We start from the raw sequence: 57,671 nt of genomic DNA, 5'->3' as shown, positions 1-57,671 counted from the left end.
AGGTAGAAGCGGCTTTTCTTTATCCCTGGGCAGCAGCATATGATCGACTGCGAGAGGAGATCGGTTTATTTGTCTTGTTCGAGATGACCCTTTTTGTGTTCATGTTAATCATCGGACTACTATATGCATGGAAAAAGAAGGTGTTTGAATGGGAGTAAAGGATGAAGGGTTGAATTTATACGAAGAGCAAGAGTTGGAACGAAATGTCCTAACCACGACCTTGGATCGAGTGAAGGCATGGGCGCGCAGTTCATCCATGTGGCCACTCACTTTTGGACTGGCTTGTTGTGCCATTGAAATGATGGGGACAGGTGGAGCGCATTATGATTTGGACCGTTTTGGCGTGATTTTTCGTGCTTCTCCACGGCAATCAGATGTGATGATCGTATCCGGCACGGTTACCAAGAAGATGGCTCCCATTCTGCGGAGATTATATGATCAAATGCCCGAACCCAAGTGGGTGATCGCAATGGGCTCGTGTGCAACGGCAGGCGGTCCCTATGTCAAGTCGTATGCGGTTGTTAAAGGAGTAGATCAAATCGTCCCAGTGGATGTGTATATCCCAGGTTGTCCTCCCAACCCTGCCGCCTTGATCTACGGTATTCATAAGCTAAAAGAAAAAATCCAATATGAAGCAAAGACCGGGAAGAAGGTGACAGCGGGATATGACCCAAGGAAAGGAGCCAGGCCCTAATCAGGAAAAGAAGAGCGACCGGCAAGCACAGCAGATAGAAGCCAAAGTAAAAGCCTTAGCCAAAGAGCAAAAGAAGGTGGTGACTGACCAGAAGGAGGGGGCCGTTCGCAAGCTTTCGGCCAAATCAAGCACACCTACTGCCACTGAAAAAGAACGTTCCCCTTCTCCTAAGCAACCACTGTTAGAGAAATGGGTACAAAGGTTGCAGGAGCATGTGGGAGCGGAAGCAATCGAATCCTCTTACATCAATCAACCAAATGGTCATTTACCGACCCTTGTTGTACCTTCAGCTTTTTGGGCGAAAGTGGCTTCTTGTTTGCGTTACGATGAGGAGTTTGCCTTCGACTATCTTCGCCAATTTGCTGGTGTGGATCAACAGGATCGGTTAGAAGTCGTTGTTCATCTCTTCTCCTTTTTGCATCATCATGAGATCTGTGTCCATATACCGACCACTCGTGAGCATCCTACCATCCCCTCCGTGGTTGAATTATGGACGGGTGCGAACTGGAACGAACGGGAAGTGTACGATCTCTTAGGAATCCAATTTCCCGGACATCCAAATTTACGTCGCATCTTATTGCCCGACGATTGGGTGGGTCACCCCTTACGCAAAGATTACGTTCCCTACGATGAAGGAATATAGGGCTCCAACCAGGATCTTGATCGGATAACATGAGTTCACTCTAACGAAGTATCACCTCTTCCAACAGGAAGGAGAACCCCATTATGCTACGCACAGAAGAGATGCTCTTAAATATCGGTCCACAACATCCCAGTACCCATGGCGTATTCCGACTCATCATTAAAATTGATGGTGAAATCATTCAAGAGGCCACCCCAGTAATTGGTTACCTGCATCGTGGAACCGAGAAGCTAGCAGAAGATCTTAACTATACGCAGATCATTCCCTACACCGACCGTATGGATTATATCTGTGCAATGACCAATAATTATGCTCTGGTACAGGCGGTTGAGGCGATGATGGAGAAGGAAATTCCAGAGCGGGCAGAGTATTTGCGTGTGCTTGCAATGGAATTAAACCGCATCGCGAGTCATCTCGTATGGTTTGGCACTTATTTGTTGGATATCGGTGCATTAAGTCCGTTCCTCTTTGCCTTCCGTGAGCGAGAAAGCATTCTCTCACTCCTCAATGAGCTGTGTGGCGCCCGTATGACATTTAATTACATGCGTGTCGGGGGAGTGAAATGGGATGCACCCGATGGGTGGTTGAAGAAAGTCGGTCAGTTTGTTCATGAGATGAAGGAACAAGTGGACGAGTATGAGGGATTGGTAACAGGAAATGAAATCTTTCAAGAACGAACAAAGGGGATAGGTACTTATCATGCTGATGCGGCTATACAATATGGCTTGACTGGAAGCAACTTGCGGGTGACAGGTGTAAAGTGGGATTTGCGCAAGCAAGAGCCCTATTCTGTCTATGATCGCTTTCAATTTGATGTGCCTACGGGGGAAACAGGAGATCTCTTTGATAAATATCGGTGCCGGATGCAGGAAGTTCGCGAGTCACTTCGTATTGTGGAGCAGGCGTTGGAACAGATTCCAGAAGGACCGATCATGGCCAAGGTACCGCGTCTCATCCGCTTACCCGAAGGGGAAGTATACACCCGATTAGAGTCCCCCCGAGGAGAATTGGGCTGTTACCTCGTGACAAAAGGAAAAGGAGATAAGCCGTGGCGGTGCAAATTTCGTCGCCCTTCTTTTAATAATCTGCAAATTTTACCGATGCTCTTGAAAGGAGAGAACGTCTCCAATCTAGTCGCTATCTTGGGTGGGATCGATATTGTCCTCGGGGAGGTGGATGGTTAATGTTTTGGCTAGGTCCCGTACTATACCTCTTTCTTTTGCTCGGCTTTGTGACAATGGCCATTCTCTTTGAGCGGAAAGTGATTGGGTGGATGCAAAGCCGCATCGGTCCCAACCAAGTTGGTCCTTGGGGTTTATTGCAGACAGTGGCGGATGTCTTCAAGCTGTTAATCAAAGAAGATATTATCCCGCAAAAAGCAGACATCTTTCTATTTAAGTGGGCACCTGCTCTCGCTTTTATCCCAGCTTTCATCGTGACCGTCACGATCCCTTTCTCAGATACGCTTCTATTTGCGGATGTGGGGGTTGGCATCCTCTTTTACGTGGCGATCTCCAGTCTGACGACCATGGGGATCCTCGTTGGTGGTTATGCCTCCAATAATAAATTTGCCTTACTGGGGTCAATGAGAACCGCTGCGCAAATGATTAGTTATGAAGTGCCTTTGGTGATGGCCTTGGTGGGAATTGTTCTTACGGTGGGGAGCTTAAACCTGACGGACATTGTGGAGGCGCAAGCCAACGTGTGGTTTATTATCCCGCAATTCTTGGCGTTTGCTGTCTTTTATATTGCCTCCCTGGCAGAACTAAATCGTACGCCCTTTGACCTACCGGAAGCGGAGTCGGAACTGGTAGGTGGCTACCATGTAGAATATACTGGGTTTCGTTTCGCCTTCTTTATGCTGACTGAGTACGTTTATGTGTTTGTGATGGCCTCTCTGACCACGTTGCTTTTCTTAGGAGGGTGGCTACCGCTATTTGGAGGTGATTTTTTACCACCACTCGTTTGGTTTATGCTCAAATTTCTCCTGGTGGTTTTTAGTCTTTTCTGGATACGTGCAACGCTTCCCCGTCTCCGAATCGATCAATTGATGAAATTAGGTTGGCAATTGCTGCTTCCTCTTGCGCTATTTAATATATTGGCTTCCGCTCTCTTAAAAGAGATTCCGGTTATAGGAGCCTATTTCTAGGAAGGAGGTGGGAGGAAGATGTTTGGTCTATTAAAAGGAATGGGGATTACACTCAAAAACATGACGAAATCCAAAGTCACCTATTCCTACCCGGAAAAGCCTCTAAAGATGCCGGATCGCTTTCGTGGTATTCAACACTTTGATCCGGAAAAGTGCATTGTCTGCAATCAATGCGTTCGTGTTTGCCCCACCGATTGTATTACGCTGACTGGGCGTAGTCATCCAGACCCGAGTAAAAAAGGGAAAATCATCGAGACTTATGATATTAATTTTGAAATTTGCATCTTATGTGACTTGTGTACAGAAGTTTGTCCCACTGAAGCCATTGTGATGACGACCAATTATGAGCTTGCAGCCTATAGCCGAGATGAATTGTTTAAAGATATGAAATGGTTGCACGAAAATGATACCAATATTCGTGGGGGAGGTGGGGAGGATGAACCTGATTGATATAGAAGGAGTCGCTTTTTTCGCTCTGTCGGTACTGGTGATTGGGGGAGCGGTTTTTATGATCCATTTTACGAAAGTGATCCACATGGTCTTGTCACTTGCGCTTACTTTTCTGGGGATTGCGGGCTTGTATGGATTGATGCAGGCCTCCTTCTTGGCAGTCATACAGGTTTTAATCTATGCAGGAGCCATTCCCATTCTTCTGCTGTTTGGAATTATGCTGACTCGCACAGAGAAGACAGACTCCAAAGGACGTTCCCTCCATCACTTTTTTTCTTTCATCGGCACGGCAACTTTTCTTCTCATTCTGTTGGGAGTCATCTACCAGACACCTGTTACCGACAGAGCTCAAATAGAGCCCGTCACGACTGCTCGAATTGGGGAAATGGTACTCAAACATTATGTTATTGCTTTTGAGGCCGTTTCGCTGTTGCTTTTGGTCGCCTTAGTGGGGGCGATCTTACTGGCGAAAAAAGAAAGGGGGTCCTCGTAACGTGGTGTTAACTTCCTACCTTTCCTTGGCTGCGATCTTATTTTGTATCGGACTTTATGGCGTGTTGACCAAGCGAAACGCAGTCATTGTATTAATTTCGATTGAGCTCATGCTGAATGCGGCCAACTTGAACTTCGTTGCCTTCTCGAGGTGGGGAATGTTTGCCAATGAGACGGGGCAAATATTTTCGCTCTTTTCTATTACGGTGGCAGCAGCAGAAGTAGCAGTCGGACTGGCCATTGTGATTGCCCTCTTTCGTAATCGAGGCATACAGAATGTGGACCAAATCGATGATCTAAAGGGATAGAGTTGACGAGGAGGTGACTGATCATGCAGTGGGCTTGGATAATTCCTCTTCTTCCATTTCTGGCTTTTCTCTTATTGCTAGGATGGCGGAACAAAGTGAATGAAATGGGTACCAGTATTATAGGGATCGGGGCAGTTGGTCTTTCTTTTCTTCTTTCCCTCTATGTTTTTTGGGATTTAAGTCGTGTAGGAGAAGCGTGGATTCAGTTGTGGCCATGGCTTCAGCTAGAGGATCGGGTAATCTCAATGGGAGTATACGTAGATCAATTGAATGTGATCATGCTTCTTCTGATTAGCCTGGTAAGCTTGGTGGTGCAAGTTTATTCAAGGTCCTATATGGCGGGAGATAGCCGGTTTGCTGTATTTTACGCTTACTTAGGACTGTTTTCTGGTAGTATGCTGGCTCTTGTCCTCTCGCCTAATCTCTTACAAATGTATCTCTTTTGGGAGCTTGTCGGTTTGGGTTCCTTTTTGCTCATCGGATACTGGTTTCAAAAGCCAAAAGCGAAGCGGGCAGCACAAAAAGCCTTTCTCGTGACGCGGATCGGCGATGTTGGCTTCTTCCTCGCACTTCTCTTGCTTTTTTGGCACGTTGGGAGTCTGGACATTGTCACAATCTTGAGCGAGGTAGAAAGCGGGCAGGTTGATTCTTTTTCCCTCACAGCTATTGGGCTGTTTCTTTTCTTAGGGGCTGCCGGAAAGTCAGGGCAATTTCCTCTACATATTTGGTTGCCGGATGCGATGGAAGGTCCTACTCCGGTAAGTGCATTGATTCATGCGGCGACGATGGTAGCGGCAGGGGTATACCTCGTGGCCAGGTTATATCCACTCTTTCTTGAATCGCCGTTGGTACTGGATGTGATGGCGTATGTGGGAGTGTTTACGGCCATTTTTGCGGCGTTGGTGGCGCTGGCTCAAAACGATATGAAGCGCATTCTTGCTTTTTCTACGGTAAGCCAACTCGGGTTTATGATGTTGGCTTTGGGATCCCTCGGTTATGTTGCAGGTGTGTTTCACCTGATTACTCATGCTGCGTTTAAAGCAGCGCTTTTCCTTACTGTCGGTGCGATCATTCTTTTGTATAACCAACAAGACATACGAAAGATCGATGCCCTCTGGAGAGGGGATAGACAGGTTGGTGGGTGGCTACTGATAGGGACCATTGTGATCATCGGTATACCATATACCGCGGCTTATTTTTCTAAAGAAGAAATATTATATGCTGTGTATACCAGTAGAGGGTTGGGGATGTTCTGCCTCACCTTAGTGGCTTCGATCTTAACGATTCTCTATATGTCTCGCCTCTTTTTGCACATAACCACAGGAAAAGAGAGCAATATGGAAGCGAATGAGCGGAAAAAAATCAACCGGTATATCCAGTGGCCGGTGCAGGTTCTCTTGTTCTTTTCGCTTTTCCTCGGGCTGATCAATGCCCCCAACCCTTTATTGGGGAAGTGGCTCTCGCAACCCGGGCTCGTAACCATTCATGGAACCATGCCAAAGTGGTTTTTTCTCATCTGGGTCCTCCTTTTAACGGGGGTCATTTATGGTGCTTGTCGTTTTTATTATCGCACCTCTTCAGCAAACGCCCACTTTTCCAAGCAGACCTTCAAAGCAAGAGAGTGGCTACACCATCAGTTTTATATCGATGCTTTGTTAGATAAAGGAGTCACTCACTTGGTGAAACGGTTAGGATGGGTTTTGGTACAGGTGGATCGCTACCTCATTGATGGGGTGATTCACTTCTGTGTGGGTACTGTTGAAGCATGTGCGCGTTGGGGACAAAGGTGGCAGACCGGAAAGGTGCAGGATTATCTCTTATTTAGTCTCTTAGCTTTAATTATCTTGTTCCTTATCCTACTTGTAGGGGGGTGGACCGGCGAATGGAGATGATCATAACCCTCCTCCTTTTCTCTCCTTTGGTGGGGGTAGCTGTTCTTGCTTTGCCCTGGCAACATGAGCGGGTGACGAAGATAATTGCCTTGCTGGCAACGTCTCTCCCTCTGCTACTAACAGGATGGGTTGCTTTCCTCTTTGAACCGTCGATAGGATCTGTACAGTTCCTGCATGAAGTAGAGTGGTTTACGTTGTGGTTGACAGTAGAGGATACCATTCCTTTTAACTATTCTGTAGGAATCGATGGTCTTTCGTTACCGCTAGTCGCATTAACCGTGATCATTAGCTGGATTGTGGCAATGGCCGCTTGTTTGTATATCCGTCAACGAATGAAGATGTTTTTTCTCCTCCTTCTTCTATTGGAAGTGGGCATGTTGGGGGTGTTCTTATCACAAAATTTGTTTCTCTTCTTTCTTTTCTTCGAGGTAACCCTGGTGACGACTTATGTGCTCATCGGCTACTGGGGTGGGGGCTGGAAAGAAAGGGCCGCCAATCACTTTTTAATCTACAATGGATTGGGCTCGGCTATTTTACTCCTTGCTTTTCTCGTCTTCATGCTCGTCAGTGGGACAATGGATTACACTGGGGTTCAGGAGCGGATGATTCAACTGCAATCGGGAATGTTCACTGGAAACGAGGGTCTGCAAAAAACCATCTGGGGACTATTTATCGCTGTGTGGCTGGCATTTGCGATTAAGCTTCCGGTTTATCCTCTTCATTCCTGGATGGTGCGGGTACATAGTGAAGCGGCTGTTCCTGTGGTGATGTTACATGCAGGCGTGCTCTTAAAAGTGGGGACATACGGACTTCTTCGCTTTGGTGTTGGCTTTTTTCCAGAGTTGATGAGAGAAGCCAGCTCTGTGATTGGGATGATGGGATTAATCAGCTTACTGGTAGGCGCTTTGATGGCATTGGTGCAAATCGAACTAAGAAGGATCATGGCTTATGCGAGCTTAAGTCATATGGGCGTCATTTTACTGGGAATGGCGGCAGGTAATGAAGCAGGTATCAGCGGTGCGATCTTGCAATCCGTTTCGCACGGCTTTATTTCCGCGCTTCTCTTCTTCTTGATTGGAGCGGTTAGTGAACGGCTTGGCTCCACTTCCCTCAACCGGCTTGGTGGCTTAGCAAATCCCTTGCCCGTGTGGTCTGGTTTCTTTCTCTTCGGAGGATTAACCCTTCTCAGTCTGCCTGGAACAGCAGGATTTATCAGTGAGTTTTTCCTCTTTCTCGGTTTTTTTGAAGCTTATCCACTACTAGCCAGCATAGGCCTACTGGGATTGGTCCTCGCTGCTGCTTACTCGCTCAGAATGGTGTTAGAAACAACTTATGGTAAATGGGAAAGAGAAGAGAAACCAGTTGATTTGTCCATCAGGGAGAAGGTACCGCTTTTTCTTCTGAGTACAGCAATCTTGGTTATTGGTCTGTACCCACAGTGCTTGACTGAACCGATGAAGACAGCCATACAACTAATCATCATACAGACAGGAGGGTAGAGTATGGGTGAGAGATACCTTTTAGATTACAACTGGATTCTGATGGCGCCGGAAATCATTCTGCTCTGTGCTGTGGCCTTTTTGTCCCTCCTCGATTTATTGATGAAGGATGGACAAAAAAGGCAAGCGATTGGATGGATTAGTCTGACCTTTGTGATCGGGGCTATGTTCCTTACGATTACGCAATGGGATGAGATTCCGTATGAGATCTTGGCAGATACGTATCGGGTAGATGCGATCAGTCTTTCTTTTAAAGTGCTCCTTTTGCTTGGAGCGATGGCTGTTCTCCTTCTCTCCTTGATAGATGTTCGCTCAGAAGAGGTCCACTACGAAGGCGAGTATTATACACTGTTGATCACCGCGTTGATCGGGGCTATGCTCATGGTGTCTTCTGCCGACTTGATCACGCTATACATTGGATTGGAACTGCTCAGCATCTCCTCTTATATCTTGGTCGGCATACGGAAAAAAAGACGAGAGGCGAATGAAGCAGCGTGGAAGTATATCGTGTATGGAGGGGTCTCTTCCGCTTTTATCCTGTATGGCCTTTCCTTTGTTTATGGGATCACGGGAAGCACCAATCTTTATATCATTCAAGAACGACTGGCAGAAGCATATTCTCTAGGGTTGTCACTTTATGTTTTCCTCTCTTTGTTTCTATTGTTGCTTGGCTTAGGTTTTAAAGTGGCAAGTAGTCCGTTCCACTTTTGGGTACCGGATGTGTATCGAGGGGCGAGTACACCGATTACGGCATGGTTAACAGGGGTTTCTAAGATCGCGGCTTTTGCCTTTCTTCTCCGAATTGTATTGGGTGGCTACCTCTTCCTGTTCGGTGAGGAGGGATTTAGTGTGTTAAAACCGCTCATTCTCTTATTGGCCATCTCCTCACTCTTCATTGGGAATTTGGTTGCCTTGCGGCAAACAAATACGAAGCGGCTCGTCGCTTATTCCAGTATCGGGCATGGAGGCTTTCTTCTGTTGCCTCTATTGGGGTCCCTCGCGTTTTCCAACACTCTCTTCTATCTTCTCGCTTATATGGTGTCCATTACGGGCTTTTTGACAATCGTTTCTTTGGTGGAGCGAGCGAGCGAAGGGGAAGAAGAGTTGAGTGCATTTGCAGGGTTGAAAGAACGATCACCTTTATTGGCTTTTTCCACAACAATCTTTCTCCTCTCTCTTGCAGGAATACCGATAACTGCAGGTTTTTTTGCTAAATTGTACATTCTACTCAGTGTCTTGAAGATGGGCGTATTTTGGCTGGCGATCTTACTCGTTGTTGTCACGGTGATTTCCTATATGTATTACTTTGAAATCATTCGTCAGATGTACTTTCGCCCTTCCCTTCATCAGGAACGGGTAAAGGGATCGTGGATCTCCTTCTTGCTGATTGTTCTCTGTGTCGCCGGCACTGTCGGACTGGGCCTCTTTCCAAACCTTGCGCTAGATGTCTGGTTACAAATGGACTGGCAAAGCGCCATATTAGGAGGATCGAGTGGGCAATAATAATAATTTAATATGAAAGTGTTAAAATGTCCTCATTAGGGAAGGAAACAAGCAAAGGGCGAAGAAGTGAGAGGGAGCAGTGGATCACCCTGCTTTCCTCCTCGTCCCCATATGAATAAGTTGTCAAACAAGTTTGCGAAAAACCCTTTGCTTCATGGGCTGTTTTGCGTTACGATAGGTAGTATCGTAAAGTAGCTTTTAACCATGATGATAAGGAGTGCATACCATAGTGGGTGGGGAATTTGGCTTAGGGTTAAGCGCACTCATCAATATTAGTTTATCCATTATTTTCATTGCTTTAAGCTGGTGGGCTTTATCCAGCATACGGTTTGAACGCATAGTACGTGATAGCAGCAGTCCACAAGCAAGAGCGCTCATGATTATCCTAGCGATTGTATTGGGACACGGATTAGCTACATTTTTTATTGATTATCTCGGCTGGTCACGAATGATTCAGTACCTTTTCTAAGAATACAAGCATTCTCCCTCACGCAAAGCGATACGAACGTAGAGGGAAAAGTGGCAAACTCCTCTTTCGTTCCCGTATAACCTCTTCCGCTTCTGTCGAGAATGGAGGCGAATAGGAGAGGAGAGGGTCTGGATGCGGAATGGATTATGGGGTACAATAATTTCATTTGTAGCAATCCTATTTTTACTTGGTCCATCATCAGCACCAACGGAAGTCGTAGCACTTATGAATGTCTTTCATCGACTAAACATTACTCCTGAACAGGTGGTTGTTCACCATGGGAATCGCGCATCTTCTTCCATAAGGACTCAAGATGCAGGAGCGCTTGCAGAACAAATTAGTCAATCGCTTCATTTACCGGACCCCATTCGTTACGCAAATGAACATGGAATCAAATGGTCATCTGTGGGTAAGCGAGCGGATGAGGGGGAGTTAAAGTTCCAATTGTTTTTGTTAGAAGCAGATGAAGAGTGGGTAACGCCCTACTTGTCCATTCAGTATCAGGGGTCGGTAAATTCAGAGTCGACGATTCTCTCCGTATGTGACGAATTGGAGGAGTTACTTTCCCAGCTGGAGATGGAACCTGCCATTCATATCTCGATTCAAGGTAGTAGCTCGGATGCGCCTGAGCGAACCGATCTCGCAGTTAATCAGATGTTAGAAGAGCTGGATGCGAAAGAAGTGGAAGCGATGCGCACGATGCAAACGACGAGTATATCGGCTTATTCACCTTATTTTCAGGACTCCTTAATGACAAAAGGCGGAGAAATGAATGTGCAGGTGGCGGCTCGAATCGATTCTAAACATCAAGAGATGATCTATACGATCGGTACTCCAATCATTACGATCGAATATTAGCTTAACGTGGAGGGAAGACTTGTGGAAAAAATCATTGTCCGAGGTGGCAGAGCGCTAAAGGGTCGAGTAAAAGTTCATAGTGCCAAAAACTCAGTGCTAAAAATTATTGCTGCTTCGATCCTATCGAGTCGTGGGGAAGTCGTCATCGAAGAAGTTCCTATGTTGGAAGATGTGAAGACCATTACAGAACTGATTTCCCGGCTAGGGGTAGGAACGAAAATGGAAGACCAGCGTCTCTATATCGAGGCAGAAAATATTACGAATACGGAAGCGCCATACGATCTCGTTAGAAAAATGCGTGCTTCGATCACGGTTATGGGACCTTTATTAGCACGGAAAAAACATGCGCGCATTCCCCTACCCGGAGGGTGTGCCATTGGTAGTCGCCCCATTGATCAACATCTAAAAGGCTTGGAAGCGATGGGAGCAGAATTTGAGATTGGGCAGGGTTATATTGAAGGCTTTGTCCCAGGACGTTTGAAAGGCGCTCGCATCTACTTGGATGTGGTTAGTGTAGGAGCGACCGAAAATATTATGATGGCGGCGACATTGGCTAAGGGACGTACAACCATTGAAAATGCGGCGCGCGAACCAGAAATCGTGGATCTCGCTAACTTCTTGAACGCGATGGGTGCCAACGTTCGTGGGGCCGGGACCGATACGATCCGCATCGAAGGCGTTGACTTTTTACATGGCACAGAATACTGCCCCATTCCGGACCGAATCGTTGCCGGTACCTATATGGTTGCTGCTGCAATTACGCGCGGAGAAGTTTTTGTGGAAGGTGCCATCACCGATCATCTCAAGCCCGTTATTGCAAAGATGCGGGAGATGGGCGTCGAGGTTTTAGAAGGAGAAAATGGTGTGCATGTACGTGCGACAGGAGCTTTAAAGGCAGTGGACGTAAAAACACTTCCACACCCAGGTTTCCCGACAGATATGCAGTCGCAGATCATGGCGTTGCAATTGACTGCTGAGGGAAGCAGTATGATGGTGGAAAGTGTCTACGAAAATCGCTTTATGCATGTAGAAGAACTAAAGCGTATGGGAGCCAACATTAAGGTAGATGGTGGCCGAAGTGCTCTGATTGAGAAGTCCTCTTTGTCAGGTGCAGAAGTAAGAGCGACTGATCTTCGTGCAGGAGCAGCCATGGTTTTAGCCGGATTGATCGCAGAAGGTACCACAACAGTGACCAATCTTCACCATATTGATCGTGGTTATATCCGTTTGGTAGAAGAACTGCAGTCCTTGGGGGCAGATGTAGAGCGAATTAAAGTAGAAGATAAGGAAGATGTTTCTGTTCAGTCCTCGTATGCTTAAAGGGCTTTATCATACTCAACAAAAAAAACTGCGGATCGCCGCAGTTTTTTTGTTGAGAAAATTACTTTGTAAATGGGGTTTTAACCCGATGGTGGATCCAGTTAGATTCAGTTCTATCTCTTTTCCCCCTGTCATATAGTAGAGAAGAAAGGTTGTCCGTAAGGTGATAACAAGGGGGTATAAGATTGGGGTTGAATTGGAAAAAGGGATTATCCGTCATGCTTTTTTTGTGTGTCATGGTGCTCGTGATGGTTAGTATCCCAGCTTTTATGACGGGCTTTGCTGATAAACGAGCCATTGTTACTGAAGAAGAGCCTGTTGTCTCGTTGCCCCAGGATGATGGCCCACTCATTCATGTTTACTTAAGTGAAGAGAAGAGGGTCGTCGAAGTGCCTCTAGAGTCTTATGTTCGAGGAGTCGTCGCGGCAGAGATGCCAGCAGACTTTCATGTGGAAGCACTCAAAGCACAGGCGTTGGCCGCACGAACCTATATTATTGATCGTATGAGCAAAAAAAGCTTTGACGATATGCAATCATTTGGTGAGGCGGCTACAGGGGCTCACGTATCGGATACAGTGCGCCATCAAGTCTATACGACGGATGAACAACTCAAGAAGAAATGGGGAAAAGAATACCATGCTTATTCCAGTAAAGTGAATGAAGCGGTTCGTGAAACCAACCAGCGTATTTTGCTTTATGAGCAACAGCCGATATATGCCGCCTTCTTCTCTACGAGTAATGGCAAAACGGAAAACTCGGAGGATTATTTTACTGCTCCTTATCCATATTTACGAAGTGTAGACTCGACATGGGATGAACGATCTCCTAAGTTTAGAGACGAGGTCACCCTCTCACTAACGGAACTAACAAAAAAATTAGCGGGTGTAACGGGGAAAAAAGTAAGTACCCCTTCATCACCCGCGCAAGATTGGATTCATGTACTGGGGTGGACTGAAGGGGAGCGAGTGGAGGAAGTAACGATTGGCGGAATGAAATTTACCGGTCGCGAAGTGAGAGAAGCACTCGGCCTCTCTTCCTCTGATTTTACTTGGGAGTTAAAGCAGGACCAAGTCACCATCCGGACGGAGGGTTATGGTCATGGTGTTGGTATGAGTCAGTGGGGAGCGAACCTTATGGCCCAGTCAGGGAAAGAAGCTGAGGAGATCGTACAACATTATTACAGTGGAATCGATATCGGACAAGTGAATCAAGTCCTGGCGTCCAAAGAATAATGGTGGAATTAAGACCTCATTTGGACCACTAGAGAAGGGGGATTGGGGAGAGGATAAGAGAAAGGGTTTTTGCTCTTCTCCCCAGCCTACCGTCTCAGATTACGGATGCAAGATAGGTTTAAGTAAAATAGTCGATGACAGCGTTTGGGAAATGATGATAAATCCTCTCTTCGGTATGCTCCTTTAACTCCGCGAGCTCCTCATTGGGGTACATATATTTGACTCGTCCGTACTTCCCCCATTTTTTCTTACGTTTTTCTTCATCCATCTCTAACTTGGTTTTGGGATAACGTTCTTCAATGACTCGTTTTGCTGCCTTCGTGTAGCGATGACTAATCAGTTCAAAATGAAGGGGCGGCATACTTGCAGGTAAGGAAGATCGAAGGTCGGCAAACAACTGATCATATTCTTCCTTCCATCCATCAAAAATCATGAGTGGAGCGACGATAAAGCCGATAGGATAATGACTGTTGGCTACTTTTGTCGCCGCAGCGATACGTTCGGGTAATCGGGCCGTTGCAGGTTCGAAGCGGCGGATGACCGTATCTGCATTAATACTGAAACGAATACGGGTATGCCCATTATGCTCCACATCTAAAAGGCCGTCCACTGTGTCAAACTTGGTGACGAATCGTAGGCGACCAAGCTTTTCTTGTCCGAAGAATTCAATCGTCTTCTTTAACGAGCCTGTTATATGTTCCAATCCAACGGGATCGGAGGTACAGGCAGCTTCAAAATGAGTCAGTTGCGGAGCACGCTCCTCCATATAGTGTTTGGCGGATGCAAAGATCTCCTCAAGGTTGACATAGACACGAATATAAGGGCGATTGCCCATGGTGGTCTGTAAGTAGCAATAATGACAATGCCCCATACATCCGGTTGCCAGTGGGATGGCATACTCGGCTGATGGCTTGGATGTATCAAATTTTAATGTCTTTCGGATACCTACTACTAACGTTCGTTTCGCAACGCGGTACTTCTCAAGATCATTTTCCCCCGGAATGCCAGTAACCCGGTTATGTGAAGTGGTCATTCTTACCTCTACGTTCTCGCGCTGAAAACGTTCGTGCAATTCTTTTCCTAGAGGGTAATTTAATGATTCGGGCTCGAAGAAAACAAGATCAGGTTGAAAGGGTTTCATGTTATCACCTCACGTTTAACCTTCCCCGCCACTTTTCCACCCATTCCGATTCATGATCCTTTCTATGAAAGTTTCCGCGTGGTGAAACTGTCGTTGAAGATAAGGGTGAAAGCTCACCTTAAGAATTTTTGGAAGATGGGCGAGCGGTTTTTCCTTGAGAGACTCTGAGCCAACCCCTTAATTTATCCAAAATGGTTGAGAATATACAAAAAACGTGAAGGCAATAGGTATAGAAACGAAAAACGCTGTCCAGAATGGATTTTGAGGTGATCACTAAATGAAACCACAAGATCCAGATAACCGTGTCAAAAAATTGCCGACACGTGCAAAATGGAAGAAACTATTAGGTAAGAAATGGGTTTTCCCTGCGATTTATCTAGCCGCTGCTGCACTCATCCTCGCCATGGTTTGGTGGACCCAAAAAGGTCAGGAATATGATGTTTCCAATTTGGGATTGGAGACCATCCAAATGGATGAGAAAGAGGATGAAAAAGAAGCAAACGAGGAAGAGAGCATGCGTCTTCCTGTAGCAGATGAATCTCAGGAAACGTTGAAGATGGGTTACTATGAAGAAGCGAGCTCAGATGAAGACAAGGAAGCCTCTCTTGTTCGCTATGCCAACACCTTTTGGCCACATTCCGGACATGACTATGCACGAGAAGATGGGGAAGCATTTGATGTCGTTGCCGCGCTCACTGGAAAAGTAACGCGGGTTGAAGAGAATCCCATTTTGGGCACAGTTGTTGAGATGGAGCATGAGGGCGGATTAGTCACTATCTATCAAAGTTTGGAAGATGCGAAGGTAAAAGTAGGCGATGAAGTGGCGATCGGAGAGAAGATCGCGATGTCAGGAAGCAACAAATTTGAAAAAGAAGCTGGCAATCACTTGCACTTTGAAGTTCGCCAAGATGATAAGCCAATCAATCCTGATCAATTCTTAAGCTTGTCTGAATAATAGATCCAGAGGGGTGTGTTGCTAGTTCATTGGACAAGCAACACACCCTTTTTCTATATTTAATTAAAAAATTTTACAAATAGAGAATAAAAAATGAAATAAATTGGCGTAAATGGCTTGTCAGCGCTTGGTCCAAAGAGAATAACCCCCAAAACCCTTCATATAATGTATCAGACAAACGTAAGAGGGGTGAAGGGAGTGCACGATTATATAAAAGAGCGGACGATTAAGATCGGAAGATATTTCGTAGAAACACGCAACACCGTACGACATATTGCGAAGGAGTTTGGCGTTTCCAAAAGCACAGTCCATAAGGATTTGACCGAACGACTACCTGAGATCAACCCCGAATTGGCACAAGAAGTGAAGGAGATATTGGAGTATCATAAATCGATTCGTCATCTCCGTGGAGGAGAAGCGACCAAAGTGAAATATAAGAACCGAAAAGATCAAACAGAGATGAGTAGTGAACGACAGGAAACAGAAGCCACATTAAATATCTAAATAGGAAAGAGCGCCGAAGCTTACATAGGATTTGCTATTATTTATCTTTTTTATCTGATATCAATGGATTGCTCCGGTGTTCTTTTTTGTATGAAATATTTTCTATATATTCTATTAATTAAATATTACCGGATGGTTTCATCAGGTCATTTATGGTATAGTAAAGGGGAATTTATCAAGTAATCGTGCGGATCGATCGGGTGGCATGACAACCGGTTGTCATATAGAATAAATGTAAGAAGTCTACAATAAGAGGTGTATAGAAGGGGTTTGGACTATGTCTGATAAAGAGAAAAACAAGCCAGTAACACAGGGAGAAGCGTCGCAAGAAAAACAAGCAGATCAAGCTCAGACGAAGAAGATAGAGCAATCTGAGAAAGCAGAGCATAAAGAATCGCGGCATGAATCAGAACGAGCGCAATCGAACGAATCAGACGAGGCTCCAACAGAAACAGGTGGGGAGTTGCAAGACCAGCCCACAGAAGAGATGAGTACGAAAGAGGAACAAAAAGTGGCTGGTAGCGGACAAGAAGGCGAGGAGCATGCCGGAGAAGAAAAGGCAAATAGTCAAGAGGATGAGGCATCCGAATCTCTTCCGGAAACGTTGGGTCAACTTACTTGGACGGAAGACTCTTTGTCAGAGGAAGAGCTCTCTCGCTCTGAAAAAAAGGAAAACATAGAAGAGGGAGGGGAAGAGAAGGAATCTGAAAGTAAGGCGACTGAATCGCCAGTAGACGAAGAAAAGAAAGAGGAAGCAGAGACAAGCTCAGAAGGAGAACAACCAGAGCCTGTGGTGAATGAAGAGGATGGAGAAGAGGGAATTCAACCGGCGGGTGTGCTTAAGTGGAGCGAAACAGATGAAAGTAAGGAAGAGGATTCCCTGCTACGAGAAGAAGAAGCGCAGGATAATTCAACGGACAATAAAGGGGTTCGCATCGCACAAAAAACAGCGATCATTGTTCTAAAAATAGTATGGGTTCCGCTCTTGCTGGTGTTCGCTCTAGCGTTTGGTCTGGCCAGTGGCTATTTCTATGAAACCGGCGAGTGGAGAGAAGTTTTTAGTGTAGAATTATGGGAGCATCTTTATAACCTTGTATATGGGTAAAATTAGATCTGAGAATGAACGTTTAACTGCCCAATTTTCGTATTGGGCTTTTAGCTTTTACCAAAGACTAATGATATGTGGATTGTATGATACTAGGAGGACAATGATTTGATTGAACGAAACCTAACACGCTCTATAATGGTTGAAACACCTTCTTTCCCTGGGAATTTGGGGCGCGTAGCGACAGCAATTGGACAAGCTGGCGGTGATATTGGTGAGGTGACCACCGTGCGGATTGGACCGCGTACGACGATGCGAAATATTACCGTCCAGTGTGAAGGGGATGAAACCCTAGCACGAATCCTTGACGAGATTCGGCAGCTAGGTGGAGGCATTCGCTTAGCAACGGTCTCCGACGATGTACTTTCTGCCCACGAGGGTGGGAAAATACATATGACAAGCAAAATGGATGTCCGCTCTTTGGCAGATCTGCGACGTGTCTACACACCTGGAGTAGCCAATGTGTGCAGAGTGATCATGGATGATCCAAGCAAGGCGCGCATCTATACGAGTTTAGGTCATACGGTAGCCATCGTGACAGATGGTACGGCAGTACTGGGGTTGGGCAATATTGGACCTGTAGCGGGTATGCCTGTGATGGAAGGGAAGGCAGCTTTATTCGATCGATTTGCAGGAATTAGTGGGATTCCGATTTTATTGGATACGAGTGATCCAGATGAAGTGGTATCGACGGTTAAGCATATCTCTCATAGTTTCGGTGGCATTTTGTTAGAAGATATCGGTTCTCCCCATTGCTTTGAGATTGAGGAGCGGCTAAAAGCTGAGTTGTCCATCCCGGTAATGCATGATGATCAGCATGGTACGGCTGTTGTTACCATGGCAGCCGTCCTTTCCGCTTGTCGTTCCGCTGGGGTAAATTTAAAAGATGCCAAAGTAGGGCAGATTGGTCTAGGTGCTGCTGGTTTAGCAATTTGTCGCATGTTTCTTGCTTACGGTGTGCAAGAAGTTTATGGAACGGATCCGCAAGCAGCGGCACGCGAACGCCTACAATCTTATGGAGGAAATCCGCTTAATGATTTAAAAGAGTTGATGCAGACTTGCGATATTGTCGTAGCGACGACGGGTGTTCCAGGTCTCATCGAGCCGGATCTTATTCGTGAAGGGCAAGTTATTTTGGCTCTATCTAACCCAAAACCAGAAATCCAACCTGAAGTGGCGGTTGAGGCAGGTGCTGCTTTTGCTGCGGACGGTCGGTCTGTGAACAATGCGCTCGGCTTTCCAGGTATTTTCCGTGGGATCCTAGATGCCAAAGCAACTTCTTTCACGCACGAGATGTATGTGGCTGCGGCTGAAGCTATTGCAGGACTTACGAAAGAAGGGGAATTGGTTCCTCATCCACTGGATTCCGATGTTCATCGGCATGTAAGTCAAGCCGTTGAACGTGTTGCGATCAAGCAAAGAGATAACAAAAAGGGACAACTTTAAATGAGTAGTGATCACAAGAAGCCTCTAGTAATGAATCTGGAGGCTTCTTGTGATCGATTGGAAAGGCTTGAATGGTTTCGCTATAATGAAGTTGCCAGCTTAAATGGTGAGAGAATGATTCATAGGAGGAGAAGTCCATGGAAATGAACGTAGAAGAGATCCAACGCATTCTGCCACATCGCTACCCCTTCTTGCTTGTAGATAAGATCATCGAATGCCGTTGGGGAGAGAAGGCAATTGGACAGAAGAATGTCAGCATAAACGAACCCTTTTTTAGTGGGCACTTTCCTGGATATCCAGTCATGCCGGGTGTTCTCATACTGGAGTCGCTTGCTCAAGTAGGAGCAGTCGCTATTCTTGGAATGAAAGAAAACCAAGGGAAGATTGGTTTCTTAACCGGATTGGACCGTGTGAGAATCAGGGGTCAAGTAAAGCCGGGCGATGTCTTACGCTTGGAAGTGGAAATGTTGAAAATGCGTCGTTCGATCGGTAAAGCTAAAGGCATTGCTACCGTTGATGGTCAAGTAGTAGCGGAAGCGGAATTGATGTTTGCCATTGGCGAATAAAAATAAATGAGGAGCAGGAGGGGAACCGATTGAAAGTTGTTTCCATAGTAGGAGCGAGACCACAGTTTATTAAGGCCGCTCCCGTTTCGCGAGCGTTACGACAGCTTGGGGAAGAAATCCTTGTGCACACAGGTCAACACTATGATCAAAATCTATCCGACATTTTTTTCGAAGAATTAGAAATCCCCAAACCAGACTACCAATTAAATGTGGGCTCGAAGTCGCATGGTGCACAGACGGGTGAGATGCTTACCAAGATCGAAGAGGTGTTACTGAATGAAAAGCCGGATACGGTGTTAGTGTATGGAGATACTAACTCCACATTGGCAGGTGCATTAGCAGCATCCAAGTTACATATTCCTGTTGCTCATATAGAAGCTGGTCTACGTAGCTTTAACCGTAAGATGCCTGAAGAAACCAATCGTGTATTGACGGACCATTTATCTACGTGGCTTTTTTGCCCTACAGAGACAGCAATGAATCACCTTGCGAGAGAAGGGATCTCGGAAGGTGTGTTTCAGGTGGGAGACGTGATGGTAGATGCGGTTTACTATAATATACGGTTGGCTGAGGAGAAATCGCCTATCCTAGCAGGCCTCTCTCTTACCCCCCGTTCATACATTTTAGCTACTTTACACCGAGCAGAAAATACCGATAATGAACAACGTTTGACTCATATCGTAGACGCGTTAAACCGCATTGAACAAACCACGATCTTGCCCTTACATCCAAGAACGAATGCGAAGTTGAAACATTGGGGATTGGAATTGAAAAATCCTCAGCTAACGGTTATCGATCCCGTTGGGTATTTGGACATGCTTCAGTTGGCGACAAATGCAAGCAAGATATTGACCGATTCTGGAGGGGTTCAGAAAGAAGCTTTCTTACTAGGGACACCTTGTATCACGATGAGAGATGAAACGGAGTGGGTGGAAACGGTTGAGTGGAAGGTAAACCAGCTCGTCGGTGCAGATACGGAGCGGGTTCTGCAGGCGGTTAATCAGGCAGATGAAGTAGACTTCTCTCAAGTACCTGCTCTCTTTGGTGATGGAAAGGCGGCTTTGGCGATTGTAGAAAAGTTAGGTCTTAGGTAAGTAGTTGGATGAGAGGGGGAGGACGATGAGCTGCAGAACATTACATGTATTATTGGTTTCACACATGTATCCTCATCCGGCCAATCCGATGTCAGGTATATTTGTTCATCAACAGGTAAAGTCACTGCAGGACAAGGGGATTCAATGTACCGTTCTTTGCCCGATCCCGTATCTCCCTCTCTATCCTAAGTGGAGGAAATATCGACATACAAAGAAGCATACAGTGATGGACGATGTAGAAGTATACTATGTGCCCACCAAGATGTTTCCTAAAGGAATAGGGTTTTCTCATTATGGTACCTATTATTATCAAGCTTTGCGAGAGGTGCTTAGAACTCAGTTGCCTTCACGCACTTTTGATCTGCTACACAGTCATACTATCTTTCCCGATGGTTTTGCAGGAGCTCTATTAAAAAAACAATTGAAAATACCCTTACTCACAACCATTCACGGATCAGATATCCTTGTCTATCCCGAACGAAACCGTCGGGTGATGCGAAGGGTGAAAGAAGCGATATCTGGATGCGATCATATTGTAACGGTCAGCAAGAAATTGAAAGAGAAGACGCAATCACTCGGTTCAGCAACCCCCATCTCGACTATTTATAACGGTATCGATGACACTCTTTTTCAACCTCGTTCGCAATATGAAGCGAGAAGAAGTGTTGGGATTTCGCTGGAAGGAAGGTGGGTCTTGTATGTGGGTAATTTGTATAAGGTCAAAGGAGTCTCTATTCTTTTAGAGGCATTTCAGCGATTAACTCGTGATCGTAATCGGAATGAACTTCAATTATGTATTGTTGGAGACGGACCGCTACGGCCTCAATTGCAAACATTAGCGAATCAGCTGGGTCTAGCAGATAGAGTGCGATTTACTGGTAGGCGCCCGCATACCGAGATTGCTACTTGGATGAATGCGTGTGATGTTGTCTGTTTACCCAGTCTCTATGAGGGATTGGGGGGTGTTTTGTTGGAGGCGATGGCGTGTGGAAAGCCAGTAGTGGCTTCTGCTGTAGGGGGCATTCCGGAGATTGTGAAACCAAATGAGACGGGATTTCTGGTTGAGCCAGGGAGTAAAGAAGCATTATTTCGGTCTTTATCTCAACTTCTAGATGCAACGGAAGCCGAGATACGTGCGTTCTCCCAACGTGCTTACCAATTTTCTCGTTCTTTTTCATGGGAAAGAAGTGTCACTCAATTACTGGAGATCTATGAGGAATTGATCCGTAGCTAAATGGAATCCTTCACCTCTATGATAATTATTAGATAAGATTTTGTAAATATTAAGTCTTTATTAATTTTGATTATTATGGATTGCATATGGATGGAAGCCGTGGGAAGATGATAACTGCTAGGCATTAGTGGCTTTTCTCAAGGAAGGTAGCAGGAGGAGGGGGACATCCATGATTGGATACGGGATTGTCGGATGTGGTCACATTGCAGGCAAGCACATAGAAGCGATTCGGCAGACTGAGGGAGCCAGACTTGTTGCCTTATGTGATAAAGATCCAGAGCGACTGAATTCCTTAAAGGCGGATGGTGTGAAAGCTTATACTAAGCTTGAGGATATGGTAAGAGATTCTGAGTTGGATGTTATCAATATTTGTACGCCGAGCGGGTTGCATGCAGAGCAGGTAATCACTGTGGCAGAAGCGGGAAAACACGTGATAGTGGAAAAACCGATGGCCCTTACACTAGAGGATGCGGATCGGATCATCGCCGTGTGTAAAAAACAGGGTGTGAAATTAGCAGTGGTGCACCCGAATCGCTTCCGTCCAGCGATGAAAGCGCTGAAAGAGATGGTGCAACGAGGATCGTTTGGCACATTGGGCCATGTGAATGCCACCTTACGCTGGAATCGAAATCAGGATTACTATGATCAAACACCTTGGCGAGGTACTCGAATGCTAGATGGCGGAGTATTAATGAATCAAGCGATTCATAATCTTGATTTGCTTCTATGGTTGGTCGGTGAGGTGGACGAGGTGAGTACCTATCAAGCAACACGCATGCGCAATATCGAAGCGGAAGATACTTCTGTATCGATTCTCCGTTTTAAAAATGGGGTCCTCGGTGTTATTGAAGCAGCGGTTACCATTTATCCGCGAAATTTAGAGGAATCGATTCATCTTTTTGGTTCGCATGGGACGGCAGTCGTAGCAGGACCAACAGCCCACCGTTTGCGTACTTGGCAGTTCGAAGAACTTTCACTACAAGATGAGCAGAAAATGATTGAGCAAATAGATGCTGATCCCTATGGAAAGCCTGGTCATCAACACATTATGGAGGATATGACGGAGGCAATTTTACACGATCGTAAACCTGTCGTGACAGGAGAAGACGCTCGCCGTGCTATAGAGCTAATCGTAGCTTGTCAAATGGGCAGCGAGAGTGGCTTGCCGATTCGGTTAGATCGGATACAAAACGAGGTGGAAGCATGAAAGCGATACCGTTGATGGACTTAAAAGCACAATACGAAAGTATTCGTGCGGATGTGCGCGAAGCAGTCGATCGGGTCCTAGATAGTGGGCAATATATCCTAGGCCCAGAAGTGAAGCTATTTGAAGAAGAAGTGGCTCGCTTTGTTGGGACTTCTTTCGGAGTAGGTGTCGCTAATGGTACCGATGCCTTGTTATTATCATTAGAAGCATTAGGTGTGGGCGCGGGCGATGAAGTCATCACCACTTCCTTTACTTTTTTTGCGACAGCAGAAGTGATATCCCGCGTGGGCGCAACACCTGTGTTTGTCGATGTGGATCCTCTTACCTATAATTTGGATGTTGGTCAAGTTAGAGAAAAGATTAATGAACGCACCAAAGCGATTATCGCTGTTCATATCTTTGGACAACCAGCGGATATGGATGAGTTGATGCAGGTGGCAACGGAACATGATCTCTACGTCATTGAAGATGCAGCTCAGGCTATCGGAGCGGAATACAAACAGCGTTCGATCGGTTCGATCGGACATATTGCTTGTTTCTCTTTCTTTCCGACGAAAAACCTCGGTGGGTATGGGGATGCCGGAATGGTCGTAACCTCGGATGAGAATCTTGCCGATACGATTCGTGTATTACGAGCGCACGGGAGTGAAAAAAAGTATTTTCATCGACTCATTGGATTTAACAGCCGCTTGGACCCGATACAAGCTGCCATCTTACGCGTAAAATTAGCCCATTTAAATCAATGGAATCAGCTCAGGCATGAGCGAGCGTCACAATATAATGAACGGTTACAATCCCTTCCTATAAAAACACCTTATGTGGCAGATGATCGTTCGACAACGTACCATCTCTATGTGATCGAGAGTGAAAAGCGAGATGATTTACAGAAATACTTGAAGAGTGAAGGAATTGCAACAGGTGTTTACTATCCGCTTCCCCTGCATTTACAAGAAGTATACCAGCACTTGGAGTACAAGGAAGGGAGTCTACCCCAGTCTGAGCGTCTTTCGCAACGAACGCTCGCATTGCCGTTATTCCCGGAACTGAAAGAAGAAGAAGTTGCGTATATTGCAGACAAGATCAATCACTTTTTCGCTAAATAATGTTTGATGGCGTTAAGAAGGGATAGGGATGAGTCATGAAATCGATTGCTAATCGATCGGAATTATTACGAAAAATTGATGACAAGACCGCCGTGATTGGTGTTGTAGGATTGGGATATGTAGGCCTTCCATTAGCAGTGGAGAAAGCAAAAGCGGGTTATCAGGTGATCGGGTTTGATATTCAGCAATCTCGTGTCAACATGGTGAACGAAGGGATTAATTACATTGGAGACGTGGTAGATGAAGATCTTCTCTCCATGGTGGAAGAAGGGAAATTTCGTGCTACCGTGGATTATTCAGAGATCTCTTCAGTCGATGCGGTGATGATTTGTGTCCCTACCCCGCTGGATGAATATCAGCAGCCCGATACTTCCTATGTTGAGTCCTCTGCTGCTGCAATCGCTGAAAACCTTCATCCAAGTATGCTGATTGTTTTAGAAAGTACTACTTATCCGGGAACAACGGAAGAGATTATCCGTCCGATCTTAGAGCGTTCGGGACTGGAGATTGGAAAAGATATCTTTCTTGCCTTTTCCCCAGAACGCGTAGATCCAGGAAATAAGGTATATAACACGAAAAATACGCCCAAAGTGGTTGGGGGAATGACGACTGAATGTACACTTATTGCAGCTCAAATGTATCGACACGTGCTGGAAGGGGAAGTTTTTGAAGTTTCTAGTCCCGCAGTTGCGGAAATGGAGAAGATTCTGGAAAATACATTTCGGAATATTAATATCGCGCTAGCCAACGAGATGGCTATTCTTTGTCATAAGATGGGTATTGATGTATGGGAAGTGATTGAAGCAGCGAAGACCAAGCCATACGGGTTTATGGCTTTTTATCCGGGTCCCGGCTTAGGCGGGCATTGTATTCCGATCGATCCATTCTATTTGACATGGAAAGCGAGAGAATATAACTACCATACTCGTCTGATTGAATTGGCCGGCGAAATCAACAATTATATGCCGGAATTTGTGATCGAACGCTTGATGAAAGCGCTCAATCGGTATGGGAAAGCTGTGAAGAATGCTAATATTTGTATCTTAGGGGTTGCGTACAAAAAAGATATTGATGATTATCGTGAATCACCGGTATTAGAAATCATTCATACACTTAAGTCCTATGGGGCAAACCTAACCATCCACGATCCGCACGTACGTTCTTTCTCTCACAAAGGAAAAATGTATGAAACGGTGGAGTGGAGTAAGGAAATGTTACAAGCAGCAGACCTCGTTTTAATAACGACGGATCATACTGCCTTTAATCGGAAAGAGATTGCTCAGTATGCCAAAGTAGTCTTTGATACTCGCAATACCTTAAAGGATATCCATCCTATCAACGCCGATTACGAAAAGTTGTAGCTTCTTTTTTACTCGCTATACGAACGCGGGAAGACACTTGGGAGAGATAAAAGAGGAGGGCAGAACATGGTTCATTCATCGGCATTTTTGGGAGAAGGGGTTTCTCTTGGAGAACATGTGGTGATTGAAGAAGGTGTGGTCATTGGCGATCACACCACGATTGGTCATCATGTTGTCATTCATGCAGGGACACAGATCGGTCGTGGTGTCCATATTGGCGATCACACCGTGCTTGGACGTTGGCCCAAACCGAGTAAAAACAGTACGGCAAAGGTGGATAGTGAATTAGACCCCCTGGTGATGGGTGATCACATGATTGTAGGCTGTGGCGCTGTGCTCTATCGTGGCAGCAAAATAGGAAAAGATGGAATGGTGGGGGATCTAGCGACAATTCGAGAAAAGTGTCAAGTGGGGAGCTGTGTGACCATTGGACGGGGAGTAACGCTCGAAAATGAGGTGCGGGTCGGTTCCTATAGTAAAATCCAGACCAATGCGTATTTGACTGCTTATATGGTACTAGAGGAGCATGTGTTTATTGCTCCTTGTGTAGCAACAACCAATGACAATTATATGGGAAGAACGGAGAAACGGTTTCAATATATCAAAGGTCCGCACATCAAAAGAGGGGCTCGTGTGGGGGGGAACGCCACTCTTTTGCCGGGAATTACGATTGCTGAGGAAAGTTTCATTGCTGCGGGGGCAGTGGTTACAAAGGATACAGAATATGGGCTTGTTTACGTTGGCTCCCCAGCTAAACCTCTACGACCCGTTCCGGAAGAAGAAAAACTGAAATAAACACCATAAAAGATGTTTTTTGGACATACTAAGTAACAAAAGGGTGAGAGTCATTTTGTCCATCCTGTCGATCTAGCAGGGAGTGGCTTTTATTGAAAACAAAGTTAAAGCAACTACTTGCTGATTCGACAGCATTTTCGCTTGCCTTAATGGGGAATAAGCTGGTAGCACTTCTCTTACTACCGGTGTATACGACGCACCTTTCAGTAGAAGGGTATGGTTATTGGGACATCACCAACTCGCTGCTGTTGGTATTCACTTATGCGAGTGTGCTAGGTACGGATGTAGCGATGTCCTTCTATTATCATGATGCACCGAATGTTACTGAACGTAGAAGGTATTTATCGACAGCACTTGCGTTTGGCTTTTCACTTGCCCTTCTTTACTTTTTACTAATCGGTGTATGGGGGCGAAGGTGGTTTCTATTTCTATACGACTATGAGCCTCTCTATCACGACGTATTGTTGTACGCGCTCGGTGTAAACCTTACAACGGTTGTCATTCAGCAGTTGCTTGCCTTTGCCCGCTATAGCCGGAAGGTGTGGACGTTTAACGGAATGACCATGCTGTATGTGATCGGTTCGTCTTTGTCCAGCATCTTTTTTTTGGTTACTTACCAGATGGGGGTTGCTGGGATCTTTTTAGGGCAATGGATATGGCAAAGTTTTATAGCGTGTCTCTTGGTGTGGATTTTTCGGAGAGATCTCACATGGAGATTGCGTGGACGCTATGTCAAAGAATTATTTCTGTATGGGTTTCCTTTACTCCCTACGTTGCTATCCTTTTGGGTGATGAACTCCCTCTCTCGTCCTCTACTGAAAGTGTTGCACTCCGCTGAAGCAGCTGGCGTACTAGGAACTGCTGTTCGTTTTGCTAGTATGGTTGCGTTGTTGACGGGAGCATTTCAGTTGGCCTGGCGTCCTTTTTCGATGTCGATAAAGGAAAAAGAAGGGGCATCCGCTCTTTATAGCTTGGTAGCGAGAGTCTATCTTGCGATTACAACATTTTCTATCTTGCTCCTGTCTTTTATTATTAAGCCGGTAATGAGTCTTTTTACTGGGAGTCCCTCATTCATTGAAGCCTATCCCGTGGTGTGGATGCTGGCTCTTGGAACCGTGTTAAATACTTTTCATGCCATTGTGGGTGTGGGTCTGTTTATTCGTAAGCAGACAGGTGGGCTCATCGCTATTTTTGCTGTCGCTTCTCTGGTTTACCTAGTGGGCAATTTGCTGTTCATTCCTCGTTGGAGCTTTTGGGCGGTGGGATGGATGACCCTCCTTTCTTATTTGCTTGTTGTGAGTTGGGTCTATGTTCGCTCACAGAAAGTATATCCTGTGGATTACCGCTTACCATCCATGTTGTCGTTCTTGATCATTTTTATCATGATTATGATGGCAGTTACTTGGATACAAATAGAAGCGTGGGAGAAAACATGGTTTTATTATGGAGTGGCTACTCTCCTGTATCTCAGCTCCCTATTCGTTACTGGTTTGTTCAAAAGAAACTCGCTTTCTATCGTGTATCAGCACCTTCAGAGCTGGGCGAAATAAAGAAGAGGTGGGAAAGTAGATTGGAGAGGTTATTCTCTGATAGAGGGATATTTTCAGGTACTATCTTCTTTGTCGTCATCGTGTCTGCTCTGCTAGGGCCAGTTCTTGGATGGAAGTTTTCTCTTCCTAATGGAAACGAGCTGATGATCAGCTTGTTTCGTGTCAGTTTGTTGCTATTGTTTATGATCACGATTTTACCGATGTTCCGCGAGAAGCACGGATCGAGGCTGAAAGTTCTCTCATCCATAAAAGGGTACATGCTCTTTTATATATGGTGGATATTCTATGCGACCCTTTCTCTCTTGTGGGTACAGGATATCGAGGTCGGAATTCGTTATGGAGTCTATCTGGGAAGCATGCTTCTCTACTCCATCGCTTTTCCTCTTTTTATGTACAACCAAGAATGGTTCAAAAAGATTGTGCTTGTAATGACATCGGTTCTAACGGCCATTATTCTCATTGCCTTTCTCGAGTCGATTACCTATGTTCACTTGCCAACTTCCCGTTATTGGCAGATGAATGACATTCCTTTTATCACTTCTGTTTTTACCAACCAAAATGATTTAGCTACCTTTATTACACTCTCCTTTCCGTTCCTTTTGACGAGTTTTCATTTGCTTCCACTAAAATGGAAAGGAAGAGTATGGGTGTATACGTTGGTGATTTTGAGTCTCTATTGTCTCATAGGGACCGGATCTCGAGTCAATAATTTATTTGCTCTTCCCCTTATTATTGCAGGATGGCTGGTTACGCTTCCTCGTACCATGCCTTTGGAGCGTCCTCTCGAGTGGAAGGGTGTATGGCGTGGTCTCTCGCTAGCCGTATCCATCATCATCGTAACAGGGCTCCTTAGTCACTTTTTATTGCCTGATTTCGTTAAATCAAAAATTGGAAGTACATTTGGTTTGTACGATGAACTAAAACCACAAGCGTGGGAAGTCCCTTCTGATGAAGACTTGATGGATGATACGGAGAGTGGAAGTATACAAACGAGGAAAAATTTAATACTGAACGGATTTCGCTTCTTAATCGGTTCCTATGGGATGGGTGTGGGGGCAGGAAATACGGAAGCTTATATGAGTAACATGACCAATGTGGATCAGAAAACAAACATACACAATTGGTGGATGGAAATATTGGTTAATTTCGGGGTGCTTGTTTTCATCCCTTATATGCTCTTTTACTTTTATCTAATAGGGAAGCTTTTGAAAATCAGTACCCGAAGACGAGAAGGGACATCGATTTGGATTCGCTGGGGGGCGATTTCCTGTTCTCTTTCTTTAAGTGGTTTCTTTTTTGGTGGAATGGCCCCTAGCTCCGCTATTCACTTCACCCCTCAGTGGACGGTGTATGGTTTGTCGATTGCTTTGCTAAGCTTCGTTAAGAGACACCCTTGATTTCGCAATGTGTGAGAGGACGGAGGAAAATATGAATGGAAAGGTTATGATTTTAACTTCGGTTCATACCTATGACGATGTTCGTATTTTCCATAAGCAAGCGGTCTCACTAGCAAAAGCAGGATATGCGGTTGAATTGCATGCACCCGCCAACTTTTCTTACAAAAAGGAAAAAGGGGTGGAGATTCACGGTATATCTCCACCGCAATCTCGTTTCACACGCCTATGGAGTGGATGGAAGCTCTATCGTAAAGCATTGCGCAGTCAAGCGGATTTGTTTCATTTACATGATCCAGAGCTCTTATTTTGGGGTTGGCGCCTAAAGTGTAAAAAACAAAAAGTTGTCGTTTATGATGCACATGAGGATTTGCCAAAGCAAATTTATACGAAATTATGGATTCCTGCTCGTTGGAGACCATCCGTTTCTCGTTGGGTGAATAAATGGGAGAAATGGTTGGCGCGTCAATTAGATCATGTAGTGACAGCTACAGCCTCCATTAAAAGTAGTTTTAATAAAGAAGGGATTAATCATGTTACGGTCATCATGAACTATCCACTGCCGTTTATGGAGAGCATGGAGGAAACTTATTCACGAAAGAAATCCACTGTGGTATATGTGGGTGGCATCTCTTACCTCCGTGGATACAAAGAGATGATTGAGATGATGGAGTACCTTCCATCGGAGCTAGAAGCAAGCCTTCATTTGATTGGTCCCCTACAAAATATCCAGGTGAGCAAAGAAGAGAAGGAGAGGTTAGAAAAAAGAAGGATATTCATCCATGGACGAATTCCTTTTAGTGAGGTAAGGGAGTGGCTGATAAGCGGGGATGTAGGGCTTGTCTGTTTGCACCCCATTGAAAATTACCGTGAATCCATGCCCATCAAATTATTTGAGTATATGGCCGCGGGCTTACCTGTTGTCGCAACAAACTTTCCCTTATGGCGTGGACTTGTGGAAGGAAATCGATGTGGTTTTGTCGTAGATGCGCTCGATGCAAAGGAGATCGCAAGCAAAGTGACTACCCTTTTACGCAACAAAAAACAACGCCTAGAAATGGGTCGCAATGGCTTCCAGGCTTTCAGACGTGAGTACAATTGGAAGTTAGAAGCAAAGACCTTGATAGATCTTTATTCATCACTACTACCGAAAGGAAGTGTCATCCATGCGCATTTGGATCGCTAACCATTATGCTGTTCCTCCCAATATCGGTGGTATTACCAGACACTATGAATTAGCAAAGGAATGGGTGAATGAAGAAGAGGTTGAAGTGACAATCTGGCTTTCTCGTTTTTTACACACAAGTAATCAGTATGCTACAGAAGAACAGCGAACAGCAGGGGAAAAAACAGCTGGACTTCACATGAGATGGCTATGGTCCTCCCCTTATACGAAGAACAATATTTTTCGTATTCTGAATATGATTAGTTTTGCTTTTATCTTTTTACTCAGCGGATTATTTGCGAGAAGACCCGATGTGTTGTTGGCTTCTTCTCCCCATCTGTTCACCGCTTGTTCTGGCTGGTTGCTTGCAAAAATGAAGCGTTGTCCTTTTGTATTGGAAGTGAGGGATTTATGGCCTGACTCATTGATAAAAATGGGGGGCTTAAATCGACCGCTTGTTTTGCGGGTGCTGGAATGGTTGGAGGCATTTCTTTATGAACGAGCAGATAAAATCATTGTTCTAACAGAGCATCAACGGCAATTTATTCAAAAGAAGGGCATAGAGGAAGAGCGTATTGAACTCATTCCTAATGGAATTGTCGTGGGGAGCTGGGAACCATCGCTAGAGAAGAGAAAAGAGATTAGACAAAAAATCCAGGTCAAAGACGAGGATTTCGTGGCGATCTATGCAGGTGCCCATGGACCCTCCAATGCGCTCCACTATGTTGTCGGCGCGGGAGAGTACCTTCCTTCTTCGATCAAGATTCTTCTCTTGGGAAGCGGATCAGAAAAAGAAAAGTTGATGAGGATAAAAGAAGAAAAAGGAATGGATAATGTTCTTTTTCATGACCCGGTTTCTAAAGCGGAAGTGTATCATTATTTATACGCTGCGGATTGCGGAATCATCTCTCTAGCTAATAATGAGACTTTTCGTGGCGCACGTCCCAATAAATTATTTGACTACCTGTATGTAGGACGACCTGTGATTACGACAGTAGATGGAGAAATACATCACATTCTTAAAGAGAACCAGGTAGGGCTGTTCGCTGGTGCCGAGGATGAGAAAAAATTAGCATCCACTTTGCAAGAAGTAAGACAGTATTCCAAGGAACAACGGGAGCAAATCGCAATCAACGGGCGAAGGTATATCGAAGCGGATGGAAATCGGAAGAAGTTGGCCGCTCGATTGTATAAACAGTTAAAAAACCTTACTTCATCAACGGATACAAAGAAAGTTGCTTGATTGGGCACGAGGAATCGGGTAGGATGACTTTCTTTTCACCTTCGATATGGTGTAGGATGCAATTAGAAGATTCTTACGTCACCTGGCTTCATCAATGAGATGGCTGTCAAATGGAATTAATGAAAATGATTAGGAACATTGGACCCTCTCTTTCAATAGGCTGATGAAGTAAGAAAACGACGAAACAGATTTGAAAAAATGGAAGAATGAAAGAAGAGCAAATATGATTGTGTTCCTTTTCATAAGCGATGAAGGAGGAAACGAAAGGAGAAAAGCATGAAAGTTGTTGTTACTGGCGGTGCAGGCTTTATTGGTTCACATATTGTCGATAAATTAATTGCTCGAGGAAACCAAGTGGTTGTGATCGACAATTTGGCAACAGGTCAAGAGACACGCTTGCGGGAAGAAGCGAAATTTTACAGGATTGATATTGGAGATCCACGTTTAGTAGAAATGTTCCTTGAGGAAAAACCGGATGCAGTGATCCATCAAGCAGCACAAAACAATGTGTCTGATTCAGTGAAAGATCCGATGCATGATGCCACCACAAATATCTTAGGAACGATTCACTTATTAGAAGCTTGTCGTCTGTCTAATGTAAAAAAAGTAGTATATGCCTCTTCGGCAGCTATTTATGGAAACCCGCATTATTTACCACTTGATGAAGATCATCCTGTTGCTCCGCTTTCTCCTTACGGTATCTCGAAACAGACACCTGAGCAGTACCTGAGTGTGTTTCATCAGTTATATGGATTGTCATGGACTTCACTGCGTTATGCGAATGTCTATGGACCTCGTCAGGACCTAAAAGGAGAGGGCGCGGTCATCCCGATTTTTTTCAACAAGATGCTAAGGAGAGAAGCGCTGGTTGTTCAAGGTGATGGAGAACAGACAAGAGATTATATTTATGTGGAAGATGTTGCTGAGGCAAATGTTCTTGCATTGGAATACGGTGATGAACATATCTTAAACATTGGGACGGGAATTCAAACCTCTCTCAATGAGCTGATTGAGGAATTGAAAAAAGCAAGTGGGATTCCTGTGGAGGTGCAAAGGGCGCCAGAGCGAGCAGGAGATATTAGACACAGCTATTTTAATGTTAGTCGTGCTAATGAGGTATTAGGATGGTCTGCGGAAATGGACCTACGTTCAGGGTTGCAAAAAGCGCTTGGTTATTACCAAAAACAGCAAGAAAATCACGTGTAGGTGGTTGTCAAATGACTGGAAGTGAAGTATACTTGTTAGCAGTTCATAAAGACTGACTGGTTTATCTGGTAGGAGTGGTTGAAAGATGCGTTCCAATTCCAAAGCGATAAGACAAAAGCCAATCGTTTGGCAATATCGGATGTACGCAGCATGGAAGCGAAGTATGGAGCTACTATTTGCTATCTCCTTCCTTGTGTTCACTTTTCCAGTACTGTTCATGACGGCCATTTTCATTAAATTAGAGTCAAGAGGACCTATTTTTTATAAACAAGAGCGCGTTGGATTGGATGGAGAGACCTTTTCTGTAATTAAGTTCCGCTCGATGAGAACGGATGCAGAAAAGAATGGTCCGCAGTGGGCGGCTAAGAATGATCCTCGTGTAACGAGGATAGGCCGATTTATTCGAAAGACACGGATTGATGAGGTTCCGCAATTATTTAATATCCTGCGTGGAGAAATGAGTTTAATCGGGCCTAGACCCGAACGAGATGTGTTTATTGAACGATTTTCCGAAGAAATTCCTGATTTTCGCAAACGATTATTAGTGAAACCGGGACTGACGGGATGGGCACAAGTAAATGGTGGCTATGACATCACCCCTGAGCAAAAGTTTGACTTAGATATGTACTATGTACAAAATCGTTCGATCCGCTTGGATTTGCTCATTTTGTATCGGACGATCTGGGTGGTATTGTCAGGAGATGGAGCCCGCTAGCTTATGGCGCTTCACCTAAATGCTTAAAACAAACAATAGGTTGCATCAGCAACCTATTTTGGTATGGATGGGTATAAAAGGTGAACCCATCGTGGGTGGAGGCGAAATGGAAAAATAGACAAACTAACCTGCCTCTTGATACAGAATCCGTTCATATAGGTACATGGAAGGGGCTAGAATGCCCAACGAAGAGACAGGTAAAAGAAGAGCCAAAAAGGGATGCTCATCAGCACAGCGTTCATTATGCCAAACCAAAAAGCTTTTCCTGCAACAAATAACTGCATATCTGGCACCTCCATGTACCTCCTAGTTGGTATTTATTATACGCCATCAACCTTTAAAATTGTACGTTTATGGACAAATGTAAACTAAATGTAATGTCGAAGTAACTTTGTTACAATACTCGCTTTGATGTAGGGACCGCTTATAAGGAAAGTGCAAAGGATGGTTTTCACTTGATGAAACGCGATTTCACTAAGTGAAAACTACCCTTGACGATAAGGGCAAAAGCTCACTCACCCTAAGAGTGGTTAGAAGATGGACGAGCGTTTTCTCCTGGAGAGGCATTGAGCCGTAGATCAGGTAGCAGAGGAGATGAAACTGCCCACCAACCACGCTACGAGAGAACCTGAAGCTCTCATGATGACTCCCTTCATCCGGGACGTATGGCACAAACATGAGTTTTTCTATGTATGACCTTTTTACAGATATTAGATTTAGAATATTATCAAAAAAGGTATTATTTTCAAAGATATGGGGGGTGATTATGTTCTAGTTAGGCAAGCGAGGGTGATGACATTGGAGATGCCTACTTAACAGACAACCAAGAACAAACAAAAATAGGGAGTGTACGGTGTGAGTAATCATGGTATGAATAAAGGTAGAAGGGTCTTTATTAAATCTCTTATCACAGGATCAGCAATTATCGTAGCAGAAACCTTGGGAGGCGGCGTTCTCTCGAAAGTATTGGCGAACAGTAGTGGGGAAAAAACGTATGGTTTGCCAATCTATCAACCTCAACATGATGAGGGAGAAGGGTTTCCACAGTCCATTGCCTCAGGAGATCCCACACCGACAGGAGCCGTATTGTGGGCACGTATTGATCCATCTGTAGCGACGGGGATTGATGAAGCGTCGTACGATACCAGCTTGGTACAGTGGCTGGATCATTCGTCTACGCAACCCAATGATGCAGTGCGTAAGGCGATTGAAGCAGGACAGTTTGTCATGCTGGAAGTTTCGGAGCAAAGTGGGTTTGATAAGACTTCTCTTCGTTTATTCACTCCCATTTGGAGCATGTTTGACAATATTGCCAAGGTTGACTTAGATGGTCACCTGGCATCAAATAAGACGTATTACTATCGATTTATTACCCATAATGGCCACGTAAGTAAGACGGGCAAATTTAAAACGCTTCCCCCACACGGTACTGATGTATCCTCTATGAAGTTTGCGTATATTAGCTGTCAAGATTATACCAATGGGTACTACCACGCAATGCAACATGTAGCGAATGAAGAGCTAGACTTTGTTATTCATCTCGGAGATTATATTTATGAAAATGTGGCGTATCAGGACAACAACCCAATAAAGGATCGAAAAATCAGCCTGCCAAGCGGTGGTGATGCAGCCATAACGATCGAAGATTATCGGGTTCTTTACCAAACGATCAAACGGGATGCAGATCTGCAACTTTTGCATGAAAACCATGCCATGATTGCTACCTGGGACGATCATGAGTTCTCCAATAATGGTTATGCAGACATTGCTCCCGACGAAAGCGGTAATCATAATCCTGAGCGGCGAGTAATTGCCAACCAAGTCTGGTTTGAGTATATGCCGGCACGTGTGACGTTTGATCCGAATGATGATTACGCGGATTTTAAAATCTACCGTTCACTCAGTATTGGAAACCTAGCTGATATTGTGGTGACGGATCAGCGCTTATTCCGGAGCGCTCCCCCATGTGGAGATAGCTACCTTTCACGCTTCTTAACCAATTGCGATGAGAAAAATGATTCTGATCGAACGATGTTAGGGACAGGAGATGGAAGTCAGCGGGATTGGTTTATTGATCAAATGACCACTTCCCAGAATACGTGGAAGATCTGGGCGAATGAAGTTCAGTTCACTCCTCTTACGATATTAGGAAAAGACTTAAACCTTGATGCTTGGGATGGTTTTAACGCAGAGCGAGAGTACATCACAAGTGAGTTGAAAGAGGCGGGAATAAAGAACTGGATTACGATTACGGGCGACCTTCATACCTATGAAGTAGGTCTCATCAAAGAAAATTACAAGAAAGACAGCGATGATGAAGCGGTTGGCGTTGAATTTATGGTTGGCTCCATTTCTTCCGCGACGATGTTAGATACCATTGATAATCAATTAGCAAGTACGTTCCTCGGCTCTTCCTCTCGTTCAGGGTTGCAGGAAGGCGTGTCAAGTAAGAGTGAAAGTCAAGATGAGTATGCATCTAGTCCGATTCCTAAGGCGACGATGGATGAAATCTTATCACATCCTGAGATGAAGAAAAAGATTGAGCAAGAAAAAGCTAAAATGAAAAAGAGTCAGATGAAGCAAAATCGTATCTTTGATTTCGATATTAGTCTTCCCACAGACAAAATCATGAAAAACATCGTCACAGAAAAAATCTACAGCGATAACCCATGGTTAAAGTTTTTTGACAGCATGCATCACGGTTATTGCATCATGGAAGTGACAAAAAACAAAACGACCTGGTCTGCCTACAAAGTGGAAGATATTCGGGATAAAGATGGGGACAAGAAGAAACTACTGTTCCAATGTGAAGTTCCGCGTGACCAAGCAAAGGTTAATGTTATCAAGGATTAATCACGTTGAGAAGAGGAGAGCCTTAGAGGTTCTCCTCTTTCTCATAAATTTATTAGAACTATAACGATTCGTTTGTGAGATGTTTAGAAGGTGTTCATAATAGTTTGATAGTATTATTATGAAAAGAATAGGGGGGATGAAAGCATGAAAAATACTCAGGTGAATAGTGGACGAAGGGTTTTTTTGAAATCATTATTAACGGGATCGGCGATCGTGGTGGCGCAGAGTGTAGGTGGTGGATTATTGACAAAAGTGTGGGCGGAGACGCAACAAAAGGGAGGGTCTACCTTCGACCTTCCCCAATTTCAACCCAACTTTGAAGTCGGGGTTGGCTACGAGCAGTCAGTAGCTGCTGGTGATCCGAGTCCAACGGGGGCGGTCTTGTGGACAAGGGTAGATCCTAGAATAGCGGAAGGGTTAACAGATCAGGAGTTTGACCCAGAATTGGTGCAATGGCTGGACCAAGCTGCTTCTCCCCCCTCGCAGTCCATACGTCAAGCGATCGAAGAGGGACAGTTTATCATGGTAGAAGTTGCGACAACGTCAACCTTCGATCAAATAGACTTTTATTGTTATACTCCGATCTGGGCAGACTTTGACAACGTCGTTAAGATCGATCTGGATGGACACCTTTCTTCAAATCAAACCTATTACTATCGGTTTATTACCCGAGATGGACATGTAAGCCAGACGGGCCGTTTCAAAACGCTTCCCCCCCATGGAACTTCCGTCTCTTCCGTAAAATTTGCCTATGTAAGCTGCCAAGACTACACCAGTGGCTATTACTATCCTTACCGTATGATTGCAGAAGAAGAGTTGGATTTTATCGTCCATCTGGGGGATTACATCTATGAATCAGTAAATGACTCTTCCTATCAAAATCCTTTACCTGATCGACGGATCCAACTTCCTAGTGGAAAAGAAAAAGCATTTACAATTGACGATTATCGTACGATCTACAAGACCATGAAGGCGGACGCAGATTTGCAAAAAGCACACGAGCAACACGCTATGATCACAATATGGGATGATCATGAATTTGCTAATAATTCGTTTTTTCCAGCGGTAGCTCCTGACGATCAATCATCATCCGATCCCCTTCGTCGACAGGTTGCGAACCAAGCTTGGTTCGAATATACTCCTGCACGTGTGACCTTTGAAGTGAACAGAGATTATACGCAATTCCGCATCTATCGTTCCGTACAAATAGGAAATCTCTTGGAGCTTGTTATGACGGACCAACGGCTCTTTCGCAGCGCGCCACCTTGCGGTTCCGACTTGTTGGATATTCACTTCACGCGTGGCTGTGATCAAATGTTTGCGGACGATCAGTCGATGTTGGGTAATGACCTGTGCAACCAACGGGATTGGTTTTTAGAAAGAATGATAAGCTCGCCTAGCGTATGGAAGGTTTGGGCGAATGAAGTGCAGTTTACGCCACTTAAATTATTGGGTAGATACTTAAACCTGGATGCATGGGATGGTTACAGTAGTGAGCGTGAATACATCACCTCTGAATTGAAACGCGCTGGGGTAAAGAATTGGATCACCATTACAGGGGACTTGCATACCTATGAAGCAGGGCTCATCCAGGAGGACTATGATCGCCATTCCGATGAAGAAGCGGTTGGCATCGAATTTATGGTGGGGTCTGTAACTTCTTATAACATAGAAGATATTGTGAAGTTCATCTTACCCAGTTGGAATGGACTGTATCAGTTTATTGCTGGGAAAAAGAGCTCAGTGAGGCGCTCTCCTGTATCCAGCCCTATTCCCATCGGAGTTATTGAGGAAATTTTAACTCAACCCACGATGAAAAAAGAGATTGAGCAAGAGATGAAAAATGAGCTCAAACGAGCCCAAAAAGAAGGGCGCGACAATGCATTTGGTTTAGATTTCTTCTCGCTGGATAAGATCATTCGTTTTATTGTGGACAAAATCGTGGGAGGAGCCATCTACTCCGCTAATCCATGGATCAAGTGGTTTGATAGTACGAAGCATGGCTACTGTATTTTAGAAGTAACGCACAACAAAGCAACCTGGTCGGCATATGGTGTGGAAGCGGTTCAATCGAAGAAAGAACCTTCTAAGAAGCTTCTTTTTCAATGCGAGGTTCCACGCGATCAAGCGAGGTTGAATGTTTTGAAGGATTAGCAAAGAGAAGGCGTTATTCATTCTGAAAAGGATGGGGCAATCTACAGGGTTACCCCATCCTTTTTCTTTGATCTTACTCCTGAGTTTCTTCATCATCAACGGTTTCTGTAGAGAGGTTGAGGTGGTTACGCAACAGATCGCTGACGCGCTGTCTTTCCTCATCTGTTACGAGGAAATAATCATAAGCCGCTGATTTGCCTGGTAGCTGGACCCTTTTATTCACACCATCTAACTGGATGGTTTCTTTATTGGATTCAGGGATGGATTGATAGATTGCCTGCATATCGGGAAGCTCGCTGGGTGTGAACTGCGTACGTAAATTATCTCCAACGCTCTCCAGCAAGTCGTCTACTTTCGTCACATTCTCCAACTTTGATAAATCGTGAATGATTTGGTCGATAACTTGACGTTGTCTTTTGTTTCGTCCAGCGTCCCCTTCTGGGTCTTTTTTACGCATGCGCACGTACGCTAGTGCTTCTTCTCCACTTAAGTGAGTACTCTCTCCCTCAACAAAGGTATGGGTGGTACCAAACTGATTGATACTAAAGGAGAGAAGTGGCTTGATCTCCACACCACCGAGGGCATCGACAGTATCTACAAAGCCCTGGAAGTTAACGGAGGCATAATAATCAATGGGTACATGAAGGTATTGTTCCACCGTCTCTACTACATTTTTGGTACGGGCACTGTCATCAGAGAGATCTTCTACTCCGTAGGTAACAGCTGAATTGATTTTGTCTTGATAACCGTTGGTGTTGGCGATCTCGACCAAAGTATCGCGGGGGATACTCAGCATTTTCATCGATTGATCGTCTGGGTTAATGGAAGCAAGCAGAATCACATCTGCTAATCCTGCGGCACGGTCTTTTCCAAGGAGCAATACGGTGAACGGGTCTTCTTCGATGGTTACTTGCTCTTCGCGTAGCTCCGATTTCTCCCATAGAGGGTCATGGGTTTGGTCAATCGCGTTGTAAAGGAGATAGAGGTGGTAGAGAGAGAAGAGGAGAACGGCGGTAAAAAGCAAGGAAAATGTAGTGATGATCCACCGGCGACGTTTCTTTTTTTTCATTTGATCAATGCGAGATGGATAATCTTTATCGCGACTCAATCAAGTGTCTCCTTTCTCTATTCTTCTTTCCTTAGCATGTGGATTTAGGTAAAGATTATGAGTCCATTACTTCACGATATGAAACCGCACCTATATGAATAGAAGCCTGCCCATTGGTTTGCTCAGCGATGCGGTTACATAAGTTATCTTCTTCTCCGCAAGGTACCCATAGGTCCCAGGTAACCGTATCAGAAAAGCGAGGGGATGGAAGATGATTGAGAGCATTGCGTAATTCGTACTCTACTTTCCCCATGTGATTGTAGGGGACCGTAACCTGAAGGGAGCGATGAAGCCCGTACTGACGGATTCCTGTTTCCTTTACCGCATGGCTGGCGGCTTGTCCATAAGCACGGATAAGGCCGGAGGCGCCCAATTTGATGCCACCGAAGTAACGCGTAACGACGATGACCGTATCCCAGAGTTGATGCGCGTGAATCACATCAAGGATGGGCTTACCAGCAGTGCCAGAAGGCTCTCCATCATCAGATGCCTTTTGTACCTCGGGCCCTTCTCCTTCATTCGTGAGATAGTAAGCGAAACAATTGTGATTTGCATTCCAATGCTGTTTTCTGATGTCATTGATAAATTGGATTGCCTCTTCTTCTGTGCGTGCGTGGTGAGTATATCCGATAAAACGAGATTTTTGCACAAAAAGTTCAGTTTCCCCGTTCCCTTTGATGGTCTTGTAGGAAAAGTTTTTTTTCAACTCAGTTGCCACTCCTTATGATAAAAAGAAGCCGACTAGCATGAGTCGGCTTCTAGAGAATTAAGAAAGATATTAGTAGGATGGGTTACTCTCTGTAGTGGTAGAGGCGTCGGTGTCGGAGGAGTCCAGTGAGTCAGAGTCAGATTCACTTTCGTTTTCCGTTTCCTTGGGCTCTCCATTTAATGTTTCCGGGTCTTCATTCAGATGAGAGCGGAAAATATCACTCACTCGTTGTTGTTCCTCTTCTGTAACGACGTAGTACCAGATAGAGGGTGCTCCATTATACAGACTCATTCTTTTATTTTCGCCTTCCAATACAATCGTTTCTTTATTTTCTGCAGGGATCGAACTATAAACATCCTTTAATTTTGGAAGTTTCGTCAACTGCACATCCATTTGAAAATTATTTCCCAAAGTATCGATGATATTATCTATTTTCGACAAGTTCTTAAAAGAGGATACTTCGCTTGTAAGTTGGTCTAGAACCTCTTGCTGTCGCCTGTTTCTTCCCGCATCCCCATCAGGATCTTGTTTACGCATTCGAACATAGGCAAGCGCTTCCTCTCCATCGAGGTGCATTTGCTCCCCTTCTGTATAAGAGAGTGTTTTACCGAACTGTTTAATGTCAAATGATAGAGTAGGGACAACATCAACTCCCCCTAATTCATCTACTACGTCTTCGAATCCTTGGAAGTTGATAAAAGCATAATTATATATAGGGATGTTTAAGTAATTTTCGACCGTTTCGATTGTATTCGTAATAGGGTCTACATTCTTTTGTAATCCATAGGAAGCGGCTGAGTTTATCTTATCTCGGCCATTGGTGCTGGCGATTTGGGCGAGTGTATCACGCGGAATGCTCAACGTTTTCATAGACTTTTCCTGTGGATTGACAGAGATAAGCATGAGCACATCTGGACGCCAATTTTTATCTGTTTCTTTGACATCTGCTCCTAATAAAAGAACGGTAAATGGTTCCTCCATCTCTTTACTTTTTTCGCTAAGATGTGAATCATCTCGATCTAGTTCTTGAACGGTTTTATTCATGGCGCTGACGAATGCCCAGCCATAATATCCGGCTGTGGCGATGATCAAGAGGAGGACGATTGAGCTATAGCGGATAATCCGTTTGCGGCGCTTTAATTTTTTTACGCGATCGATACGCGATTGGTCAATTTTATTCATAGAAGAATCCCCTTACACGATTCGGTAATCGACGTTATTTACTCAGGTAATAGTATCATTATCTGAATGCTTGTTCAAGGTCGTTGTATTCAATATGGTGCGTAGGTATAATTAGGGTATGATGATTTCAAATAAGCGAAAGTTCGCATTCGCTCTTATTCTTTCAATGGCAGTGTTGGGCATGATTTTATCTCCTGAATTGGTTACGGAAAATAGGGACTCCCCTTCGGTCCCTCTAAAGTCATATGAAGGGTCGCAATGGGTGATTAAATGGGAAGGGAGGGTGGACCCTAGTTTTCTGAAAACAGTCGATGTGTTGAATCAGCAACCGGTAGGCGGTGACTCGCAAACCTTATTGGTCAGCTTGCATAAAGAAATTGATGAGGAAAGCTGGGTGAAGCGATGGTCGGCTCATCGTGGTGTCGCTTTTCTGGAACGAAACCATAAATATAAGGTAGAGGAGGATGAAAAGAAGACAAGGGAGATAGGGAATAAGAAAGACTACTTTATCGATGAGATCGAGGCAGAACATCCCTATAAATACTTGGGTCATGATGCGCGCTATAAGCAAGAGGTGACAGTAGCGGTGGTGGATACGGGTGTGGATGTGGAACACCCTGACTTGAAGCCGTACTTGGTTCCAGGAGTGAACGTGAAATCACCTGGACAATCCACACAAGATGAAATGGGCCATGGAACGCATGTAGCAGGCGTGATTGCTTCGGTTTGGCGCGGTAAAGCTGAAAATGACCCTTATAAAGGGTCTTTTCACATTATGCCAATCAAAGTAATGGACCAGGGAGACGATGGCGATGTCTTTCATACAGCAGAAGGGATACGCAAAGCGGTAGAGAGGAAAGTAGATGTGGTTGTGCTCTCCCAGGGAAGTTGGACCTATTCTGATACCATTGCAGACGCATGTGAATCAGCAGAGAAGGAGGGAGTGGTGGTAGTTGGAGCCGCGGGGAACGCGATGTATGACCACGAGAATATTCTCTACAATGAACCCCTTTACTATCCTGCTGCTCTGCCGACAGTGCTGGGAGTCGGCTCGATTAATCAAAGAGGTCAACATGAGATCAGCTCTAACCAAGGGTTTGGGATTGACGTTGTAGCACCTGGAGAAAAAGTTTGGTCAACGGATTTGGATGGGACCTATAGATACAATTCTGGAACTTCCTTTGCGGCTCCACAAGTAGCGGCCAGTGCTGCGCTCATTTTAAAAGTGTATCCAGAATGGTCGCCAGAAAATGTGCGCAACCTCATTCGACAGACAGCGGTACCTCCTATGGATGAGCGCTGGGATCAGAAATATGGTTTTGGGAAAGTAAACGTGAAAGAATCTCTTTGGAAAACATTAGAAGATGATATATTTGAGCCAAATAACGAAAAATCCATTGCCATGCCTATTTCACTTGATCAACAACTAAGTGCTGTATTGGATGGAGAGACTGATTCCGATTGGTATCGTTTGGATATTCCGCACAACGGGACATTAAAACTATCCCTTAATCATATTAGTCCAGCAATCTCTCAAGTTCAGGTGTACATTGCTGAGGAAACCCCGCAATCTTATCGTGTGGAATCGAAAAGAGACGTTTATGCTACGGTTCAAGCAGGTACGGTGTGGATTGAAGTTGTTTCTCTGGAAGAGCGCCAAACTCCTTATACGTTGACCAACTTCTTTCAACCCACTCCTGACTCTTATGAAAACAATGATTATCAATGGTCGGCGTATCAAGTAGAGATAGAGGATTCCCAAACCGTTTTGGAGGGCTCCTTTCATAAACAGCACGATGTGGACTGGTTCCAAATAAAGGTCCCCGACGAAGGAAACCTGAAGATCAAAACAACCGTAGATACTCCCCGTGCCGACCCCGTGATGTATGTGCAACGAGAGGGAGGAGAAAAAGGAATCAAAGTAGATGACGCTTCCTATGGAAGAGAGGAATCCATTCTGCTTGAGCAAGTAGATGAGGTGTTATATGTTCGCGTGACTGACTATGGTTCCAATCAGGTTACGGGGAGTTACCACATTCTCATTGAGTATGAGCCGACATCTGCTGATGATAATGAGCCAAATAACTTTAGTTATCAGGCGACAAACTTACATGCTGGAGAAGAAGCTGATGGTCAAATCGATCGCGCCTTCGATACCGATTGGTATCAAATCGAGATTCCGGCTTACCAAATGGGGGAACTTCACTTCTCTGGAGAGCAAAAAACTTCTCTTGAAGTGATTTTGTATGAGGAAGGCTTGCATGTGAGAAAACAGTGGGTTTGGCCACAGGAAGAGCAGGAAGAAATTCATTATCGATTGTCACCGGGGAAATACCATGTACGGGTTCGTCCTCTCGAGGAGACAATAGGTGGCTTGTATCACTTGTGGCTAAAGAGCGCAGGACCTTGATAAATCGTAGAAGAGTGGAAATGTTGCTGATTGCATTCTGCGTGCGATTCATGTATTGTAATTTCTATCGATGTTCATTCGACGATGGTGCGAATACCTGAATGGTCGGGATCGAAAGATCCCTGTATCATCTTAGATGGATTAGGAAGGGGGAATCACGATGTCATCTAAGCAACGCCATCTTTTTACATCCGAGTCGGTCACTGCGGGACATCCTGACAAAGTGTGTGACCAAGTGTCGGACGCCATTCTGGATGCTATTCTAGAGAAGGATCCGAATGGGCGAGTTGCCTGTGAAACCACTGTCACAACAGGTTTGGTGTTAGTGGCAGGTGAAATTTCAACGAATTGTTATGTTGATATTCCAAAGATCGTTCGTGAAACGATTCAAGATATAGGGTATACGAGGGCCAAATTTGGCTTTGATGCTGCTACGTGTGCGGTTCTTACCTCGATTGACGAGCAGTCCTCCGATATTGCGGCGGGTGTGGACGAAGCGCTGGAAAAACGAGAAGGTACCTATACCGAAAACGAATTGGAAGCGATTGGTGCCGGTGATCAAGGGATTATGTTCGGCTACGCTTGTAATGAAACGCCTGAGCTCATGCCTCTACCGATTTCATTAGCCCATCGTTTATCGCGTAAATTACACGAAACGCGTGTGGATGGCACACTGCCTTACTTACGTCCCGATGGAAAAACCCAAGTAACGGTGGAATACGAAGGTGACAAACCCATTCGTATCGATGCCATTGTGTTGTCTACGCAACATGCAGAAGAAGTAACGCTGGAGCAAGTGCAAAAAGACATTATGAAAGAAGTTATTGCTCCCGTGGTACCAGAAAACATGTTGGATAAGGAGACCAAGTATTACATCAACCCGACAGGACGTTTTGTGATCGGTGGGCCGATGGGAGATGCTGGTCTAACGGGACGCAAGATTATTGTGGACACATACGGTGGATATGCTCGTCACGGTGGAGGGGCTTTCTCAGGGAAAGATCCAACCAAAGTCGATCGTTCGGCAGCTTATGCGGCTCGTTATGTCGCCAAAAACATCATTGCTGCAGGTCTTGCAGAACAGTGTGAAGTTCAGTTAGCGTATGCGATTGGTGTAGCCGACCCTGTCTCGATTCGCATTGATACCTTTGGTACCTATCAATTAGACGAAAAGTTGATGGTTCAATTGATTCGTGATCATTTCGATCTGCGACCGGCCGCCATTATCCGTGATTTACAATTAAAACAACCGATCTACAAGCAAACAGCTGCTTATGGACATTTTGGTCGTACAGATATCTCCTTACCTTGGGAACAGACTGACAAAGCAGAAGTGCTTCGTCAAGCCGCCAAGGAGCTTATGGAGTAAGAAAAACCCGGTTTTCCTATGTGAAAGCCGGGTTTTTCAATTTTGCTTGTAGTGAACTCTCTCCCTTTCTTATGCATATACTGGGAGAAAGGAGGGAGATCGAATGGAGCAGTGGGTAGTTGGATTGTTGGCCATGTATGGTTTGATGGAACTACTGCTTACTCTTTCTCAGCTCTGTTGGTTTAAAATAGAGAAGCAGACTGCTGATCATCTAGTATTAATTACAGATGATGGTCAAAGCTCAGTTGAATGGATGGTTCGTTCCTTTTATGCGATGAACCGCCTCAAAGGGAAGGAGAGTTGGGTGACCTGTGTGCATAAAGGACCCAGTGGACCCGCCCTCTCTGTTATCAGAAAATTACATCATTATTATCCGTCCTTATCCTTTCGGATTTTAGAGGAATATCAATCAGCCAGTAAAGAAGTGGAACAGATTATAGAAGAGAGAAAGACAGAGAAACAGACAGTGGTGATGGACTTGCGTGAATCGAAGCATGAACGTCCCACTCCCCCTCTTTGTACGCAGTAGTGGAAGGGAGATGCGGGAGGGAGATTTCTTCCCGCATCCAGCAACTTTTGAGTGAAAGGGAGAGCGTCATGTCGATCTTTGTTTACCGTACAAAGGGAGAACTACATAAGGATTGGCTAACCATTGATTTGGAAGTGGATGAACAATTTTGGCGAGAACGGCAAGAGAAAATAATCGATGTCGTTTCCTACCTTTCATTGGGACAAGCTTCTACTGCCCATAAAAATTTGACCATGGAGCCGAAGCAGATGGATGTAAAGCAGTTTTGTTCGACTTCCTTGTGGCAGAAAGAAAAGAAGTTTGTCCTTCCCCTTTGGGAGGGGTTAAGTGGGCGCTCTCTATTGTGGAAAGAGCTTCAAACTGCACAAAACGACCTCCACTCAACAATAGAACCCGTAAACTGGAAGAAGTCGCTCCAACTTCTTTATCGCGCAGGTCGAGTACAGCTTCTACCGGCGGTTACCTATACGGATTCAGGGTCCAGTTCGCACTGTAACCGTTGTCAAAATAGCGGGAAAGACCTGCGAATTAGCTGGTGTGTATCTTGCGAAGATAAGTGTTGCTGGTGTGATGCCTGTCTACATATGGGGAGGAGTTCTTCCTGTCAGCTACTCTTTCGTTTTATGCCACGAAGCACAGTAGGCCATCTTGATTCAAGTGAGGGAGAGAAGCAAAGAGAAGTTGTTTTTTTACCCCCTCAATGGAGTGCCGGTCAAGAGAAAGTTGTAAGGGACTCTCTTCACTTTCTACAGGACAAGCACTGTCGAGAGTTGTTGATATGGGCAGTTCCGGGATCTGGGAAGACGGAGATATTACTTTCAACTGTTTATCGAGTCCTCTGTAGAGGAGGCAGAGTGTTGTGGACGACTCCGCGATTGGATGTGGTAAATGAACTGTATACCCGACTTCATCAGTACTTTCCTCAGACCGAAATCATACGCTTATGTGCCGGTAGTCGGGAATTTTGGAAACAAGGAGAGCTCTACGTCAGTACCGTTCAACAGTCCTGTCGTTTTTGGCGAGAATTTGCTCTTACGATATTAGACGAAGCAGATGCGTTTCCTCTAGATGAAAAAATGATGTACGAGAAGGCAATGGCAACCGCCACAGAAAAAGAAGGGAAAATCATTTATCTGACCGCCACTCCTCTTCCTCGCTGGCAACGGCGCGCTCGTCGTGGAGAAGTGACATCCACTTTTTTGCCCATGCGTTATCATCGTTTTCCACTTCCGCTTCCTCATCTTCATCGAGAGCGATTTCTATGGCGCAAATTGAAAAAGAAAAAACAAATAGGCGCGCTGGCTTCCTTTTTGCAACAGGTGAAGGATACAGCGGGTCAGGGCATGATTTTTGTCCCCCGAGTGAGTGATCTTGATATGACTCTTACCTGGCTACAGAAGGAAGAAAGTGTGGACGCACTAGGAGTGGAGTCGACACATGCCACAGATGCACGCAGGGAAGAGAAGGTACGTCTTTTTCGCGAGGGAAAGGTGCGATTTTTAGTAACCACCACCATCTTAGAACGGGGGGTAACCGTTCCTCGTGCACATGTACTTGTAATGGGGGCGGATCACCTCGTATTTGATTGGCGTTCGCTCATGCAAATTGCTGGTCGTGTAGGGCGATCTCCCGAGTATCAATGGGGTGAAGTTCATTTTCTCGCCGCAGAGAATAGCGAAGATCAGCGACGCACCATCCGAACCATTCGGAATCTAAATCAGTTGGCACAGCAACAGGGAGGATTGCTTGTGCCGAAGGGGCAAAAGGAAGATGAGTAAAAAATGGGGTGCGCTCTTTTCCTCAGGTCGCTGTTGTTGGTTTTGTTCGATGTCGGTATCAGGTTACTCATTTTCTCCAATCTGGGAACAAATCTGTTACGCGTGTCAGAAGGAGATGATGCGTATTAAGGACCCTGTTTGCCACTGGTGTGGTCGTTCGCAAAAGGAATCTTCTCCGTGTCTTGATTGTAAAAGGAGACTTCCCGATCAGAAAAAGATCGTTAATCGAAGTGTGGTGCAGTATCAAGAATGGGCGAAGGAGGTTTTACGTCTCTATAAGTTTTGTGGACGAACGTATTGGGCAGAACCACTAGGTAAAATGATGGCAGATGTGGTGAAAAGGGAGTATAGAACGGTAGACATGGTCACTTTTGTACCGCTTCATCCAAGCCGATTACATGAACGTGGATTTAACCAGGCGGAATTATTGGCTAAAGTAGTGGGACGAAAGTGTCATCTCCCCCTCTTCTCCCTGCTAAAGCGTACTCGTTTTGAAGAGGCGCAAAGCAAACGTTCGCGCGAAACCAGGCTTCTTGCCTTGAGAGGTGCATTTGAGCTAAATGGAGAGTTGGAAGGGGGAAGAAATGGAGTAGAAAGACTGAGAGGAAAGAGGGTCGTAGTGGTTGATGATGTCTACACAACAGGAACGACATTACATGCGTGTGCTAAGGTATTAATAGAAAGTGGCGCGAGGAGCGTAGTAGCCATTACTTTTGCAAGGTGAACAACAAGTAAGTATTTACCTAAGGGAATGATGGATTAAGAGTAAACAAATCAACGAACGATGAAGCGAAGGCGTTTGATTATAAAAGAAAAGAGATTGCCTCTCTCCTCACCGTGGACCGAAGAGAATGGGCACATTTCCATAGCATTCTCTTTGAGGTGAAGAAGATTAGAGGAATCTCTCTATCGTCAGTTTTTAGCTAGCGTTGCTTGCTTTCTTTTTCTACCTTCTCCTGCCAATCTTGTGTCGTCATCACGCGACTGAAGTAAGCGGCTTGATTGATCAGGATGGCTCGGTGTAAATCTTGTGCTGTAACGTGACCGACGTGATTTTCATGATCCAAGGTGCCGGTAGCATCAGACAAAAATTCAAGTTGGTAACCGAGGTGTTTGGCTTGACGGGCGGTGGTATCACAACATAAATTGGTTTCATAACCTGTGATGACGAGGGTATCCACCTCTTGTTCCTCCAGGAGCGATTGCAATGTTGTTTGAGTAAAGGTGCCTGGGAAGTTCTTTTCGATATAATGATCATAATGCTTCTCTTGAATAGATGAATGGAGTTGCCATGAGGGCGTCTCTCTTTGAAAATGTTCGGAAGGAGAACGATTGGTGTGTTGAATCAAAAAGATGGGAATTCCCTGTTCTTGTGCAGTATCCATCGCCAGCAGGATGTTATCTAGGCTGTTTGAGGGATAGGTTACTTTATAAGCTCCAGCGAAGAACTCATTTTGTACATCAATGACCAGTAAGGCTCTTTTCATTTAACTTACCTCCTTTTGATATCTTGAGCGTACCAGAGAGATGGTTGACAAGGAATTACCTCTTTTTTAGAGAGGGTATAACGGATTGTTATGGAGGAAACAGAAATGAATATGGACTGGGTTCAATCCTTCTTGTTGGCGGCGAAAGAGAAGAGTTTTTCCAAGGCAAGTGAGAAACGGAATTTATCGCAACCAGCATTGAGCAAACAGATGAGAGGCTTGGAATCGGCTTTGGGATATGAGCTTTTTCAACGATCGTCTCAAGGGGTGGTCCTGACGGCAGCGGGTCACTTAACATACGAGCGATTGGACAGGGTCCTCAGGGAGTGGGATCAGCTTCAAGTAGACCTGCAACTGCTTGACCAGGATAAAGTAGTGCAATTAGGGTGCTTGCCGAGTTTGGCTTCGTATTATTTACCAGCTAAGTTGTTGGATATGCCCTTTTCTACAACCATACATGTAAACGATAACTCTGCTTCTATACTAGAAGAATTAGAGAACAAAAGAATCGATGTCGCTTTTGTAGAGTTGCAACAAACAACAAAGCTTTTCTACTCGGAGCCCCTGTTTACCGAACCGCTCTACTTAGTTGTTCCGCGCGACCACCCTTTATCCTGTCAGGTATCGGTCAGTTATGATGACTTGCTTGAACAGTCTTTTGTCGTTTATCCGACTGGATGCGATATGCGTTACTTTCTTGATCGAATCTTCTCCTCACTGGGGAAGAAATTAGAGGTTCAGTTAGAGTCGTCATATGGAGAGAGTATTTTGGGGTATGTACGCACGGGGATTGGGGTGACGGTACTTCCGGAAACACTGATCAAAGAGTTGCAACAAAAGAGCATCAAGGCCATTCCAATCAATGAAAAAGGAGCTGTTCGTACCCTGTCGATGGTTAGTTTGACGGAGCGAAGTCTGCAAAAAGTAGCTCCTTACTTCCGCTAGTCAACAAGCATATTCCTCATCGACTTCTGTATGATTCCCTTTCTACCGCTACCTCACAATCTATTCTTCTTGTGGAAAGAGTATAAAAGGCAGAATAACCGGCAAGAAAGGAATGAAAGCAGGTAAATCTTTTAAGGAGGACAATTCGAATGAACAAGAGTGAATTGGTTGAGAGAGTAGCAGAAGCGACGGATACCACGAAAAAAGAAGCGAATCGGTATGTGGAAGAAGTACTAAATGCGATTGCAGATGCACTTCAGAGTGGAGAAAAAGTTTCCCTTATCGGTTTTGGAAATTTTGAAGTACGCGAACGTGCTGCCCGTCAAGGAAGAAACCCGCAGACAGGTGAGGCGATTCAGATTCAAGCTAGCCGTATCCCGTCCTTTAAACCTGGAAAACAATTAAAAGAAGCAGTCAATAAATAAACGTAGAAACAAAGGTACGAAGAAGAATAGATCGATTTTTTCCCTTCCAACAAAAGGGTGAAAAGTTTTCTAAAGCAATGGTAAGCATACGTGAGGGTTACGCTTCGGAAAGGGAGTGTAACCCTTTATTTTTTGCAGAGAAGAAATCGTGATTCTGCATGGCTTTAAGTGAGAGCGAAGTGTGCAATTGCTCCTTCTTGCAGGAATTTCCCACAAGGAGTGAGAATAAATAAAATATATATGTTTAAAGACTGATAGTTTTTAGAAAAATAAGGGAGGTATAAAGAAATGCGAAAACAAGTAATCTCGTGGCTCTCTATTTTAGGTGTACTGAGCTTGCTGTTAGTCGCTTGTAATTCAGGCGAAAATGCAGAGGAGGGGGGAGATGCAACAGGAGATGAGAATGAGAAGTGGGTGATTGCCACGGATGCGGCTTATCCCCCTTTTGAAAAGCGGGAAGGCTCCGGAGAAATTACGGGGTTTGACGTAGAGATCATACAAGCCGTGGCTGAAGCGAATGAAGCAGAAGTAGAAATGAAGCATACGGGTTGGGATCCTTTATTTGAAGCCATTGAGAATGGCAATGTAGATGCTGCCATCTCAGCCATTACGATCACACCGGAGCGACAAGAGCTATATGATTTTTCTGATCCTTATTTTGATGCTAAGCAATTTATCCTCGTTCCTGAAGACTCAGAGATCAATTCTTTTGCTGATTTAGAGGGGAAGACGATTGGAGTACAATCGGGGACTACTGGAGAAGCAGCAGTGAAAGATGCTTATGGGAAGACCTATGAAGGACTAAAAGGTTACGATGATACTCCCGCTGCGATGGATGACTTGGTCAATGGACGCGTGGATGCAGTAGTAGCCGACAATGCTGTCGTATTGGAATACATTAAAACCCTTCCGGAAGATAGATTCAAAAAAATCGAAGATACGCACTTTGAGGCAGAGCAATACGGGATGATGGTGAAGAAAGGCAATGAAGAGATGTTGGAAAAAATAGATAAAGGGTTAAAAGAAATTAAAGAGAACGGGACTTATGATGAAATTTTTGAAAAATATTTTGGTGCGGCTGAGTAGGATGAATACGAGTAGTAAGGAGACGGTAGCCAGGCTGACCGTTTCCTCTTTTTTCGCAGACCAATGGACAGGCCACTAGAGCAGATGTCCTGAGTAGGACGAAAGAAGGAAGTGACAACTATGGCGTGGAATTGGGAAATATTGTGGGAGTACCGTGATTTTTTCATACTAGGTATTGTGAATAGTGCGCTGCTCACGATCGTTGGGATCACGTTTGGAACGATGTTGGGATTGATCTTTGGGCTGATGAAAATATCGCGAAACAAACTCGTCTCTATATTGGCCACCCTTTATATCGATCTGTTCCGTGGAACTCCTTTGATGCTACAAATCTTGTTTATTCATTTTGTAATTATTCCAGCAGTTGCGATCGATCTGCTTCAGTTCTCGGAAGCACCTGGAGCCCTTTTCTCAGGCTTCGTCGCCTTATCATTAAATGCAGCAGCCTATATTGCGGAGATTTTTCGAGGGGGTATCCAGTCAATAGAAAAAGGACAAATGGAAGCCGCTCGCTCTCTAGGAATGAGCTATGGGACGGCGATGCGAGAAGTGATTCTACCACAGGCCTTCAAACGGATGCTTCCCCCATTAGGAAATGAGTTTATTGCTCTCTTAAAAGACTCCTCTCTCCTTGCAATCATTGCTGTTAATGATATTACTTATGGTGCTTTTAGTGTTGCAAAAAGTACATTTGTCCGCTTCCCGCCTTATATATTGGGAGCTATTCTCTACCTCTTCCTTACGTATCTTCTTTCCCGCCTGGTTTTTTATCTGGAGAAGCGCGTACGTACTACGGGTTAGAGTAGAGTGAAAAACCGGATGAAAAACCTCCAATGGGAGGGGAAATGGAGAGGAGGCGGATAGATGAAAATGATTCAAGTGAGGGACCTGTATAAACAATTTGGTAATCTAGAGGTGTTAAAAGGAATAAGCACATCGGTGGCAGAAAGGGAAGTGATCAGTGTTATTGGTCCGAGTGGATCAGGTAAAAGCACCTTTCTACGTTGCTTAAACCTTTTGGAGCCGGTCACTAGTGGCACCATCATGATCGGTGGACATCATCTTACCGATCCAGAAACGGATATCGATCGCGTGCGTACAGAGGTGGGAATGGTGTTTCAGCAGTTTAATTTATTCCCCCATAAGCGGGTGATCGATAATATTACCCTTGCGCCTATAAAGGTTCATAAGAAGACAAAGCAAGAGGCAGAAGATAAAGCTTACCAGTTGTTAGCTAAAGTTGGGCTGGAAGAGAAGGCGCAAAGCTATCCAGAGCAGCTTTCCGGAGGGCAGATGCAACGTGTTGCGATTGCTCGTGCATTAGCGATGGAGCCACGCATTATGCTCTTTGATGAGCCAACCTCCGCTCTCGATCCGGAGATGGTGGGTGAAGTGCTTGCCGTGATGCGTGAGCTAGCAGAAGAGGGCATGACGATGGTGGTTGTTACCCATGAAATGGGATTTGCTCGTGAAGTTTGTCAGCGTGTTTTATTTATGGATGATGGAGAGATTGTGGAGGAGGCTCCTCCTGATAAACTATTTCAATCCCCCCAGGAAAAGAGAACGAAAAGTTTTTTAAGTAAAGTTCTCTAGGAGTTGAAGATGCATTTTGTTGGAATGAGGCTATCAAACACCGGTTGCTCAACCATACTTCGTTCGTATGGATACGTGCAGGAACCACTCATTGACTTCCCTAATTTCAAATGATATAGTGACTTTAACCAATTTGGTGTAGCAATCTCCCATTTTAGACAATGGGATGAATATACCATTGGTAAAAGCACCTTCAATATCTTTACGGTGGTAGAATCTATCGTAGGTTATGGAAGGCGAATGGTTCCACGCGTCAAGAGGAACGTCTCCTTTCTTTTGATAGCAAGGAACAGCTAACACCTAAAAAATATAGGTGTTAGCGAGGGTATCCAGTACCCTGATTGCTCTAGTCTCTACTAGAAGCAAAATCAATATTTTTTATATGAAAGGGTTGTATGATATGCAAGGAAACGTTAAGTGGTTCAATGCAGAAAAAGGTTATGGTTTTATCGAGCGCGAAGGAGGAGACGATGTATTCGTTCACTACTCCGCTATTCAAGATGAGGGTTTTAAAACCTTAGAAGAAGGACAAAGCGTAGAGTTTGAAATTGTGGACGGCGCGCGTGGACCACAAGCAGCGAATGTAACCAAACTTGGCTAAAATGGCAACACAAGATAAAACAATCCCTCCATTCGGGGGGATTTTTATTTTCCTGCATAGAAAGGTTTAATAAGCATAAATAAGTGGTAAAAGAATTGTATAGTTCATGAAAACATATCAGCGATTTTTACGTTATACGAGATAAGAAAGATGATCATGATGCTAGGGAGGGTTCGCTCTATGAAATTTCACATTCGCGGACAAAACATTGAGGTAACCGATGCTTTAAAACAATTTGTGGAGAAAAAAATTGGTCAACTTGAGAAATACTTCGATTCATCCCCAAATGTTGAGGTACATGCCGTGTTGAGTGTGTTTGGAGAAGATCATAAGGTTGAAATCACCATTCCGTTTCCCCAATTGTTGGTACGAGCGGAAGAGACGACTCCTGATATGTACACATCCATTGGCAAAGTAGAGGAAAAATTGGAACGACAAATTCGCAAGTACAAGACCAAGGTAAACCGCAAATTCCGCCAAGATGCGAGCAACCTTCCGCCGTTGAATGGAAACGGCACTAGCTTAAATGGAGAAGAATCACTCCAAGATGATGAAGAAGATCAATTTGAAGTGGTTCGAACCAAGCGGTTTAGTTTTAAGCCGATGGATGTAGAAGAAGCGATTTTGCAAATGAATATGCTTGGACATAATTTCTTCGTCTTCTCCAATGCGGTGAATGATGAGATGAGTGTAGTATACAAACGGCGGGATGGTCGCTACGGTTTGATTGAGCCTGAGTGAATGAGCGCCTATGATAAATAAAGAAATAGTGGGTGGAGAGATCTCCACCCACTATTTCTGTCTGTTTTTCTGTTAGAAGTGAAAAAGTCCCTCTGTTTTTGTTAAACTAGAGAATAAGAGCCTCGTTGCCTATGGTACGACTAGCGAAGCGATAAGCGTCCATATGAAAAGGAGATGACGCGCAAGTGATTAAATTGATTAGGCAGTGGATGCCGGATTCCAATGAGCGGCAGTTGCGAAAGCTATATCGCATTGCTGACGAAGTAGAAGCATGGGAACCGGAGATTTCCAAGCTGACAGATGAACAATTGAAAGCGAAGACGGAAGAGTTTAAAAAGCGATTACAAGAGAGCACGCTGGATGATCTTTTGCCGGAGGCATTTGCAGTGGTACGTGAAGCGGCCAAACGTGTACTGGGCATGCGACATTTCCATGTGCAATTGGTAGGTGGGGTTGCCCTTCATCAAGGACGAATTGCCGAGATGCGAACCGGGGAAGGGAAAACCTTGGTGTCTACTTTGCCAGCCTATCTAAATGGGTTATCTGGTAAGGGTGTTCATGTTATCACAGTAAACGACTACTTAGCGAAGCGTGACCGGGAGTGGATGGGACAAGTATTTGAATTTTTGGGCCTATCGGTGGGGCTCAACCTATCTGGAATGTCTCCTGAAGAAAAGAAAGAAGCCTACCAAGCAGATATCACTTTTGGAACCAATAATGAGTTTGGTTTTGATTATCTACGGGACAATATGGCCCTCTATCAGGAGCAGGTTGCACAACGAACCAATTTTGCCATCATTGACGAAGTAGATAGCATCTTGATAGATGAAGCACGTACCCCTTTAATTATTAGTGGACAAGCAAACAAAGCGACAGATCTGTATTATGCAGCGGATAAGATGGTGCGGCGTTTACGCGTGGAGGAAGATTATTCGATCGATGAAAAGACGAAAGCGGTATCCTTGACAGAAGAAGGCGTAGACAAGGTGGAAGCGTTCTTTGGGATTGATAACTTATATGATGCCAAACATATTACACTGAACCACCATGTACAACAAGCGCTGAAGGCTCACGTTGTGATGAACCGCGACTATGATTATGTGGTAAATGATGAAGGCGTCGTGATTGTGGACGAGTTTACAGGTCGTATGATGACTGGAAGACGCTATTCGGATGGACTTCATCAAGCGATCGAAGCCAAAGAAGGGTTGCAGGTACAGCGGGAAAGCATGACACTGGCGACGATTACATTGCAGAACTTCTTCCGCATGTATGACAAGCTGTCTGGTATGACAGGGACAGCCAAGACAGAGGAAGAGGAATTTCGGAAAATCTATGGGATGGATGTTGTTCAAATTCCCACAAACAAACCCATGATACGTCAGGACATGTCTGATGTGCTCTACAAGACGGAAGATGCGAAATATCGTAGTGTGGTGGAAGAGATTAAAGAACGTCATCAGATAGGGCAACCGATCCTGGTGGGGACTGTCTCGATTGAGAAATCAGAAAAGATTTCTCATCTCCTCAAGAAGGAAGGCATTAAGCATCAAGTACTTAACGCCAAGAACCACGAACGTGAGGCAGAAATCATCTCCCAAGCAGGGCAAAAGAACGCGGTCACCATTGCGACGAACATGGCAGGACGGGGAACGGATATCGTTTTGGGAGAAAGTGTTGACCAATTGGGTGGATTGCATGTGATTGGGACCGAACGTCACGAAAGCCGGCGTATTGATAACCAGTTGCGTGGACGTTCCGGTCGACAAGGTGACCCCGGATCGAGTCGGTTTTTCCTCTCCTTTGAAGATGAACTGATGCGTCGTTTTGGCTCGGAGAATCTCAGTTCAATGATGGATCGGTTGGGGTTAGAAGATGATCAGCCGATTGAAGGCCGCTTTTTCACCAAAGCGGTGGCCAATGCACAGAAAAAGGTAGAAGGAAACAACTTTGATGCTCGTCGCTGGGTTTTGCAATATGATGATGTTCTTAATCAACAGCGCGAGATTATTTATAAGCAGCGCCGTGAAGTGATCATGAGTGATGATCTGCGCGATATCTTCCTCCATATGGGGAAAGAGTACCTGAACCACTTAGTAGAAGCGCACATTCCTAAAGAGGAAATGCCGGAAGAATGGGACTTGGAACCATTAGTGGAGTACGTAACGGCAAATGGATTGCCTGCTGAGCGCATTCAGGAAGATCATCTAGAAGACATGGAAAAACCGTCTCAAATTGCTGATTACCTTTATGACCAGTTAGTAGGGTATTATGAGGAGCGGCAGGAACAAATTGGGGTAGAGCGTCTACAAGAGTTTAGCAAAACGGTCATTTTGCGGACGGTGGATCGTAAATGGATGGATCATATTGATGCGATGGAACATCTACGACAAGGGATTCACTTGCGTGCTTATGGACAGATTAACCCGCTACGTGAATACCAATTTGAAGGATATGAGATGTTTGAGCAACTTGTCGCTGAGATTCAAGAAGAAGTGGTGAAAACCATTCTCCAATCCGAAATACGTGAAGGAGAAGAATTGAAGCGGGAGCAGGTAGCAGTGAAACAGACGGCTACATCTGGTGGAAATGCAACGGAAGAAAAGAAAAAGAAACAACCGATTCGTCGTAATGATAAAGTTGGGCGCAATGAACCTTGCCCTTGTGGAAGTGGAAATAAATACAAAAATTGTTGTGCCAACACGAATGATAAATGATGGAGTGAATAAGCATGGAGATCCACGAAATACGACAAGAAAGTGAAAATACAGCCAAGCGTTTGGCGGATATCAGGGGGTCTCTTTGACCTCGATCAGAAGAAAGAGCGGATTGACGAACTTGAAAAAGAAATGACAGCTCCTGGTTTTTGGGATGACCAAGCAGCTGCACAAAAGGTGATCCAAGAGGTGAATGGGCTCAAAGATGTGGTTCAACACATGGAAGAGCTAGAGGAAGAGAACGAAGAGGTGGATGTTCTTCTGGATTTGATGACAGAAGAAGGAGACGAGTCTCTGCATGGCGATGCAGTGGAAGCGCTAAAAAATCTGAAAAGCCGCTTGGATTCTTTTGAACTTCAGCTCTTACTCGATGAACCATATGACCGTAATAATGCCATTTTGGAGTTGCATCCTGGAGCCGGAGGAACAGAGTCGCAAGACTGGGCAGAAATGCTCTTGCGTATGTACACGCGCTGGGCGGAACAACAGGGATTCAAGGTAGAAACCTTGGACTACCTCGCTGGTGAAGAGGCAGGCGTAAAAAGTGTTACTCTCTTGATTTCTGGTCGCAACGCCTATGGGTACCTTAAAGCGGAAAAAGGGGTTCATCGCTTGGTCCGTATCTCTCCCTTTGATTCCTCCGGTCGTCGCCATACTTCGTTTGTGTCGGCCAATGTGATGCCAGAAATAT

53 protein-coding genes (2 of these 53 running past the window's edge) are annotated in these 57,671 nt (G+C 44.9%); 48 read left to right on the top strand and 5 right to left on the bottom strand.

Annotation, left to right across the window (positions count from 1 at the left end; translation table 11 throughout):
* The 15 genes from ndhC to spoIID form a co-directional block, all read left to right on the top strand.
* On the top strand, positions 1-158 hold the final stretch of the coding sequence (gene ndhC, locus AC6RGY_RS08775) for an NADH-quinone oxidoreductase subunit A (protein ID WP_499862457.1). Its footprint begins 193 nt before the window's first position; only the last 158 of its 351 coding nucleotides appear in the window; its start codon lies beyond the left edge, outside the window; it ends in the stop codon at positions 156-158.
* Complete coding sequence (locus tag AC6RGY_RS08770; RefSeq protein WP_499861925.1) at positions 149-694, top strand: NuoB/complex I 20 kDa subunit family protein; 546 nt, start codon at positions 149-151, stop codon at positions 692-694. Before ndhC ends, AC6RGY_RS08770 begins: the two co-directional genes overlap by 10 nt.
* Positions 666-1,337, top strand: a complete 672-nt coding sequence (locus AC6RGY_RS08765; RefSeq protein WP_499861923.1) for an NADH-quinone oxidoreductase subunit C — start codon at positions 666-668, stop codon at positions 1,335-1,337. The genes AC6RGY_RS08770 and AC6RGY_RS08765 overlap by 29 nt, the downstream gene beginning before the upstream one ends.
* An 83-nt stretch (positions 1,338-1,420) precedes the next feature.
* On the top strand, positions 1,421-2,521 hold the full coding sequence (locus AC6RGY_RS08760; RefSeq protein ID WP_499861920.1) for an NADH-quinone oxidoreductase subunit D: 1,101 nt from the start codon (positions 1,421-1,423) through the stop codon (positions 2,519-2,521).
* Positions 2,521-3,486, top strand: coding sequence for an NADH-quinone oxidoreductase subunit NuoH (nuoH, locus tag AC6RGY_RS08755; protein ID WP_499861918.1), 966 nt, complete (start codon positions 2,521-2,523; stop codon positions 3,484-3,486). Before AC6RGY_RS08760 ends, nuoH begins: the two co-directional genes overlap by 1 nt.
* Before the next feature lie 18 nt (positions 3,487-3,504).
* Positions 3,505-3,936: an NADH-quinone oxidoreductase subunit NuoI gene (nuoI, locus tag AC6RGY_RS08750; protein ID WP_499861916.1), complete on the top strand. Its 432-nt coding sequence runs from the start codon at positions 3,505-3,507 to the stop codon at positions 3,934-3,936.
* Positions 3,923-4,429 carry an NADH-quinone oxidoreductase subunit J gene (locus tag AC6RGY_RS08745; RefSeq protein WP_499861914.1) on the top strand — a complete coding sequence of 169 codons (507 nt, stop codon included), beginning with the start codon at positions 3,923-3,925 and terminating at the stop codon, positions 4,427-4,429. The genes nuoI and AC6RGY_RS08745 overlap by 14 nt, the downstream gene beginning before the upstream one ends.
* Before the next feature lies 1 nt (position 4,430).
* Positions 4,431-4,736, top strand: coding sequence for an NADH-quinone oxidoreductase subunit NuoK (nuoK, locus tag AC6RGY_RS08740; protein WP_499861910.1), 306 nt, complete (start codon positions 4,431-4,433; stop codon positions 4,734-4,736).
* Between the two features lie 23 nt (positions 4,737-4,759).
* On the top strand, positions 4,760-6,628 hold the full coding sequence (nuoL, locus tag AC6RGY_RS08735) for an NADH-quinone oxidoreductase subunit L (protein WP_499861906.1): 1,869 nt from the start codon (positions 4,760-4,762) through the stop codon (positions 6,626-6,628).
* Positions 6,619-8,127 carry a complex I subunit 4 family protein gene (locus AC6RGY_RS08730; protein ID WP_499861904.1) on the top strand — a complete coding sequence of 503 codons (1,509 nt, stop codon included), beginning with the start codon at positions 6,619-6,621 and terminating at the stop codon, positions 8,125-8,127. The genes nuoL and AC6RGY_RS08730 overlap by 10 nt, the downstream gene beginning before the upstream one ends.
* Before the next feature lie 3 nt (positions 8,128-8,130).
* A complete protein-coding gene (locus tag AC6RGY_RS08725) occupies positions 8,131-9,630 on the top strand; it encodes an NADH-quinone oxidoreductase subunit N (protein WP_499861900.1) in 1,500 nt (499 codons plus the stop codon).
* Positions 9,631-9,847: 217 nt separating this feature from the next.
* The gene (locus AC6RGY_RS08720) at positions 9,848-10,099 is read left to right on the top strand and encodes a DUF1146 family protein (protein WP_499861896.1); all 252 of its coding nucleotides are present in this window, start codon (positions 9,848-9,850) and stop codon (positions 10,097-10,099) included.
* Positions 10,100-10,231: 132 nt separating this feature from the next.
* Positions 10,232-10,957, top strand: coding sequence for a YwmB family TATA-box binding protein (locus AC6RGY_RS08715; RefSeq protein WP_499861891.1), 726 nt, complete (start codon positions 10,232-10,234; stop codon positions 10,955-10,957).
* Positions 10,958-10,978: 21 nt separating this feature from the next.
* Entirely contained in the window at positions 10,979-12,277 is a 1,299-nt protein-coding gene (gene murA / locus AC6RGY_RS08710) for a UDP-N-acetylglucosamine 1-carboxyvinyltransferase (RefSeq protein ID WP_499861887.1), read from the top strand.
* 185 nt (positions 12,278-12,462) lie between these two features.
* Positions 12,463-13,509 (top strand): stage II sporulation protein D, encoded by a 1,047-nt coding sequence (gene spoIID / locus AC6RGY_RS08705; protein ID WP_499861884.1) that lies wholly within the window; start codon positions 12,463-12,465, stop codon positions 13,507-13,509.
* 118 nt (positions 13,510-13,627) lie between these two features.
* On the opposite strand, the gene splB is transcribed toward spoIID, so the two are convergent.
* Positions 13,628-14,650 (bottom strand): spore photoproduct lyase, encoded by a 1,023-nt coding sequence (gene splB, locus AC6RGY_RS08700; protein WP_499861882.1) that lies wholly within the window; start codon positions 14,648-14,650, stop codon positions 13,628-13,630.
* A gap of 277 nt (positions 14,651-14,927) precedes the next feature.
* On the opposite strand from splB, the gene AC6RGY_RS08695 reads away from it, so the two are divergent.
* The 19 genes from AC6RGY_RS08695 to AC6RGY_RS08605 all read left to right on the top strand — a co-directional run bounded on the left by AC6RGY_RS08695 (position 14,928) and on the right by AC6RGY_RS08605 (position 38,300).
* A complete protein-coding gene (locus AC6RGY_RS08695; RefSeq protein ID WP_499861879.1) occupies positions 14,928-15,605 on the top strand; it encodes a peptidoglycan DD-metalloendopeptidase family protein in 678 nt (225 codons plus the stop codon).
* Positions 15,606-15,803: 198 nt separating this feature from the next.
* Positions 15,804-16,109: a sporulation transcriptional regulator SpoIIID gene (spoIIID, locus tag AC6RGY_RS08690; RefSeq protein ID WP_499861877.1), complete on the top strand. Its 306-nt coding sequence runs from the start codon at positions 15,804-15,806 to the stop codon at positions 16,107-16,109.
* A 277-nt stretch (positions 16,110-16,386) separates the two neighbouring features.
* The gene (locus AC6RGY_RS08685) at positions 16,387-17,214 is read left to right on the top strand and encodes a hypothetical protein (RefSeq protein ID WP_499861872.1); all 828 of its coding nucleotides are present in this window, start codon (positions 16,387-16,389) and stop codon (positions 17,212-17,214) included.
* 138 nt (positions 17,215-17,352) lie between these two features.
* Complete coding sequence (locus AC6RGY_RS08680) at positions 17,353-18,660, top strand: NAD-dependent malic enzyme (protein WP_499862455.1); 1,308 nt, start codon at positions 17,353-17,355, stop codon at positions 18,658-18,660.
* A gap of 143 nt (positions 18,661-18,803) precedes the next feature.
* Positions 18,804-19,226: a 3-hydroxyacyl-ACP dehydratase FabZ gene (fabZ, locus tag AC6RGY_RS08675; RefSeq protein ID WP_499862453.1), complete on the top strand. Its 423-nt coding sequence runs from the start codon at positions 18,804-18,806 to the stop codon at positions 19,224-19,226.
* A 29-nt stretch (positions 19,227-19,255) separates the two neighbouring features.
* Positions 19,256-20,320, top strand: coding sequence for a non-hydrolyzing UDP-N-acetylglucosamine 2-epimerase (gene wecB, locus AC6RGY_RS08670; protein ID WP_499861868.1), 1,065 nt, complete (start codon positions 19,256-19,258; stop codon positions 20,318-20,320).
* Positions 20,321-20,345: 25 nt separating this feature from the next.
* On the top strand, positions 20,346-21,554 hold the full coding sequence (locus tag AC6RGY_RS08665) for a glycosyltransferase family 4 protein (protein ID WP_499861864.1): 1,209 nt from the start codon (positions 20,346-20,348) through the stop codon (positions 21,552-21,554).
* A gap of 169 nt (positions 21,555-21,723) precedes the next feature.
* The gene (locus AC6RGY_RS08660) at positions 21,724-22,761 is read left to right on the top strand and encodes a Gfo/Idh/MocA family protein (protein ID WP_499861859.1); all 1,038 of its coding nucleotides are present in this window, start codon (positions 21,724-21,726) and stop codon (positions 22,759-22,761) included.
* Complete coding sequence (locus AC6RGY_RS08655) at positions 22,758-23,864, top strand: DegT/DnrJ/EryC1/StrS family aminotransferase (protein WP_499861855.1); 1,107 nt, start codon at positions 22,758-22,760, stop codon at positions 23,862-23,864. The genes AC6RGY_RS08660 and AC6RGY_RS08655 overlap by 4 nt, the downstream gene beginning before the upstream one ends.
* 35 nt (positions 23,865-23,899) lie before the next feature.
* Entirely contained in the window at positions 23,900-25,225 is a 1,326-nt protein-coding gene (locus tag AC6RGY_RS08650) for a nucleotide sugar dehydrogenase (RefSeq protein WP_499861850.1), read from the top strand.
* 66 nt (positions 25,226-25,291) lie between these two features.
* Positions 25,292-26,020 carry an acyltransferase gene (locus AC6RGY_RS08645; RefSeq protein ID WP_499861847.1) on the top strand — a complete coding sequence of 243 codons (729 nt, stop codon included), beginning with the start codon at positions 25,292-25,294 and terminating at the stop codon, positions 26,018-26,020.
* A 92-nt stretch (positions 26,021-26,112) separates the two neighbouring features.
* Positions 26,113-27,570: a lipopolysaccharide biosynthesis protein gene (locus AC6RGY_RS08640; protein ID WP_499861844.1), complete on the top strand. Its 1,458-nt coding sequence runs from the start codon at positions 26,113-26,115 to the stop codon at positions 27,568-27,570.
* Positions 27,571-27,590: 20 nt separating this feature from the next.
* Entirely contained in the window at positions 27,591-28,967 is a 1,377-nt protein-coding gene (locus AC6RGY_RS08635) for an O-antigen ligase family protein (RefSeq protein ID WP_499861842.1), read from the top strand.
* Positions 28,968-28,998: 31 nt separating this feature from the next.
* Complete coding sequence (locus AC6RGY_RS08630) at positions 28,999-30,150, top strand: glycosyltransferase family 4 protein (RefSeq protein ID WP_499861838.1); 1,152 nt, start codon at positions 28,999-29,001, stop codon at positions 30,148-30,150.
* Positions 30,131-31,372, top strand: coding sequence for a glycosyltransferase family 4 protein (locus AC6RGY_RS08625; RefSeq protein WP_499861836.1), 1,242 nt, complete (start codon positions 30,131-30,133; stop codon positions 31,370-31,372). Before AC6RGY_RS08630 ends, AC6RGY_RS08625 begins: the two co-directional genes overlap by 20 nt.
* A gap of 276 nt (positions 31,373-31,648) precedes the next feature.
* Positions 31,649-32,578, top strand: a complete 930-nt coding sequence (locus AC6RGY_RS08620; protein ID WP_499861833.1) for an SDR family oxidoreductase — start codon at positions 31,649-31,651, stop codon at positions 32,576-32,578.
* An 85-nt stretch (positions 32,579-32,663) separates the two neighbouring features.
* Positions 32,664-33,293 (top strand): sugar transferase, encoded by a 630-nt coding sequence (locus AC6RGY_RS08615; RefSeq protein WP_499861829.1) that lies wholly within the window; start codon positions 32,664-32,666, stop codon positions 33,291-33,293.
* A gap of 855 nt (positions 33,294-34,148) precedes the next feature.
* A complete protein-coding gene (locus AC6RGY_RS08610) occupies positions 34,149-36,146 on the top strand; it encodes an alkaline phosphatase D family protein (RefSeq protein ID WP_499861827.1) in 1,998 nt (665 codons plus the stop codon).
* Between the two features lie 144 nt (positions 36,147-36,290).
* Positions 36,291-38,300, top strand: coding sequence for an alkaline phosphatase D family protein (locus tag AC6RGY_RS08605; protein WP_499861825.1), 2,010 nt, complete (start codon positions 36,291-36,293; stop codon positions 38,298-38,300).
* A gap of 73 nt (positions 38,301-38,373) precedes the next feature.
* Here the strand turns inward: AC6RGY_RS08605 and AC6RGY_RS08600 are convergent, their stop codons facing one another.
* The 3 genes from AC6RGY_RS08600 to AC6RGY_RS08590 all read right to left on the bottom strand — a co-directional run bounded on the left by AC6RGY_RS08600 (position 38,374) and on the right by AC6RGY_RS08590 (position 41,299).
* Entirely contained in the window at positions 38,374-39,408 is a 1,035-nt protein-coding gene (locus AC6RGY_RS08600; protein ID WP_499861823.1) for an LCP family glycopolymer transferase, read from the bottom strand.
* A gap of 55 nt (positions 39,409-39,463) precedes the next feature.
* A complete protein-coding gene (locus tag AC6RGY_RS08595; protein WP_499861821.1) occupies positions 39,464-40,114 on the bottom strand; it encodes a YigZ family protein in 651 nt (216 codons plus the stop codon).
* A gap of 72 nt (positions 40,115-40,186) precedes the next feature.
* The gene (locus AC6RGY_RS08590; protein ID WP_499861819.1) at positions 40,187-41,299 is read right to left on the bottom strand and encodes an LCP family protein; all 1,113 of its coding nucleotides are present in this window, start codon (positions 41,297-41,299) and stop codon (positions 40,187-40,189) included.
* A gap of 262 nt (positions 41,300-41,561) precedes the next feature.
* On the opposite strand from AC6RGY_RS08590, the gene AC6RGY_RS08585 reads away from it, so the two are divergent.
* The 5 genes from AC6RGY_RS08585 (at position 41,562) to AC6RGY_RS08565 (ending at position 48,109) form a co-directional block, all read left to right on the top strand.
* Positions 41,562-43,709: a S8 family peptidase gene (locus tag AC6RGY_RS08585; protein ID WP_499861817.1), complete on the top strand. Its 2,148-nt coding sequence runs from the start codon at positions 41,562-41,564 to the stop codon at positions 43,707-43,709.
* A gap of 160 nt (positions 43,710-43,869) precedes the next feature.
* Positions 43,870-45,078 (top strand): methionine adenosyltransferase, encoded by a 1,209-nt coding sequence (gene metK, locus AC6RGY_RS08580; protein ID WP_499861815.1) that lies wholly within the window; start codon positions 43,870-43,872, stop codon positions 45,076-45,078.
* A 103-nt stretch (positions 45,079-45,181) separates the two neighbouring features.
* Positions 45,182-45,607, top strand: a complete 426-nt coding sequence (locus AC6RGY_RS08575; protein ID WP_499861813.1) for a hypothetical protein — start codon at positions 45,182-45,184, stop codon at positions 45,605-45,607.
* Between the two features lie 68 nt (positions 45,608-45,675).
* Positions 45,676-47,385 (top strand): helicase-related protein, encoded by a 1,710-nt coding sequence (locus tag AC6RGY_RS08570; RefSeq protein WP_499861811.1) that lies wholly within the window; start codon positions 45,676-45,678, stop codon positions 47,383-47,385.
* Positions 47,378-48,109, top strand: a complete 732-nt coding sequence (locus AC6RGY_RS08565; RefSeq protein WP_499861808.1) for a ComF family protein — start codon at positions 47,378-47,380, stop codon at positions 48,107-48,109. The genes AC6RGY_RS08570 and AC6RGY_RS08565 overlap by 8 nt, the downstream gene beginning before the upstream one ends.
* A gap of 199 nt (positions 48,110-48,308) precedes the next feature.
* Here the strand turns inward: AC6RGY_RS08565 and AC6RGY_RS08560 are convergent, their stop codons facing one another.
* On the bottom strand, positions 48,309-48,872 hold the full coding sequence (locus AC6RGY_RS08560) for a cysteine hydrolase family protein (protein WP_499861806.1): 564 nt from the start codon (positions 48,870-48,872) through the stop codon (positions 48,309-48,311).
* 105 nt (positions 48,873-48,977) lie between these two features.
* Here AC6RGY_RS08560 and AC6RGY_RS08555 point away from each other — a divergent pair, with 105 nt between their 5' ends.
* The 9 genes from AC6RGY_RS08555 to prfB form a co-directional block, all read left to right on the top strand.
* A complete protein-coding gene (locus AC6RGY_RS08555) occupies positions 48,978-49,817 on the top strand; it encodes a LysR family transcriptional regulator (RefSeq protein WP_499861804.1) in 840 nt (279 codons plus the stop codon).
* A 149-nt stretch (positions 49,818-49,966) separates the two neighbouring features.
* Positions 49,967-50,242, top strand: coding sequence for a non-specific DNA-binding protein Hbs (hbs, locus tag AC6RGY_RS08550; RefSeq protein WP_499861802.1), 276 nt, complete (start codon positions 49,967-49,969; stop codon positions 50,240-50,242).
* 288 nt (positions 50,243-50,530) lie between these two features.
* Complete coding sequence (locus AC6RGY_RS08545; RefSeq protein WP_499861799.1) at positions 50,531-51,328, top strand: basic amino acid ABC transporter substrate-binding protein; 798 nt, start codon at positions 50,531-50,533, stop codon at positions 51,326-51,328.
* A 120-nt stretch (positions 51,329-51,448) separates the two neighbouring features.
* Positions 51,449-52,129 (top strand): amino acid ABC transporter permease, encoded by a 681-nt coding sequence (locus AC6RGY_RS08540; RefSeq protein ID WP_499861796.1) that lies wholly within the window; start codon positions 51,449-51,451, stop codon positions 52,127-52,129.
* Between the two features lie 69 nt (positions 52,130-52,198).
* Positions 52,199-52,921 carry an amino acid ABC transporter ATP-binding protein gene (locus tag AC6RGY_RS08535; RefSeq protein ID WP_499862451.1) on the top strand — a complete coding sequence of 241 codons (723 nt, stop codon included), beginning with the start codon at positions 52,199-52,201 and terminating at the stop codon, positions 52,919-52,921.
* A gap of 400 nt (positions 52,922-53,321) precedes the next feature.
* The gene (locus tag AC6RGY_RS08530) at positions 53,322-53,522 is read left to right on the top strand and encodes a cold shock domain-containing protein (protein WP_499861794.1); all 201 of its coding nucleotides are present in this window, start codon (positions 53,322-53,324) and stop codon (positions 53,520-53,522) included.
* Positions 53,523-53,702: 180 nt separating this feature from the next.
* Positions 53,703-54,263, top strand: coding sequence for a ribosome hibernation-promoting factor, HPF/YfiA family (hpf, locus tag AC6RGY_RS08525; protein WP_499861792.1), 561 nt, complete (start codon positions 53,703-53,705; stop codon positions 54,261-54,263).
* 185 nt (positions 54,264-54,448) lie between these two features.
* Positions 54,449-56,980 carry a preprotein translocase subunit SecA gene (secA, locus tag AC6RGY_RS08520; RefSeq protein WP_499861790.1) on the top strand — a complete coding sequence of 844 codons (2,532 nt, stop codon included), beginning with the start codon at positions 54,449-54,451 and terminating at the stop codon, positions 56,978-56,980.
* A gap of 14 nt (positions 56,981-56,994) precedes the next feature.
* Positions 56,995-57,671 (top strand): peptide chain release factor 2 gene (gene prfB / locus AC6RGY_RS08515; RefSeq protein ID WP_499861788.1). Its coding sequence is split into 2 segments (ribosomal slippage): positions 56,995-57,066 and positions 57,068-57,671, totalling 1,107 coding nucleotides; it runs 431 nt beyond the window's last position; the frame shifts between segments, so codons are not numbered across the junction.

The organism is Mechercharimyces mesophilus, from assembly GCF_059818345.1.
Note: the sequence above shows the minus strand (reverse complement) of the source record. Positions and strands in the feature narration are given on the sequence as shown.

Excerpts from the sequence above, each read along its gene's own strand:
- AC6RGY_RS08570 (WP_499861811.1), top strand. The coding sequence starts at position 45,676 with ATGTCGATCTTTGTTTACCGTACAAAGGGAGAACTACATAAGGATTGG.
- AC6RGY_RS08615 (WP_499861829.1), top strand. The coding sequence starts at position 32,664 with ATGCGTTCCAATTCCAAAGCGATAAGACAAAAGCCAATCGTTTGGCAA.
- AC6RGY_RS08535 (WP_499862451.1), top strand. The coding sequence starts at position 52,199 with ATGATTCAAGTGAGGGACCTGTATAAACAATTTGGTAATCTAGAGGTG.
- AC6RGY_RS08620 (WP_499861833.1), top strand. The coding sequence starts at position 31,649 with ATGAAAGTTGTTGTTACTGGCGGTGCAGGCTTTATTGGTTCACATATT.
- hbs (WP_499861802.1), top strand. The coding sequence starts at position 49,967 with ATGAACAAGAGTGAATTGGTTGAGAGAGTAGCAGAAGCGACGGATACC.
- AC6RGY_RS08665 (WP_499861864.1), top strand. The coding sequence starts at position 20,346 with ATGAGCTGCAGAACATTACATGTATTATTGGTTTCACACATGTATCCT.
- AC6RGY_RS08560 (WP_499861806.1), bottom strand. The coding sequence starts at position 48,872 with ATGAAAAGAGCCTTACTGGTCATTGATGTACAAAATGAGTTCTTCGCT.
- hpf (WP_499861792.1), top strand. The coding sequence starts at position 53,703 with ATGAAATTTCACATTCGCGGACAAAACATTGAGGTAACCGATGCTTTA.
- AC6RGY_RS08685 (WP_499861872.1), top strand. The coding sequence starts at position 16,387 with ATGTCTGATAAAGAGAAAAACAAGCCAGTAACACAGGGAGAAGCGTCG.
- nuoI (WP_499861916.1), top strand. The coding sequence starts at position 3,505 with ATGTTTGGTCTATTAAAAGGAATGGGGATTACACTCAAAAACATGACG.
- AC6RGY_RS08540 (WP_499861796.1), top strand. The coding sequence starts at position 51,449 with ATGGCGTGGAATTGGGAAATATTGTGGGAGTACCGTGATTTTTTCATA.
- AC6RGY_RS08765 (WP_499861923.1), top strand. The coding sequence starts at position 666 with ATGACCCAAGGAAAGGAGCCAGGCCCTAATCAGGAAAAGAAGAGCGAC.
- splB (WP_499861882.1), bottom strand. The coding sequence starts at position 14,650 with ATGAAACCCTTTCAACCTGATCTTGTTTTCTTCGAGCCCGAATCATTA.
- AC6RGY_RS08695 (WP_499861879.1), top strand. The coding sequence starts at position 14,928 with ATGAAACCACAAGATCCAGATAACCGTGTCAAAAAATTGCCGACACGT.
- AC6RGY_RS08575 (WP_499861813.1), top strand. The coding sequence starts at position 45,182 with ATGGAGCAGTGGGTAGTTGGATTGTTGGCCATGTATGGTTTGATGGAA.
- AC6RGY_RS08605 (WP_499861825.1), top strand. The coding sequence starts at position 36,291 with ATGAAAAATACTCAGGTGAATAGTGGACGAAGGGTTTTTTTGAAATCA.
- AC6RGY_RS08650 (WP_499861850.1), top strand. The coding sequence starts at position 23,900 with ATGAAATCGATTGCTAATCGATCGGAATTATTACGAAAAATTGATGAC.
- metK (WP_499861815.1), top strand. The coding sequence starts at position 43,870 with ATGTCATCTAAGCAACGCCATCTTTTTACATCCGAGTCGGTCACTGCG.
- AC6RGY_RS08630 (WP_499861838.1), top strand. The coding sequence starts at position 28,999 with ATGAATGGAAAGGTTATGATTTTAACTTCGGTTCATACCTATGACGAT.
- AC6RGY_RS08530 (WP_499861794.1), top strand. The coding sequence starts at position 53,322 with ATGCAAGGAAACGTTAAGTGGTTCAATGCAGAAAAAGGTTATGGTTTT.
- nuoH (WP_499861918.1), top strand. The coding sequence starts at position 2,521 with ATGTTTTGGCTAGGTCCCGTACTATACCTCTTTCTTTTGCTCGGCTTT.
- fabZ (WP_499862453.1), top strand. The coding sequence starts at position 18,804 with ATGAACGTAGAAGAGATCCAACGCATTCTGCCACATCGCTACCCCTTC.
- AC6RGY_RS08680 (WP_499862455.1), top strand. The coding sequence starts at position 17,353 with ATGGTTGAAACACCTTCTTTCCCTGGGAATTTGGGGCGCGTAGCGACA.
- AC6RGY_RS08625 (WP_499861836.1), top strand. The coding sequence starts at position 30,131 with ATGCGCATTTGGATCGCTAACCATTATGCTGTTCCTCCCAATATCGGT.
- nuoL (WP_499861906.1), top strand. The coding sequence starts at position 4,760 with ATGCAGTGGGCTTGGATAATTCCTCTTCTTCCATTTCTGGCTTTTCTC.
- AC6RGY_RS08660 (WP_499861859.1), top strand. The coding sequence starts at position 21,724 with ATGATTGGATACGGGATTGTCGGATGTGGTCACATTGCAGGCAAGCAC.
- AC6RGY_RS08730 (WP_499861904.1), top strand. The coding sequence starts at position 6,619 with ATGGAGATGATCATAACCCTCCTCCTTTTCTCTCCTTTGGTGGGGGTA.
- AC6RGY_RS08715 (WP_499861891.1), top strand. The coding sequence starts at position 10,232 with ATGCGGAATGGATTATGGGGTACAATAATTTCATTTGTAGCAATCCTA.
- AC6RGY_RS08565 (WP_499861808.1), top strand. The coding sequence starts at position 47,378 with ATGAGTAAAAAATGGGGTGCGCTCTTTTCCTCAGGTCGCTGTTGTTGG.
- AC6RGY_RS08645 (WP_499861847.1), top strand. The coding sequence starts at position 25,292 with ATGGTTCATTCATCGGCATTTTTGGGAGAAGGGGTTTCTCTTGGAGAA.
- AC6RGY_RS08545 (WP_499861799.1), top strand. The coding sequence starts at position 50,531 with ATGCGAAAACAAGTAATCTCGTGGCTCTCTATTTTAGGTGTACTGAGC.
- AC6RGY_RS08770 (WP_499861925.1), top strand. The coding sequence starts at position 149 with ATGGGAGTAAAGGATGAAGGGTTGAATTTATACGAAGAGCAAGAGTTG.
- AC6RGY_RS08760 (WP_499861920.1), top strand. The coding sequence starts at position 1,421 with ATGCTACGCACAGAAGAGATGCTCTTAAATATCGGTCCACAACATCCC.
- AC6RGY_RS08590 (WP_499861819.1), bottom strand. The coding sequence starts at position 41,299 with ATGAATAAAATTGACCAATCGCGTATCGATCGCGTAAAAAAATTAAAG.
- AC6RGY_RS08655 (WP_499861855.1), top strand. The coding sequence starts at position 22,758 with ATGAAAGCGATACCGTTGATGGACTTAAAAGCACAATACGAAAGTATT.
- AC6RGY_RS08745 (WP_499861914.1), top strand. The coding sequence starts at position 3,923 with ATGAACCTGATTGATATAGAAGGAGTCGCTTTTTTCGCTCTGTCGGTA.
- AC6RGY_RS08725 (WP_499861900.1), top strand. The coding sequence starts at position 8,131 with ATGGGTGAGAGATACCTTTTAGATTACAACTGGATTCTGATGGCGCCG.
- AC6RGY_RS08555 (WP_499861804.1), top strand. The coding sequence starts at position 48,978 with ATGAATATGGACTGGGTTCAATCCTTCTTGTTGGCGGCGAAAGAGAAG.